This is a genomic window from Ralstonia sp. RRA (genome assembly GCF_037023145.1).
In the GTDB taxonomy this organism is placed as follows: domain Bacteria; phylum Pseudomonadota; class Gammaproteobacteria; order Burkholderiales; family Burkholderiaceae; genus Ralstonia.
This window is the reverse complement of the sequence record NZ_CP146091.1, coordinates 3,180,309-3,237,979: the sequence shown is the minus strand read 5'-3', so window position 1 is coordinate 3,237,979 and position 57,671 is coordinate 3,180,309. Positions and strand designations below refer to the sequence as shown.

At 62.1% G+C, this 57,671-nt stretch carries 51 protein-coding genes, 6 tRNA genes and 3 rRNA genes (1 of these 60 only partly in view); 56 read left to right on the top strand and 4 right to left on the bottom strand.

The genetic code is table 11. From position 1 onward, the window contains the following. The 3 genes from V6657_RS15585 to glpD all read right to left on the bottom strand — a co-directional run. Positions 1-396, bottom strand: partial view of an ABC transporter ATP-binding protein gene (locus V6657_RS15585; protein ID WP_048933359.1) — the beginning only. Its footprint begins 714 nt before the window's first position; 396 of the gene's 1,110 nt are visible here — the first part of the coding sequence; the start codon lies at positions 394-396; its stop codon lies off the left edge, out of view. After that, positions 383-1,501, bottom strand: coding sequence for an ABC transporter ATP-binding protein (locus V6657_RS15580; RefSeq protein ID WP_048933358.1), 1,119 nt, complete (start codon positions 1,499-1,501; stop codon positions 383-385). Before V6657_RS15580 ends, V6657_RS15585 begins: the two co-directional genes overlap by 14 nt. 85 nt (positions 1,502-1,586) lie before the next feature. Then, positions 1,587-3,164 carry a glycerol-3-phosphate dehydrogenase gene (glpD, locus tag V6657_RS15575; protein WP_048933357.1) on the bottom strand — a complete coding sequence of 526 codons (1,578 nt, stop codon included), beginning with the start codon at positions 3,162-3,164 and terminating at the stop codon, positions 1,587-1,589. Between the two features lie 149 nt (positions 3,165-3,313). On the opposite strand from glpD, the gene V6657_RS15570 reads away from it, so the two are divergent. The 28 genes from V6657_RS15570 (at position 3,314) to recQ (ending at position 39,044) form a co-directional block, all read left to right on the top strand. Beyond that, entirely contained in the window at positions 3,314-4,084 is a 771-nt protein-coding gene (locus V6657_RS15570) for a DeoR/GlpR family DNA-binding transcription regulator (RefSeq protein ID WP_048933356.1), read from the top strand. 100 nt (positions 4,085-4,184) lie between these two features. Continuing rightward, positions 4,185-5,045: a CHAD domain-containing protein gene (locus V6657_RS15565; protein WP_048933355.1), complete on the top strand. Its 861-nt coding sequence runs from the start codon at positions 4,185-4,187 to the stop codon at positions 5,043-5,045. A 497-nt stretch (positions 5,046-5,542) separates the two neighbouring features. Continuing rightward, positions 5,543-7,078, top strand: a 16S ribosomal RNA gene (locus V6657_RS15560). A 60-nt stretch (positions 7,079-7,138) separates the two neighbouring features. Next, a tRNA-Ile gene (locus tag V6657_RS15555) sits at positions 7,139-7,215 on the top strand. Between the two features lie 36 nt (positions 7,216-7,251). Beyond that, positions 7,252-7,327: transfer RNA gene (locus tag V6657_RS15550), tRNA-Ala, on the top strand. 265 nt (positions 7,328-7,592) lie between these two features. Continuing rightward, positions 7,593-10,470, top strand: a 23S ribosomal RNA gene (locus V6657_RS15545). Between the two features lie 116 nt (positions 10,471-10,586). Beyond that, positions 10,587-10,699, top strand: a 5S ribosomal RNA gene (rrf, locus tag V6657_RS15540). Together the 16S, 23S and 5S rRNA genes with 5 tRNA genes alongside form the textbook arrangement of a ribosomal RNA operon. 455 nt (positions 10,700-11,154) lie before the next feature. Next, positions 11,155-11,240, top strand: a tRNA-Tyr gene (locus V6657_RS15535). 61 nt (positions 11,241-11,301) lie between these two features. Continuing rightward, positions 11,302-11,375: transfer RNA gene (locus V6657_RS15530), tRNA-Gly, on the top strand. Between the two features lie 19 nt (positions 11,376-11,394). Then, positions 11,395-11,469 (top strand) — tRNA-Thr (locus V6657_RS15525). A gap of 43 nt (positions 11,470-11,512) precedes the next feature. Continuing rightward, a complete protein-coding gene (gene tuf / locus V6657_RS15520; protein WP_104658052.1) occupies positions 11,513-12,721 on the top strand; it encodes an elongation factor Tu in 1,209 nt (402 codons plus the stop codon). A 91-nt stretch (positions 12,722-12,812) separates the two neighbouring features. Beyond that, positions 12,813-12,888 (top strand) — tRNA-Trp (locus V6657_RS15515). A gap of 56 nt (positions 12,889-12,944) precedes the next feature. Continuing rightward, positions 12,945-13,325 (top strand): preprotein translocase subunit SecE, encoded by a 381-nt coding sequence (secE, locus tag V6657_RS15510; protein ID WP_048935965.1) that lies wholly within the window; start codon positions 12,945-12,947, stop codon positions 13,323-13,325. 12 nt (positions 13,326-13,337) lie between these two features. After that, a complete protein-coding gene (gene nusG, locus V6657_RS15505; protein ID WP_031330221.1) occupies positions 13,338-13,922 on the top strand; it encodes a transcription termination/antitermination protein NusG in 585 nt (194 codons plus the stop codon). A gap of 175 nt (positions 13,923-14,097) precedes the next feature. Beyond that, entirely contained in the window at positions 14,098-14,529 is a 432-nt protein-coding gene (rplK, locus tag V6657_RS15500; RefSeq protein WP_004634453.1) for a 50S ribosomal protein L11, read from the top strand. Positions 14,530-14,531: 2 nt separating this feature from the next. Next, positions 14,532-15,227, top strand: coding sequence for a 50S ribosomal protein L1 (gene rplA, locus V6657_RS15495; protein ID WP_021197602.1), 696 nt, complete (start codon positions 14,532-14,534; stop codon positions 15,225-15,227). 371 nt (positions 15,228-15,598) lie between these two features. Next, a complete protein-coding gene (gene rplJ / locus V6657_RS15490; protein WP_021197601.1) occupies positions 15,599-16,105 on the top strand; it encodes a 50S ribosomal protein L10 in 507 nt (168 codons plus the stop codon). A gap of 63 nt (positions 16,106-16,168) precedes the next feature. Then, entirely contained in the window at positions 16,169-16,543 is a 375-nt protein-coding gene (rplL, locus tag V6657_RS15485) for a 50S ribosomal protein L7/L12 (RefSeq protein ID WP_021197600.1), read from the top strand. A gap of 460 nt (positions 16,544-17,003) precedes the next feature. Continuing rightward, positions 17,004-21,110 (top strand): DNA-directed RNA polymerase subunit beta, encoded by a 4,107-nt coding sequence (gene rpoB / locus V6657_RS15480; protein ID WP_048935966.1) that lies wholly within the window; start codon positions 17,004-17,006, stop codon positions 21,108-21,110. 124 nt (positions 21,111-21,234) lie between these two features. Then, positions 21,235-25,470, top strand: a complete 4,236-nt coding sequence (gene rpoC / locus V6657_RS15475) for a DNA-directed RNA polymerase subunit beta' (RefSeq protein ID WP_048935967.1) — start codon at positions 21,235-21,237, stop codon at positions 25,468-25,470. Between the two features lie 224 nt (positions 25,471-25,694). Next, positions 25,695-27,551 carry a DUF2138 domain-containing protein gene (locus tag V6657_RS15470; RefSeq protein WP_048935968.1) on the top strand — a complete coding sequence of 619 codons (1,857 nt, stop codon included), beginning with the start codon at positions 25,695-25,697 and terminating at the stop codon, positions 27,549-27,551. Next, positions 27,548-28,252 carry a DUF1175 family protein gene (locus tag V6657_RS15465; RefSeq protein ID WP_048935969.1) on the top strand — a complete coding sequence of 235 codons (705 nt, stop codon included), beginning with the start codon at positions 27,548-27,550 and terminating at the stop codon, positions 28,250-28,252. The genes V6657_RS15470 and V6657_RS15465 overlap by 4 nt, the downstream gene beginning before the upstream one ends. Before the next feature lie 8 nt (positions 28,253-28,260). Further along, positions 28,261-33,027, top strand: coding sequence for an alpha-2-macroglobulin (locus V6657_RS15460; protein ID WP_048935970.1), 4,767 nt, complete (start codon positions 28,261-28,263; stop codon positions 33,025-33,027). A 7-nt stretch (positions 33,028-33,034) separates the two neighbouring features. Then, the gene (locus V6657_RS15455) at positions 33,035-34,747 is read left to right on the top strand and encodes a DUF2300 domain-containing protein (protein ID WP_048935971.1); all 1,713 of its coding nucleotides are present in this window, start codon (positions 33,035-33,037) and stop codon (positions 34,745-34,747) included. A 2-nt stretch (positions 34,748-34,749) separates the two neighbouring features. Then, entirely contained in the window at positions 34,750-35,553 is an 804-nt protein-coding gene (locus V6657_RS15450) for a YfaP family protein (protein WP_048935979.1), read from the top strand. 5 nt (positions 35,554-35,558) lie between these two features. Then, the gene (locus V6657_RS15445) at positions 35,559-36,398 is read left to right on the top strand and encodes a DUF2135 domain-containing protein (protein WP_048935980.1); all 840 of its coding nucleotides are present in this window, start codon (positions 35,559-35,561) and stop codon (positions 36,396-36,398) included. Positions 36,399-36,424: 26 nt separating this feature from the next. Then, complete coding sequence (locus V6657_RS15440; RefSeq protein ID WP_048935972.1) at positions 36,425-37,015, top strand: methyltransferase domain-containing protein; 591 nt, start codon at positions 36,425-36,427, stop codon at positions 37,013-37,015. A gap of 115 nt (positions 37,016-37,130) precedes the next feature. Continuing rightward, entirely contained in the window at positions 37,131-39,044 is a 1,914-nt protein-coding gene (recQ, locus tag V6657_RS15435) for a DNA helicase RecQ (protein ID WP_048935973.1), read from the top strand. On the opposite strand, the gene V6657_RS15430 is transcribed toward recQ, so the two are convergent. After that, entirely contained in the window at positions 39,041-39,961 is a 921-nt protein-coding gene (locus V6657_RS15430) for a LysR family transcriptional regulator (RefSeq protein WP_048935974.1), read from the bottom strand. The two genes, recQ and V6657_RS15430, sit on opposite strands and share 4 nt — an antisense overlap. 98 nt (positions 39,962-40,059) lie before the next feature. Between V6657_RS15430 and V6657_RS15425 the strand changes: the two genes are divergently transcribed. From V6657_RS15425 to infA, 28 genes are all read left to right on the top strand, one after another. Beyond that, positions 40,060-41,316 (top strand): MFS transporter, encoded by a 1,257-nt coding sequence (locus V6657_RS15425; RefSeq protein WP_048935975.1) that lies wholly within the window; start codon positions 40,060-40,062, stop codon positions 41,314-41,316. Between the two features lie 295 nt (positions 41,317-41,611). Next, positions 41,612-41,989 carry a 30S ribosomal protein S12 gene (rpsL, locus tag V6657_RS15420; RefSeq protein ID WP_021197587.1) on the top strand — a complete coding sequence of 126 codons (378 nt, stop codon included), beginning with the start codon at positions 41,612-41,614 and terminating at the stop codon, positions 41,987-41,989. Positions 41,990-42,188: 199 nt separating this feature from the next. Next, positions 42,189-42,659 carry a 30S ribosomal protein S7 gene (gene rpsG, locus V6657_RS15415; protein ID WP_048935976.1) on the top strand — a complete coding sequence of 157 codons (471 nt, stop codon included), beginning with the start codon at positions 42,189-42,191 and terminating at the stop codon, positions 42,657-42,659. Positions 42,660-42,778: 119 nt separating this feature from the next. Next, entirely contained in the window at positions 42,779-44,905 is a 2,127-nt protein-coding gene (gene fusA, locus V6657_RS15410) for an elongation factor G (RefSeq protein WP_048935977.1), read from the top strand. 82 nt (positions 44,906-44,987) lie between these two features. Next, the gene (gene tuf, locus V6657_RS15405; RefSeq protein ID WP_182587642.1) at positions 44,988-46,196 is read left to right on the top strand and encodes an elongation factor Tu; all 1,209 of its coding nucleotides are present in this window, start codon (positions 44,988-44,990) and stop codon (positions 46,194-46,196) included. 107 nt (positions 46,197-46,303) lie between these two features. Further along, a complete protein-coding gene (gene rpsJ, locus V6657_RS15400; protein ID WP_004634473.1) occupies positions 46,304-46,615 on the top strand; it encodes a 30S ribosomal protein S10 in 312 nt (103 codons plus the stop codon). A gap of 286 nt (positions 46,616-46,901) precedes the next feature. Continuing rightward, complete coding sequence (gene rplC, locus V6657_RS15395; RefSeq protein WP_048935284.1) at positions 46,902-47,555, top strand: 50S ribosomal protein L3; 654 nt, start codon at positions 46,902-46,904, stop codon at positions 47,553-47,555. A gap of 11 nt (positions 47,556-47,566) precedes the next feature. Then, positions 47,567-48,187: a 50S ribosomal protein L4 gene (rplD, locus tag V6657_RS15390; RefSeq protein ID WP_021197584.1), complete on the top strand. Its 621-nt coding sequence runs from the start codon at positions 47,567-47,569 to the stop codon at positions 48,185-48,187. Further along, entirely contained in the window at positions 48,184-48,498 is a 315-nt protein-coding gene (rplW, locus tag V6657_RS15385) for a 50S ribosomal protein L23 (RefSeq protein ID WP_039598701.1), read from the top strand. The genes rplD and rplW overlap by 4 nt, the downstream gene beginning before the upstream one ends. 2 nt (positions 48,499-48,500) lie before the next feature. Next, positions 48,501-49,331 carry a 50S ribosomal protein L2 gene (gene rplB, locus V6657_RS15380; protein ID WP_021197582.1) on the top strand — a complete coding sequence of 277 codons (831 nt, stop codon included), beginning with the start codon at positions 48,501-48,503 and terminating at the stop codon, positions 49,329-49,331. 21 nt (positions 49,332-49,352) lie between these two features. Continuing rightward, positions 49,353-49,628, top strand: coding sequence for a 30S ribosomal protein S19 (gene rpsS, locus V6657_RS15375; protein WP_048935285.1), 276 nt, complete (start codon positions 49,353-49,355; stop codon positions 49,626-49,628). 9 nt (positions 49,629-49,637) lie between these two features. Beyond that, positions 49,638-49,967, top strand: a complete 330-nt coding sequence (rplV, locus tag V6657_RS15370) for a 50S ribosomal protein L22 (protein ID WP_004634479.1) — start codon at positions 49,638-49,640, stop codon at positions 49,965-49,967. A gap of 9 nt (positions 49,968-49,976) precedes the next feature. Continuing rightward, positions 49,977-50,774 (top strand): 30S ribosomal protein S3, encoded by a 798-nt coding sequence (gene rpsC / locus V6657_RS15365; protein ID WP_021197580.1) that lies wholly within the window; start codon positions 49,977-49,979, stop codon positions 50,772-50,774. A 2-nt stretch (positions 50,775-50,776) separates the two neighbouring features. Next, positions 50,777-51,193 carry a 50S ribosomal protein L16 gene (gene rplP, locus V6657_RS15360; RefSeq protein WP_003264123.1) on the top strand — a complete coding sequence of 139 codons (417 nt, stop codon included), beginning with the start codon at positions 50,777-50,779 and terminating at the stop codon, positions 51,191-51,193. 12 nt (positions 51,194-51,205) lie between these two features. Continuing rightward, entirely contained in the window at positions 51,206-51,400 is a 195-nt protein-coding gene (gene rpmC / locus V6657_RS15355) for a 50S ribosomal protein L29 (RefSeq protein ID WP_004634481.1), read from the top strand. Continuing rightward, a complete protein-coding gene (gene rpsQ / locus V6657_RS15350; protein ID WP_021197579.1) occupies positions 51,397-51,666 on the top strand; it encodes a 30S ribosomal protein S17 in 270 nt (89 codons plus the stop codon). The genes rpmC and rpsQ overlap by 4 nt, the downstream gene beginning before the upstream one ends. A 268-nt stretch (positions 51,667-51,934) precedes the next feature. Continuing rightward, complete coding sequence (gene rplN, locus V6657_RS15345; RefSeq protein ID WP_003264129.1) at positions 51,935-52,303, top strand: 50S ribosomal protein L14; 369 nt, start codon at positions 51,935-51,937, stop codon at positions 52,301-52,303. An 11-nt stretch (positions 52,304-52,314) separates the two neighbouring features. After that, positions 52,315-52,623, top strand: a complete 309-nt coding sequence (gene rplX / locus V6657_RS15340) for a 50S ribosomal protein L24 (protein WP_048935286.1) — start codon at positions 52,315-52,317, stop codon at positions 52,621-52,623. A 26-nt stretch (positions 52,624-52,649) separates the two neighbouring features. Continuing rightward, positions 52,650-53,192, top strand: a complete 543-nt coding sequence (rplE, locus tag V6657_RS15335; RefSeq protein WP_009241894.1) for a 50S ribosomal protein L5 — start codon at positions 52,650-52,652, stop codon at positions 53,190-53,192. Positions 53,193-53,201: 9 nt separating this feature from the next. Beyond that, entirely contained in the window at positions 53,202-53,507 is a 306-nt protein-coding gene (gene rpsN / locus V6657_RS15330) for a 30S ribosomal protein S14 (protein ID WP_004634486.1), read from the top strand. A 27-nt stretch (positions 53,508-53,534) separates the two neighbouring features. After that, positions 53,535-53,930 (top strand): 30S ribosomal protein S8, encoded by a 396-nt coding sequence (rpsH, locus tag V6657_RS15325; protein WP_004634489.1) that lies wholly within the window; start codon positions 53,535-53,537, stop codon positions 53,928-53,930. Between the two features lie 12 nt (positions 53,931-53,942). Then, entirely contained in the window at positions 53,943-54,476 is a 534-nt protein-coding gene (rplF, locus tag V6657_RS15320) for a 50S ribosomal protein L6 (protein ID WP_021197576.1), read from the top strand. A gap of 11 nt (positions 54,477-54,487) precedes the next feature. Then, positions 54,488-54,844: a 50S ribosomal protein L18 gene (rplR, locus tag V6657_RS15315; protein WP_021197575.1), complete on the top strand. Its 357-nt coding sequence runs from the start codon at positions 54,488-54,490 to the stop codon at positions 54,842-54,844. 21 nt (positions 54,845-54,865) lie between these two features. Then, a complete protein-coding gene (rpsE, locus tag V6657_RS15310; protein WP_013211230.1) occupies positions 54,866-55,384 on the top strand; it encodes a 30S ribosomal protein S5 in 519 nt (172 codons plus the stop codon). Between the two features lie 22 nt (positions 55,385-55,406). Continuing rightward, positions 55,407-55,589 carry a 50S ribosomal protein L30 gene (rpmD, locus tag V6657_RS15305; RefSeq protein WP_003264137.1) on the top strand — a complete coding sequence of 61 codons (183 nt, stop codon included), beginning with the start codon at positions 55,407-55,409 and terminating at the stop codon, positions 55,587-55,589. A gap of 18 nt (positions 55,590-55,607) precedes the next feature. Next, complete coding sequence (gene rplO, locus V6657_RS15300; protein WP_021197574.1) at positions 55,608-56,039, top strand: 50S ribosomal protein L15; 432 nt, start codon at positions 55,608-55,610, stop codon at positions 56,037-56,039. Positions 56,040-56,096: 57 nt separating this feature from the next. After that, positions 56,097-57,419: a preprotein translocase subunit SecY gene (secY, locus tag V6657_RS15295; RefSeq protein ID WP_021197573.1), complete on the top strand. Its 1,323-nt coding sequence runs from the start codon at positions 56,097-56,099 to the stop codon at positions 57,417-57,419. 29 nt (positions 57,420-57,448) lie between these two features. Then, positions 57,449-57,667 (top strand): translation initiation factor IF-1, encoded by a 219-nt coding sequence (gene infA, locus V6657_RS15290; RefSeq protein WP_003264140.1) that lies wholly within the window; start codon positions 57,449-57,451, stop codon positions 57,665-57,667. Positions 57,668-57,671 lie beyond the last annotated feature (4 nt).

The window sequence follows — 57,671 nt, the reverse complement described above, 5'->3', positions numbered from 1 at the left end:
CGCGTGCTGCAACTCGAGAATCTCGGCCACTTCTTCCACGCGCTTCTTCACCTCGGCTTCCGGCGTCTTGCGGTTGCGCAGCGGGAAGGCGAGGTTGTCGAACACGGTCATCGTGTCGTAGATGACCGGAAACTGGAACACCTGGGCGATGTTGCGCTCGCGCGGGCTGGCGTGCGTGACGTCCTGGCCGTCAAACAGCACCTGGCCCTCAGACGGCACTAGCAGCCCCGAGATGATGTTCAGCAGCGTGGACTTGCCGCAGCCCGACGGGCCCAGCAGTGCATACGCACCGCCGTCGCGCCAGGTCATGTTCATCGGCTGCAGCGCGTAGTCGCTCAGGCTTTGCGGATTGGGGCGGTAGCTGTGCCCCAGGTTGCGGAATTCAATGCGCGCCATGTGCGTCTCCCTGCTTGGGCGCGCTCACCAGCTTGCCCGCTTCATCGAACAGGAACAGCTCGGCCGGATCGACAAACACATCCAGCGCCGCACCCAGCTCGAACTCGTGCACGCCCGGCAACTGCGCGACCAGGCCGATGCTGCTTGCCTGACCGGCGGCATGCGCGCGCACGTGCAGATAGGTTTCCGAACCCGACAGCTCGGCCAGTTCCACCGCGCCCGGCAGGGCGACGCTGCCGCCGTTGCGCGGCGCCAGGCGGATATGGCTCGGGCGTAGGCCGATGCGGCAGCGTGTGCCGGCGGCCATCGGCAGCGGGCGCGTCCATTGCACGTCAATGCCTTGCGGAAGACGGATGTGGTTGCCTTCGGCCACGGTGGCGTCCAGCACGTTCATCGGCGGGTCGTTGAAGATGGCGGCGGCATTGACCGACACCGGCACTTCATACATGTCCAGCGTCGGCCCCGACTGCAGCACGCGGCCTTCATGCATGACGACGGTATGGCCGCCCAGCAGCAGCGCTTCCTGCGGCTCGGTGGTGGCATACACCACGGTCGTGCCGCCATCGGCAAACAGCGAGGCGAGTTCGGCGCGCAGCTCTTCGCGCAGCTTGTAGTCGAGGTTGACCAGCGGTTCGTCCAGCAGCACCAGTGGCGCACGCTTGACCAGCGCCCGCGCCAGTGCGCAACGCTGCTGCTGGCCGCCGGATAGCTCAGCCGGCAGGCGTTGCAACAGGTGGTCGATGTGCAGCTTGGCAGCGACGGCGCGCACGCGCGCATCGATCTCGCCCTTGTTGGTGCCCTGCAGGCGCAGCGGCGACGCGATGTTGTCGAACACCGTCATCGCCGGGTAGTTGATGAATTGCTGGTACACCATCGCCAGATTGCGATCGCGTACACCGACGCCCGTCGCGTCCTTGCCATCGACCAGCACGCGGCCGGTGGTCGGCCGGTCCAGCCCGGCCATGATGCGCATCAGCGTGGTCTTGCCGGCTTGCGTCGGCCCGAGCAGCACGTTGATCGCGCCGGGCGCCAGCCGCAGGCTGGTCGGGTACAGATGTGTCTGCGCCCCGACCATGGCCGTAACCTGGTCCAGTTCGAGAATCAATTGTGTCTCCCGTCTTGTACTTCTCTACAGCTTGATCTTTCGGGCCCCCCGGCCCGTGTGCTGCTTTGTTGCCAACCTCTGGGGATCAGGGGGCTTGTTCTGCGGCTGGGGCGGCTTCGTTGTCCGGCAGATGCCGCATCAGCCAGCCCTCCAGCCGGCTGCGATCGGCATCGCTGGCATGCAGCCCCAGCTTGGTCCGCCGCCACAGGATGTCCTGCGCCGTGCGAGCCCATTCGTGTTCGGTCAGGTAGCGGATTTCCGCTTCATACAGACCGGGCGTCACCTCCGTGCCCAGGTCTTCCAGGCGCGCGGCGCCGGCTAGCAGCGTGTTCACGCGGGTGCCGTACTGGTGCGCATAGCGCGTGGCCAGCGTGGTCGGCAGCCAGGGCAAACGTTTTTGCAGGCGCGTCACAAAATCGTCGAAGGTGTATTCGGCGACGAGTTGGCCTGGCGCTTCCAGATCGCCGCCCGGCAGCGATGCAGTCGCCGTCCACGACGGCTTGCCGGCTGCGGGCAGGTGCGGGGCCAACTGGTCTAGCGCTTCTTCGGCCAGTTTGCGGTAGGTCGTGATCTTGCCGCCCCATACATTGATGAGCGGGGCGCTGTTGCCGTCGGCGCCGGTCTCGCATTCGACCAGGTAATCGCGCGTGATGGCCGAGGCGTTGGCGGCGCTGTCATCAAGCAGCGGGCGCACGCCCGAGTAGGTCCACACCACATCGGCCGGCGTCAGCTGCTGCGTGAAATAGCGGCTCGCCATCTCACACAGGTATTGGATCTCGCCGGCATCGATGGCCACCTGATCGACCGAGCCCTTGTATTCCAGGTCGGTCGTGCCGATCAGCGTGAATTCGTTCTGGTACGGAATCGCAAACACGATCCGCCCGTCCGGGTTCTGGAAGATATAGGCGAACGGGTGGTCGAACATCCGCCGCACGACGATGTGGCTTCCCTTGATCAGGCGCAGGCCGCGCGTGCTCGGCAGCGCGTGCGCCGAGCGGGCAAAATCTGCTGCCCACGGTCCGGCCGCGTTGACGATGGCCTTGGCGCGCACCGAGCGGATGCCGTCCGGGCCCGCCAACGAGGCATGCCAGCCATCGGCGCGGCGCTCGGCGTTCAGGCAGCGCGTGCGAGTGAGAATCTGCGCGCCACGATCGGCGGCGTCGCGGGCGTTGAGCACCACCAGGCGGGCGTCATCGACCCAGCCGTCGGAATAGACGAAGCCGCGCGTGTAACCGGGCTTGAGCGGTTTGCCCGACGGATGCTGCGCCAGCTTGATCGACTTCGAGCCCGGCAGAAAACGCCGCTGCGCCAGATGGTCATATAGGAAAAGACCCGCGCGGATCATCCACGCCGGGCGCTGGGCCGCATCGTGCGGCATCACGAAGCGCAGCGGCCACATGATGTGCGGCGCCATGCGCAGCAACACCTCGCGCTCCTGCAGCGCCTTGCGCACGAGGCTGAATTCGTAATATTCGAGGTAGCGCAGGCCGCCGTGGATCAGCTTGGTCGAGGCCGAGGAGGTGTGCTGGGCCAGGTCGTCCTTTTCACACAGGACGACCGACAGGCCCCGCCCGACAGCATCGCGCGCAATGCCGACGCCGTTGATGCCGCCTCCGACCACCAGCAGATCACACTCCAGATGCGACGCATCGGTGTGTTGCATGGGTTTGGGTTGGATTCTGTTGGTTTGCGCGCCTTTTCTTGCGAACTGCAACGCGTTCGCGGATAGTGTAGTGAAAGGCGAAAATAAAGCAACGTAGGGAATCGCCTAATTCGATCATATGTGTTCGTTTGTGTTCATTTGATGCATTGATGCTTCCCCGCCACCGCCAGATCCTTGAGTACGTCCGCCAGCACGGCGATGCCTCCGTCGATGCGCTCGCCCGCGTGCTCGGCGTGACCACCCAAACCATCCGCCGCGACATCCGCCAGCTCGAAGATGAGCGGCTGCTCGCGCGCTATCACGGCGGCGTTGGCCTGCCGTCCTCGGTGGAGAACATCGACTACGACCAGCGCCAGGTTCTGCACATCGATGCCAAGCGCAGCATTGCCGAAGCCGTCGCCCGCCATGTCGAGCCCGGTCGCTCGCTCATCATCAATATCGGGACGACCACCGAAGAGATCTCCAAGGCACTGGTTGGTCGCAAGGGTTTGCGCGTCATCACCAACAACCTGAACGTGGCGTCCATCCTGTCCGGCAGCCCGGATGCCGAAGTCATCGTCGCCGGCGGCCTAGTGCGCAACCGCGACCGCGGCATCGTCGGCGAGGCAACGATCGACTTCATGAAGCAGTTCCGCGTCGACATCGGCATCATCGGCGTCTCCAGCATCGACGAAGACGGCACGCTGCTTGACTACGACTACCGCGAGGTGCGCGTCGCCCAGGCCATCATCGAGCAGTCGCGCGAAGTCTGGCTTGCCGCCGATCACTCCAAGTTCGGTCGCCGCGCCGTGGTGCGTCTCGGTCACGTCTCGCAAATCGACAAGTTTTTCACCGACATCCCCGTGCCCGAGGCCATGTCGGAAGTCTTCCGCGCTGCCGAGGTCGACGTCGTTGTCGCCAGCGAAGCGCGCGAGGCTTGATCCACGTCGCCACAGTTCTTTCCCGTCGCCTACAGTGAAATGGCCGGGCGCGCACCTTGCGTGCCCCTGCCATATTCGGTCCAGTCCAACGGGGAGCATCGTGAGCCAGCACTCACATGCCGAAATTCTTTCTGTTTTCGCCAACATCGTCACCGAGCACGTTGCGGCACTGCGCGATGCGCTCATCAAGCTGGGTGAGCCCGGCGCCAGTGACGAGGATCTCCATCAGTTCCGCGTGACGCTGCGGCGGCTGCGGTCCGCGTGGGTGACGTTCGCCCCAGTGCTGCCTCGCGCGTTTATCACCGAATGGAAGCCGCGCCTGCGTACCCTGGCGGGCGCGACCGGCCCCGTGCGTGAATGGGACGTGTTAATCACAGACTGGCTCCCGGCTGCCCAGGCCGTGCTTTCAGAAGGTGATGAAGCGGGCCGTGCATGGCTCGCCGCCGCCATTGAGCGGGCAAAACAGGCTCGCCATCTCGCCTGGCAAACATTGCGTGTGGAGTTGGCGTCGCCCAGTGTCATGAATGCGCTGACGGAGTTAGAGGGCGGCGTGGCTGCGTTCCGCTTGTCCAGTAAGCCCCCACGGCTTGCAGGCTTCGCACATGCACGAGCCGCCGCTCTCCGGAAGAAGGTACTGCGCCGCGGGCGCCATCCCAAGCGGGCCACCGCGGCACGTTTGCATCGTGCGCGCATTGCGGCCAAGCAGTGGCGCTATCTATATGAAGCGTTTTACCCCGCCCTCGGGGCACGGGCCGCTAAGCGCTACCGAAAGCACCTGCGCAAGCTCCAAGACGCCTTGGGCGAGATCCACGACGCCAGCGTCTCTTTAGAGCGGGTTGTCTCACTTGCGAATGAGGCTCCGCCAGACTCCGTAGTGAATGCCTTTCACATGCGAGCGCGGGCGGCCAGAGTGTGCACCGCCAAAGGGCTGCGTTGGATGCGTGGTCACGCAGCCGTCTGATCCCATAAAAGCCCCAAAAGACCCTGCAGAAAGAAAGGGCTTGCCAAGTCCCGCAAAGATGCCTATAGTTCGCCCCTCGCTGCACGACGCGGCGCCGAAACGAAGGTTGAGGCGGTGATGTCGAGGCGGTGGAGAAGTAGTGGTGGTGCGGGTTTGCGGGTTGTCGGGTGGTTAGCGACGGTCCGCGGTTGCAGTGAAGTTAGCGACGCGTTGAACGATAAAAATTCTTCAGCAAGTTGTTGACAGCGACGAAAAAGCTCTGCATAATCTCGTTTCTCTGCTGCAGCAAACGCAGCGACGCGGTGAACAAAGTTGATCGCGCAGTTCTTTAACAAGCAAACAGCCGATAAGTGTGGGCGCTTAATACTGGATGCGGCGAATGTAAATTCGCTAGCTTACAAGTAATGAAGTGCTCGCACAGAAGTAAGGTTTGAACGAAAGTTCAAGTCAGATTCTGAGAGTGAGCGACCGCTCGTAAAGAGCGAAAACAGCAGATTGAACTGAAGAGTTTGATCCTGGCTCAGATTGAACGCTGGCGGCATGCCTTACACATGCAAGTCGAACGGCAGCATGATCTAGCTTGCTAGATTGATGGCGAGTGGCGAACGGGTGAGTAATACATCGGAACGTGCCCTGTAGTGGGGGATAACTAGTCGAAAGATTAGCTAATACCGCATACGACCTGAGGGTGAAAGTGGGGGACCGCAAGGCCTCATGCTATAGGAGCGGCCGATGTCTGATTAGCTAGTTGGTGGGGTAAAGGCCCACCAAGGCGACGATCAGTAGCTGGTCTGAGAGGACGATCAGCCACACTGGGACTGAGACACGGCCCAGACTCCTACGGGAGGCAGCAGTGGGGAATTTTGGACAATGGGGGCAACCCTGATCCAGCAATGCCGCGTGTGTGAAGAAGGCCTTCGGGTTGTAAAGCACTTTTGTCCGGAAAGAAATCGCACTTACTAATATTAGGTGTGGATGACGGTACCGGAAGAATAAGGACCGGCTAACTACGTGCCAGCAGCCGCGGTAATACGTAGGGTCCAAGCGTTAATCGGAATTACTGGGCGTAAAGCGTGCGCAGGCGGTTGTGCAAGACCGATGTGAAATCCCCGGGCTTAACCTGGGAATTGCATTGGTGACTGCACGGCTAGAGTGTGTCAGAGGGGGTAGAATTCCACGTGTAGCAGTGAAATGCGTAGAGATGTGGAGGAATACCGATGGCGAAGGCAGCCCCTGGGATAACACTGACGCTCATGCACGAAAGCGTGGGGAGCAAACAGGATTAGATACCCTGGTAGTCCACGCCCTAAACGATGTCAACTAGTTGTTGGGGATTCATTTCCTTAGTAACGTAGCTAACGCGTGAAGTTGACCGCCTGGGGAGTACGGTCGCAAGATTAAAACTCAAAGGAATTGACGGGGACCCGCACAAGCGGTGGATGATGTGGATTAATTCGATGCAACGCGAAAAACCTTACCTACCCTTGACATGCCACTAACGAAGCAGAGATGCATTAGGTGCTCGAAAGAGAAAGTGGACACAGGTGCTGCATGGCTGTCGTCAGCTCGTGTCGTGAGATGTTGGGTTAAGTCCCGCAACGAGCGCAACCCTTGTCTCTAGTTGCTACGAAAGGGCACTCTAGAGAGACTGCCGGTGACAAACCGGAGGAAGGTGGGGATGACGTCAAGTCCTCATGGCCCTTATGGGTAGGGCTTCACACGTCATACAATGGTGCATACAGAGGGTTGCCAAGCCGCGAGGTGGAGCTAATCCCAGAAAATGCATCGTAGTCCGGATCGTAGTCTGCAACTCGACTACGTGAAGCTGGAATCGCTAGTAATCGCGGATCAGCATGCCGCGGTGAATACGTTCCCGGGTCTTGTACACACCGCCCGTCACACCATGGGAGTGGGTTTTGCCAGAAGTAGTTAGCCTAACCGTAAGGAGGGCGATTACCACGGCAGGGTTCATGACTGGGGTGAAGTCGTAACAAGGTAGCCGTATCGGAAGGTGCGGCTGGATCACCTCCTTTAAGAGCGTGCATCCGACGTTAGGCGTCCACACTTATCGGTTTGTTTGATGTTACAGCCAAGGGTCTGTAGCTCAGGTGGTTAGAGCACCGTCTTGATAAGGCGGGGGTCGTAGGTTCAAGTCCTACCAGACCCACCAAGTTACGGACGGTGGAAGAAGTTCTCTGCCGTGACTGGGGGATTAGCTCAGCTGGGAGAGCACCTGCTTTGCAAGCAGGGGGTCGTCGGTTCGATCCCGTCATCCTCCACCAATACCTTTTGGTTGCCAAATGCAAGCATCGACGATGCGTCGATGGTGTTTGCATTTGGCCTAGCCAAGACGAGCGTAAAAGTTCGGCTGTTCTTTAACAATATGGAATGTAGTAAAGGTGTCGCGGAGCATTGATGAGATGCTCGGTAGTAACGCGACACTGGGTTGTGATTGTATCAACCAGTATTACCAGAGCAATCGAAAGATTGTCTTGGAATACGGCACAACGCGAGAACTCAGCCTGTAACGAGACATACTCGTTATAGGGTCAAGCGAATAAGTGCATGTGGTGGATGCCTTGGCGATTACAGGCGATGAAGGACGTAGTAGCCTGCGAAAAGCTGCGGGGAGCTGGCAAACAAGCTTTGATCCGCAGATGTCCGAATGGGGAAACCCGGCCCGTATGGGTCATCCCTTGCTGAATACATAGGCAAGGGAAGCGAACGCAGCGAACTGAAACATCTAAGTAGCTGTAGGAACAGAAATCAACCGAGATTCCCAAAGTAGTGGCGAGCGAAATGGGATCAGCCTTGTACTCTTTAGCAGTATTGCTAGCAGAACGGAATGGAAAGTCCGGCCATAGCGGGTGATAGCCCCGTATGCGAAAGCAGTATTGTGGAACTAGGTGTACGACAAGTAGGGCGGGACACGTGAAATCCTGTCTGAAGATGGGGGGACCATCCTCCAAGGCTAAATACTCGTAATCGACCGATAGTGAACCAGTACCGTGAGGGAAAGGCGAAAAGAACCCCGGGAGGGGAGTGAAATAGATCCTGAAACCGCATGCATACAAACAGTCGGAGCCTGGAAACGGGTGACGGCGTACCTTTTGTATAATGGGTCAGCGACTTACATTCAGTGGCAAGCTTAACCGATTAGGGAAGGCGTAGCGAAAGCGAGTCCGAATAGGGCGTTCAGTCGCTGGGTGTAGACCCGAAACCAAGTGATCTATCCATGGCCAGGTTGAAGGTGCGGTAACACGTACTGGAGGACCGAACCCACTAACGTTGAAAAGTTAGGGGATGAGCTGTGGATAGGGGTGAAAGGCTAAACAAACTTGGAAATAGCTGGTTCTCTCCGAAAACTATTTAGGTAGTGCCTCGTGTCTCACCTTCGGGGGTAGAGCACTGTCATGGTTGGGGGTCTATTGCTGATTACCCCGCCATAGCAAACTCCGAATACCGAAGAGTGCAATCACGGGAGACAGACATCGGGTGCTAACGTCCGGTGTCAAGAGGGAAACAACCCAGACCGCCAGCTAAGGTCCCTAAATATTGCTAAGTGGGAAACGAAGTGGGAAGGCTAAAACAGTCAGGAGGTTGGCTTAGAAGCAGCCACCCTTTAAAGAAAGCGTAATAGCTCACTGATCGAGTCGTCCTGCGCGGAAGATGTAACGGGGCTAAGCAATATACCGAAGCTGCGGATGCACGTAAGTGCATGGTAGGAGAGCGTTCTGTAAGCCTGTGAAGGTGTCTTGTAAAGGATGCTGGAGGTATCAGAAGTGCGAATGCTGACATGAGTAGCGATAAAGGGGGTGAAAGGCCCCCTCGCCGTAAGCCCAAGGTTTCCTACGCAACGTTCATCGGCGTAGGGTGAGTCGGCCCCTAAGGCGAGGCAGAGATGCGTAGCTGATGGGAAGCAGGTTAATATTCCTGCACCGTCGTATGATGCGATGGGGGGACGGATCGCGGAAGGTTGTCCGGGTGTTGGATGTCCCGGTCCCTGCATTGGAGATGGCACTTAGGCAAATCCGGGTGCGTGATTCAAGGGTGTGGGGCGAGCGACTTTAGGTCGCGAAGCAATTGGAAGTGGTTCCAAGAAAAGCCTCTAAGCTTCAGTCATACGAGACCGTACCGCAAACCGACACAGGTGGGCGAGATGAGTATTCTAAGGCGCTTGAGAGAACTCGGGAGAAGGAACTCGGCAAATTGGTACCGTAACTTCGGGATAAGGTACGCCCTTGTAGTTTGACTGGCTCGCGCCAGAAGGACGAAGGGGTTGCAATAAAATGGTGGCTGCGACTGTTTAATAAAAACACAGCACTCTGCAAACACGAAAGTGGACGTATAGGGTGTGACGCCTGCCCGGTGCCGGAAGATTAAATGATGGGGTGCAAGCTCTTGATTGAAGTCCCGGTAAACGGCGGCCGTAACTATAACGGTCCTAAGGTAGCGAAATTCCTTGTCGGGTAAGTTCCGACCTGCACGAATGGCGTAACGATGGCCACACTGTCTCCTCCCGAGACTCAGCGAAGTTGAAGTGTTTGTGATGATGCAATCTCCCCGCGGCTAGACGGAAAGACCCCATGAACCTTTACTGTAGCTTTGCATTGGACTTTGAACCGATCTGTGTAGGATAGGTGGGAGGCTTTGAAACCGGGACGCTAGTTTCGGTGGAGCCGACCTTGAAATACCACCCTGGTTTGTTTGAGGTTCTAACCTTGGCCCGTGAATCCGGGTCGGGGACAGTGCATGGTAGGCAGTTTGACTGGGGCGGTCTCCTCCCAAAGTGTAACGGAGGAGTTCGAAGGTACGCTTGGTACGGTCGGACATCGTACCTAAAGTGCAATGGCAAAAGCGTGCTTAACTGCGAGACCGACAAGTCGAGCAGGTGCGAAAGCAGGACATAGTGATCCGGTGGTTCTGTATGGAAGGGCCATCGCTCAACGGATAAAAGGTACTCTGGGGATAACAGGCTGATACCGCCCAAGAGTTCATATCGACGGCGGTGTTTGGCACCTCGATGTCGGCTCATCTCATCCTGGGGCTGTAGCCGGTCCCAAGGGTATGGCTGTTCGCCATTTAAAGAGGTACGTGAGCTGGGTTTAAAACGTCGTGAGACAGTTTGGTCCCTATCTGCCGTGGGCGTTGGAATCTTGACGGGGGCTGCTCCTAGTACGAGAGGACCGGAGTGGACGTACCGCTGGTGTACCTGTTGTCTCGCCAGAGGCATCGCAGGGTAGCTATGTACGGAAGAGATAACCGCTGAAAGCATCTAAGCGGGAAACTTGCCTGAAGATGAGGATTCCCTGGAGACTTGATCTCCCTGAAGGGTCGTTCGAGACCAGGACGTTGATAGGCTGGGTGTGGAAGCGCAGTAATGCGTTCAGCTAACCAGTACTAATTGCCCGTGCGGCTTGATCCTATAACCGGTATGTTTCCGGCTGGGTCTGCCTTGTGCCTGATACAAAATACACAACCTGAACTACATTCCCATATTGGCGGCGTTGACCATCGAGTCAGCGACGCGACAAGTCATAGCCTGGTGACCATAGCGAGTCGGTACCACCCCTTCCCATCCCGAACAGGACCGTGAAACGACTCCGCGCCGATGATAGTGCGGATTCCCGTGTGAAAGTAGGTCATCGCCAGGCTCTCCATAAAAACACCCCAGCCCTCATCCGGCTGGGGTGTTTGCTTTTACGCCTCCCAAACGCAGCACCACCGCTGCCTCCCTGCCGCAACAGCCCAATAAAAAAGCCACCCAACGGGTGGCTTCTTGCGCTCTGCTGCGCCAAACAACCTCAGCCCCGCGCCAGGTACCGCTCCACCAGCCTCACCCAATACGTCGCGCCCAACGGCAGCAGCTCGTCGTTAAAGTCGTAGCTCGGATTGTGCAGCATGCATGGGCCTAGGCCGTGATTGGGCGGCCGTTGGAGGCCGTGCGCTGGCTCGCTGCAGCGTTGGCAGCAAGCTCTTTCGGTGCCGGAGTTCCTTCGGGACCTTTCGGCGGCCTAAGGGTGAGAGCGTATGCATGTTTCGTTATGCGATTTCATCAAGCACTGCTTGACAAGGTGCATCGATGGTCCCATAATCGCACGTTCTCTTCGGAGAGGTGCCCGAGTGGCTAAAGGGGGCAGACTGTAAATCTGTTGGCTTACGCCTACGCTGGTTCGAATCCAGCCCTCTCCACCAGAATTAAGCAGTGAGTTCGGTCCTTAGCCAGGGCCGGGCGGCAAGGGAAGAAGTAACCCAGGCGGGTGTAGCTCAATGGTAGAGCAGAAGCCTTCCAAGCTTACGACGAGGGTTCGATTCCCTTCACCCGCTCCATTCGCTGTTAGTAAGTTTCGCCCATGTGGCTCAGTGGCAGAGCACTCCCTTGGTAAGGGAGAGGTCGGCAGTTCGATCCTGCCCATGGGCACCACGCATCCACCAACCCAAATCGCTACCGAGACAGGAGTCGCGTCATGGCAAAGGAAAAGTTCGAGCGGACCAAGCCGCACGTGAACGTTGGGACGATTGGTCACGTTGACCACGGCAAGACGACGCTGACTGCAGCGATCGCGACCGTGCTGTCCGCCAAGTTTGGTGGCGAAGCGAAGAAGTACGACGAAATCGACGCTGCACCGGAAGAAAAGGCACGCGGCATCACGATCAACACCGCGCACATCGAGTACGAAACGGCCAACCGCCACTACGCGCACGTTGACTGCCCGGGCCACGCCGACTACGTCAAGAACATGATCACCGGTGCCGCCCAGATGGACGGCGCCATCCTGGTGTGCTCGGCCGCTGACGGCCCGATGCCGCAAACGCGTGAGCACATCCTGCTGGCCCGCCAAGTGGGCGTGCCGTACATCATCGTCTTCCTGAACAAGTGCGACATGGTGGACGACGCTGAGCTGCTGGAACTGGTCGAGATGGAAGTGCGCGAACTTCTGTCGAAGTACGACTTCCCGGGCGACGACACCCCGATCATCAAGGGTTCGGCCAAGCTGGCGCTGGAAGGCGACAAGGGCGAGCTGGGCGAAGTGGCCATCATGAACCTGGCCGACGCACTGGACACCTACATCCCGACGCCGGAGCGCGCTGTTGACGGCACGTTCCTGATGCCGGTGGAAGACGTGTTCTCGATCTCGGGTCGCGGCACCGTGGTGACCGGCCGTATCGAGCGTGGCGTGATCAAGGTCGGCGAAGAAATCGAAATCGTCGGTATCGCCATGGACGGCGACAAGCCGAAGATCGACAAGACGACCTGCACGGGCGTGGAAATGTTCCGCAAGCTGCTGGACCAAGGTCAAGCAGGCGACAACGTCGGTATTCTGCTGCGCGGCACCAAGCGTGAAGACGTTCAGCGTGGCCAAGTGCTGGCCAAGCCGGGCTCGATCAAGCCGCACACGGAATTCACGGGCGAGGTCTACATCCTGTCGAAGGACGAAGGCGGCCGTCACACCCCGTTCTTCAACAACTACCGCCCGCAGTTCTACTTCCGTACGACGGACGTGACTGGCTCGATCGCCCTGCCGGAAGGCAAGGAAATGGTCATGCCGGGCGACAACGTGTCGATCACCGTCAAGCTGATCGCCCCGATCGCCATGGAAGAAGGCCTGCGCTTCGCAATCCGCGAAGGCGGCCGTACCGTGGGTGCTGGCGTCGTTGCCAAGATCCTGAAGTAAAAAAGGCTGTAACTCTTCCGTGCGGCTGCCAACCGGCCGCACGCGAAGTGCCAGAGTGGGGTTGACCGAATGGCAACCCCAAAGTTGTTCTAGGGGTATAGCTCAACTGGCAGAGCGTCGGTCTCCAAAACCGAAGGTTGGGGGTTCGATTCCCTCTGCCCCTGCCAATTCATCAGCCGCGTAGCGCGAACCAGCGCCACGCGGCTTGTCTCGTTTGGGAAACATGGCCAATCCGAACGTCGAAACTGTCAACACCTCCAGTGGCAAATTGCTGCTGGTCGTGGCGTTCCTGCTGTTGGTCGCCGGGGTGATCGGTTTTTACCTGCTGGCGCAACAGCCGGCTTACGTCCGTGCTGCCTCGCTGATCGGCGGGCTGGTGCTCGGCGCCGGTGTCGCGCTGGTGTCTGCGCCGGGGCAGAGCTTCATTGAGTTCGCCCGCGAGTCGTACCGTGAAGTTCGCAAGGTCGTTTGGCCGACGCGCAAGGAAGCAGGGCAGATGACCGGTCTGGTGTTCGCCTTCGTGGTGATCATGGCCTTGTTTCTGTGGTCTGCGGACAAGCTCATCGAGTGGGTGATCTTCTCGCTCGTGTTGGGCTGGAAATAATCGGGTGAAGCCATGACGGATAACGTAGCGAACGACACGTCCACGGATTCGTCCGCGCCGGCCTCGAAGAAGCGCTGGTATGTCGTGCATGCCTACTCAGGCATGGAAAAGAGCGTGCAACGCGCGCTGCAGGAGCGCATTGAGCGCGAAGGCCTGCAACATCTGTTCGGCCAGATTCTGGTGCCGTCGGAAGAGGTGATGGAGAGCAAGAACGGTCGCAAGACCGTGACTGAGCGCCGCCTGTATCCGGGCTACGTCTTTGTCGAGATGGAAATGACCGATGTCACCTGGCACTTGGTGAAGAATACCGCCAAGGTCACGGGATTCATCGGTGGCACAGCTAACCGCCCATCGCCGATTTCCCAGCGTGAGCTCGATAAGATGCTGGCTCAAGTCCAGGAAGGGATCGAGAAGCCGCGTCCCAAGACGCTGTTCGAAGTGGGCGAGATGGTGCGCGTGAAGGAAGGCCCGTTCACCGACTTCAACGGCAACGTCGAGGAAGTCAACTACGAGAAGTCGCGCTTGCGCGTTTCCGTGACGATCTTCGGTCGTGCGACGCCGGTCGAGCTCGAGTTCGGCCAGGTCGAGAAGGTGTAAAGAATTTGGCGCGACGGCGTAAGTCGTTGCGCCAGTCGCCCAGTCCACTGGACTTGGCGGGCAACGGCGGCGTAGCTGCCTGAGCCAACAGAGGAGCGTCAGCCTCGCGCTGATGCGTTACCACTCAATAGGATTGCCACGGTTTCTTAGCTGGGCAATCCGGATTGGAGTCAAGATGGCCAAGAAAATTATTGGCTTTATCAAGCTGCAAATTCCGGCTGGTAAAGCAAATCCGTCCCCGCCTGTCGGCCCGGCCCTGGGTCAGCGCGGTCTGAACATCATGGAGTTCTGCAAGGCGTTCAACGCGCAGACTCAAGGCATGGAACCGGGCCTGCCGGTGCCGGTGGTGATCACCGCCTTCGCCGACAAGAGCTTCACGTTCGTGATGAAGTCGCCGCCGGCGACCGTGCTCATCAAGAAGGCCGCAGGTATCCAGAAGGGTTCTGCCAAGCCGCATACCGACAAGGTCGGCAAGATCACCCGCGCCCAAGCTGAAGAAATCGCCAAGGCAAAGAATGCGGACCTCACCGCTGCTGATCTGGACGCCGCCGTGCGTACGATCGCCGGTAGCGCCCGTTCGATGGGTATCACGGTGGAGGGCCTGTAATCATGGCAAAGATTTCGAAGCGCGTGGCCGCGAACAAGGCCAAGGTCGAGCGCACCAAGTTCTACCCGATCGACGAAGCGCTGAGCCTCGTTAAGGAATGCGCCAGCGCCAAGTTCGACGAGTCGATCGACGTGGCCGTGCAACTGGGCATCGATGCGAAGAAGTCGGACCAAGTGGTTCGTGGTTCGGTGGTGCTGCCGGCTGGTACCGGCAAGTCGGTGCGCGTGGCTGTGTTCGCCCAAGGCGATAAGGCTGAGCAAGCCAAGGCTGCTGGTGCTGAGATCGTCGGCATGGAAGACCTGGCCGAGCAGATCAAGGCTGGCAACATGGACTTCGACGTCGTGATCGCTTCGCCGGACACGATGCGCGTGGTCGGTACGCTGGGTCAGATCCTGGGCCCGCGCGGCCTGATGCCGAACCCGAAGGTTGGCACCGTGACGCCGGACGTCGCTACGGCTGTGAAGAATGCCAAGGCTGGTCAAGTGCAATTCCGTGTCGACAAGGCCGGTATCATCCACGCCACCATCGGCCGCCGTTCGTTCGAGCCGGCTGCACTGAAGAGCAACCTGGCTGCACTGCTGGACGCACTGACCAAGGCCAAGCCGGCCTCGAGCAAGGGCGTGTACCTGCGTAAGGTTGCTGTCTCGTCGACGATGGGTGTTGGCGTGCGCGTCGACCAGTCGACGCTGGCTGCCTGATCGTTTGAGAGTATTCGCGCTGGGTGGCCCGATAACCATCCCGGCGTTAGCAGTTTTTTCTCGCGTAGCTCCGGCTGCGTGAGCCCTTGAAGTTTGAGGGAAGAACTTTGGGCAGTGGCGGATGTGCGTGCAAGCGTGCTGATGCCGCTGGTTATCAAAGACCGTTGGCGGTGAAGGGCTCTTCGGAGCCGACACCTTAATCGCGGCGCAATCCGGAAACGGAGCGTACGGCCAACGCAGATGGCGCCCCCGAAGGGAATAAGTGACTTTGGTATTGCCGAAGTGATTTGTGCCAATCGGACGCCGTACTTTTGGACTGACCGAGGTGACCGCAAGGCTTGCGGAAGCCGACGTCGTTTTGGAGCTTAACCGTGGCACTCAATCTCGAAGATAAGAAGGCCGTCGTGGCCGAGGTAACGGCGCAAGTCGCCAAGGCCTCGACCATCGTCGTTGCTGAATATCGCGGTATCACGGTTGGCGATCTGACCAAGCTGCGCGCGCAAGCGCGCCAGCAAGGCGTCTACCTGCGCGTTCTGAAGAACACGCTGGCACGCCGCGCTGTTGAAGGCACGCCGTTTGCCGAACTCGCCGAGCAACTGACCGGCCCGCTGATCTACGGTATTTCCGAAGACGCAGTGGCCCCGGCCAAGGTGCTGAACGATTTCGCCAAGGGCAATGACAAGCTGGTGCTGCGCGCCGGTTCGTACGAAGGCAAGGTGCTGGACGCCAATGGCGTGAAGGCCCTGGCTTCGATCCCGAGCCGCGAAGAACTGCTCAGCAAGCTGCTGTTCGTCATGCAGGCGCCGGTGTCGGGCTTTGCCCGCGCCCTGGCTGCTCTGGCCGCAAAGCAAGGCGAAGGCGAGAGCGCAGCAGCCTAATCGGCCGCAGCACCTCGTACAGATCGCACGATCGATACCGAATCACATTCTGGAGTTATTCAAATGGCAATCACCAAAGACGACATCCTCGAAGCCGTTGGCTCGATGTCCGTGATGGAACTGAACGACCTGGTCAAGGCGTTCGAAGAGAAGTTTGGCGTGTCGGCTGCTGCCGTCGCCGTTGCTGGCCCGGCTGGTGCTGGCGCAGCAGCTGCTGCTGAAGAGCAAACCGAATTCACCGTGACGCTGAAGAGCGCCGGCGCGAACAAGGTTGGCGTCATCAAGGCCGTGCGTGAAATCACCGGCCTGGGCCTGAAGGAAGCCAAGGACCTGGTCGATGGCGCACCGAAGCCCGTGAAGGAAGGCGTCGACAAGAAGACCGCCGACGAGCTGGTGAAGAAGCTGGTGGAAGCCGGCGCGGAAGCCGAAGCCAAGTAAGTGCAGGTCTCGCGTGCCGTATTCGGTACGCGACGGAGGCTGGCAAAGGGAGATTTCCCGGCGCCAGCCTTTTTGCGCTTGTGGGACCGGTTGTTGAGCGATCCCGCAATCACGCTGTAAGTATCGTTGAAGTCTCGTTTGTGTCTTTCATGCCGGTTTTTCCGGCAGCCGGCCGGAACAAGGCCAGCAGAGGCCAAACATCAGTGGCACACTAGGCAGTTCGCAGTCCGCTGATGTTTGTCTTCTGAACCGACTGCAGAAGGCAAGTTTGGTCGGGTACTCCCCCGTCCGTGGCATGGGCTCCATGGGTCCATGTGCGGGCGGCGCGCGCAGTACCGTCAGCCAGAGGTTGGTAGCGGCCAACCGCCAAATCCCGTCACCAGTCGCTGAACACCTCAAGTGCCAGGCGTGACTCACGCCACAAGTCCGTCGCATGCACTTGCGATGATTCGGAGATCCCATGGCGTACAGCTTTACCGAGAAAAAGCGCATTCGCAAGAGTTTCGCGAAGCGCGCAACGGTCCATCAGGTTCCCTTCCTGCTTGCCACCCAGATTCAATCGTATGCTCAGTTCTTGCAGGCCGAGACCGGCCCTTCGCAACGCAAGACCGAAGGCCTGCAGGCTGCATTCAATGCCATCTTCCCCATCGCGTCGCACAATGGTCTGGCGCGCATGGAGTTCGTGTCGTATCACCTGTCCAACCCGCCGTTTGACGTCAAGGAATGTCAGCAGCGTGGTCTGACCTTCCACTCGGCGCTGCGCGCAAAAGTGCGCTTGATCATCAACGACCGCGAGAACCCCACCAAGGTCAAGGAGATCAAGGAGCAGGAAGTCTACATGGGCGAAATTCCGCTCATGACGGACACCGGTTCGTTCGTGATCAACGGTACCGAACGTGTGATCGTGTCCCAGCTGCACCGCTCGCCGGGCGTGTTCTTCGAGCACGACAAGGGCAAGACGCACAGCTCGGGCAAGCTGCTGTTCTCGGCACGGATCATTCCGTACCGCGGCTCGTGGCTCGACTTCGAATTCGATCCGAAGGACATCCTGTACTTCCGCGTCGACCGCCGCCGCAAGATGCCGGTGACGATCCTGCTGAAGTCGATCGGCCTGACGCCGGAACAGATCCTGGCGCACTTCTTCGTGTTCGACAACTTCACGCTCAAGAGCGAAGGCGCACTGATGGAATTCGTGCCCGAGCGTCTGCGCGGTGAAGTCGCACGCTTCGACATTGCCGACAAGAACGGCAAGGTCGTCGTCGAGAAGGACAAGCGTATCAACGCGAAGCACATCCGTGACCTGGACTCGGCTGGCACCAAGCTGATCAGCGTGCCGGAAGACTACCTGCTGGGTCGCGTGCTGGCGAAGAACATCGTCGATCCGGATACCGGTGAAGTCCTGGCCAACGCCAACGACGAACTGACCGAAGGCGTGCTCGAGAAGCTGCGCGACGCCGACGTGAAGGAAATCCAGACGCTGTACACGAACGACCTGGATCAAGGTCCGTACATCTCGTCCACGCTGCGCACAGACGACACGGCCGACCAGACCGCCGCACGTATCGCGATCTACCGCATGATGCGCCCCGGCGAGCCGCCGACCGAAGACGCCGTCGAAGCGCTGTTCCAACGCCTGTTCTACAGCGAAGACTCGTACGACCTGTCGCGCGTGGGCCGCATGAAGGTCAACAGCCGCCTGAACCGCTCGGAAGGTACGGGCCCGATGGTGCTGACGGATGACGACATCCTCGACACGATCAAGCTGCTGGTGAACCTGCGTAACGGCAAGGGCGAAGTGGACGATATCGACCACCTCGGCAACCGTCGCGTGCGTTGCGTCGGCGAACTGGCGGAAAACCAGTTCCGTGCTGGTCTGTCGCGCGTTGAGCGTGCCGTCAAGGAACGTCTGGGCCAAGCCGAGACGGAAAACCTGATGCCGCACGACCTGATCAACTCGAAGCCGATTTCGTCGGCGATTCGCGAGTTCTTCGGTTCGTCGCAGCTGTCGCAGTTCATGGACCAGACCAACCCGCTGTCGGAAGTCACGCACAAGCGTCGTATTTCGGCACTGGGCCCGGGCGGTCTGACGCGCGAGCGCGCGGGCTTTGAAGTCCGTGACGTGCACCCGACCCACTATGGCCGCGTGTGCCCGATCGAAACACCGGAAGGTCCGAACATTGGTCTGATCAACTCGCTGGCACTGTACGCGCAGCTCAACGACTACGGCTTCCTCGAAACGCCGTACCGCAAGGTTGAGAACAGCAAGCTGACCGACGAAGTGCACTACCTGTCGGCTATCGAAGAAGGCAAGTACGTGGTGGCGCAGGCCAACGCGACGGTGGACAAGGACGGCAACCTGGTTGACGAACTGGTCTCCGCACGTGAAGGCAGCGAGCGTGAAACGCGTATGGTCACGCCGGACCGCGTGCAGTACATCGACGTGGCGCCGTCGCAGATCGTGTCGGCTGCAGCTTCGCTGGTGCCGTTCCTCGAGCACGATGATGCAAACCGTGCACTGATGGGCGCCAACATGCAGCGTCAGGCCGTGCCTTGCCTGCGTGCGGACAAGCCGCTGGTGGGTACCGGCGTCGAGCGCACCGTGGCAGTGGACTCGGGTACGGCTGTGCAAGCCACTCGTGGCGGCGTGGTCGACTATGTTGACGCGAACCGCGTGGTGATCCGTGTGAACGATGCGGAAGCCGTTGCTGGTGAAGTCGGCGTCGACATCTACAACCTGATCAAGTACACGCGTTCGAACCAGAACACGAACATCAACCAGCGTCCGATGGTCAAGGTGGGCGATATCGTTGCCCGCGGCGACGTGATCGCTGACGGCGCCTCGACCGACATGGGCGAGCTCGCGCTCGGCCAGAACATGCTGGTCGCGTTCATGCCCTGGAACGGCTACAACTTCGAGGATTCGATCCTGATCTCGGAGCGTGTGGTGGCGGAAGACCGCTACACCTCGATCCACATCGAGGAACTGTCGGTCGTTGCCCGTGACACCAAGCTCGGACCGGAAGAAATCACGCGCGACATCTCGAACCTGGCTGAAGCCCAACTGGCTCGCCTGGACGAGTCGGGCATCACGTACATCGGCGCAGAAGTCGAAGCCGGTGACGTGCTGGTCGGCAAGGTCACGCCGAAGGGCGAGACCCAGCTGACGCCGGAAGAGAAGCTGCTGCGTGCGATCTTCGGTGAGAAGGCGTCCGACGTGAAGGACACCTCGCTGCGCGTGCCCTCGGGCATGACCGGTACCGTGATCGACGTGCAAGTCTTCACGCGTGAAGGCGTGACGCGCGACAAGCGCGCCCAGTCGATCATCGATGAAGAACTGAAGCGCTACCGTCTGGACCTGAACGACCAGCTGCGTATCGTGGAAGGCGATGCCTTCCAGCGTCTGGAGCGTCTGCTGGTGGGCAAGGTGGCCAACGGCGGCCCGAAGAAGCTGGCCAAGGGCACTGCGCTCACGAAGGAATACCTAGCCGACCTCGACAAGTGGCACTGGTTCGACATCCGCCCGTCGGATGACGAAGTGGCCACCCAGCTCGAAGCCGTGAAGGAAGCCATCGAGCAGAAGCGCCACGACTTCGACCTCGCGTTCGAAGAGAAGCGCAAGAAGCTCACGCAAGGCGATGAACTGCCGCCGGGCGTGATCAAGATGGTCAAGGTGTACCTGGCCGTGAAGCGCCGCCTGCAGCCTGGCGACAAGATGGCCGGCCGTCACGGTAACAAGGGTGTCGTGTCGAAGATCACCCCGATCGAAGACATGCCGTACATGGCTGACGGTACGCCGGCAGACATCGTGCTGAACCCGCTGGGCGTGCCTTCGCGGATGAACGTGGGTCAGATTCTCGAAACCCACCTGGGCTGGGCCGCGCGCGGTCTGGGCGAGCGCATCGGCAACATGCTCAAGGCGCAAGCCAAGGCCGCCGAAGTGCGCAAGCTGCTGGGTCAGATCTACAACGAGAGCGGCAAGATCGAAGATCTGGACAGCCTGTCCGACGCCGAGATCCTGGAGCTGGCCGAGAACCTGAAGAAGGGCGTGCCGTTCGCGACGCCGGTGTTCGATGGTGCGCATGAGGACGAAATCCGCCGCATGCTGGACCTCGCCTATCCGGAAGACATCGCGAAGGAGAAGGGCCTGACCGCTTCCAAGCAGCAGGTCACGCTGTTCGACGGCCGCACCGGTGAAGCCTTCGAGCGTCCGGTCACGCTGGGCGTGATGCACATGCTGAAGCTGCACCACTTGGTCGACGACAAGATGCACGCGCGTTCGACCGGTCCGTACTCGCTGGTGACGCAGCAGCCGCTGGGCGGTAAGGCCCAGTTCGGTGGCCAGCGTTTCGGTGAGATGGAAGTGTGGGCGCTGGAAGCCTACGGCGCGTCCTACGTGCTGCAGGAAATGCTGACCGTGAAGTCGGATGACGTGAACGGCCGGACCAAGGTGTACGAGAACATCGTCAAGGGCGAGCACTCGATCGATGCCGGCATGCCGGAATCGTTCAACGTGCTGGTGAAGGAAATCCGCTCGCTGGGTATCGACATCGACCTCGAGCGCAACTAAGCGCCCGAGCGATGGGAGCGCGGTAGACACATCGCCGCGCTCCGGTAACAGCAGCCATTGACGAAGATTTAGGGCCGGTGCCTTAGCAACCTAGGGCGCCAGCCTCAAACTCAAGGAGTTTGGAATGAAAGCATTGCTCGACCTATTCCGCCAGGTACAGCAAGAAGAGCAGTTTGACGCGATCAAGATCGGCCTCGCGTCGCCTGAGAAAATCCGTTCGTGGTCGTACGGCGAAGTCAAGAAGCCCGAGACCATCAACTACCGCACGTTCAAGCCCGAGCGTGACGGTCTGTTCTGCGCCAAAATCTTCGGCCCGATCAAGGACTACGAGTGCCTGTGCGGCAAGTACAAGCGCCTGAAGCACCGTGGCGTGATCTGCGAGAAGTGCGGCGTGGAAGTGACGCTGGCCAAGGTGCGCCGTGAGCGCATGGGCCACATCGAACTGGCTGCGCCGACCGCGCACATCTGGTTCCTGAAGTCGCTGCCGTCGCGTCTGGGCATGGTGCTCGACATGACGCTGCGCGACATTGAGCGCGTGCTGTACTTCGAAGCATTCGTCGTGGTTGAGCCGGGCATGACCGCGCTCAAGAAGAGCCAGATCATGTCGGAAGACGACTACCTGGCTAAGTGCGACGAGTACGGCGAAGGTGAATTCGTCGCCATGATGGGCGCCGAAGGCATTCGCGAGCTGCTGCGCGGCATCGACATCGAGAAGCAGATCGAGACGATCCGCGCCGAGCTGCAGGCCACGGGTTCGGAAGCCAAGATCAAGAAGTTCGCCAAGCGCCTGAAGGTGCTCGAGGCCTTCCAGCGTTCGGGCATCAAGCCGGACTGGATGATCCTGGAAGTGCTGCCGGTGCTGCCGCCGGAACTGCGTCCGCTGGTGCCGCTGGACGGCGGTCGTTTCGCCACGTCGGACCTGAACGACCTGTATCGCCGCGTGATCAACCGGAACAACCGTTTGAAGCGTCTGCTCGAGCTGAAGGCGCCGGAGATCATCGTGCGCAACGAAAAGCGCATGCTGCAGGAAGCCGTGGATTCGCTGCTGGACAACGGCCGTCGCGGCAAGGCGATGACCGGCGCCAACAAGCGTCCGCTGAAGTCGCTGGCTGAAATGATCAAGGGTAAGGGCGGCCGTTTCCGTCAGAACCTGTTGGGCAAGCGTGTGGACTACTCGGGCCGTTCGGTCATCGTGGTGGGCCCGACGCTCAAGCTGCACCAGTGCGGCCTGCCCAAGCTGATGGCGCTCGAACTCTTCAAGCCGTTCATCTTCCACAAGCTGGAAACGATGGGCATCGCCACCACCATCAAGGCGGCGAAGAAGGAAGTGGAAAGCCAGACGCCGGTGGTGTGGGACATCCTGGAAGATGTCATCCGCGAGCACCCGGTGATGCTGAACCGCGCACCGACGCTGCACCGTCTGGGTATCCAGGCGTTCGAGCCGGTGCTGATCGAAGGCAAGGCCATCCAGCTGCACCCGCTGGTTTGCGCGGCGTTCAACGCCGACTTCGACGGTGACCAGATGGCTGTTCACGTTCCGCTGTCGCTCGAAGCGCAGATGGAAGCGCGCACGCTGATGCTGGCGTCGAACAACGTGCTGTTCCCGGCCAACGGCGATCCGTCGATCGTGCCGTCGCAAGACGTGGTGCTGGGTCTGTACTACACGACCCGCGACAAGATCAACGGCCGCGGTGAAGGCATGACGTTTGCCGACATCTCGGAAGTGATCCGCGCCTACGAGAACAAGGAAGTCGAACTGGCTTCGCGCGTGAACGTGCGGATCACCGAGTACGACCTGGTGAACCCGGAAGCCGACGGCGACGCCCGTTTTGCCCCGAAGATCACGCTGCAGGCCACCACGGTCGGCCGCGCGATCCTGTCGGAGATCCTGCCGAAGGGTCTGCCGTTCTCGGTGCTGAACAAGCCGCTGAAGAAGAAGGAAATCTCGCGCCTGATCAACACGGCGTTCCGCAAGTGCGGTCTGCGCGAAACCGTGATCTTCGCTGACAAGCTGCTGCAGTCGGGCTTCCGCCTGGCAACGCGCGCCGGTATCTCGATCGCCATCGACGACATGCTGGTGCCGCCGGCCAAGGAGAAGATCATCTCCGAGGCCGCCGCCAAGGTGAAGGAATACGACAAGCAGTACATGTCGGGTCTGGTGACGGACCAGGAGCGTTACAACAACGTCGTGGACATCTGGGGCGCCGCTGGTGACCAGGTGGGCAAGGCGATGATGGAGCAGCTCCAGACCGAAGACGTGATCGACCGCAACGGCAACACCGTCAAGCAAGAGTCGTTCAACTCCATCTACATGATGGCCGACTCGGGCGCACGGGGTTCCGCCGCGCAGATCCGTCAGCTCGCTGGTATGCGTGGCCTGATGGCCAAGCCGGACGGCTCGATTATTGAGACGCCGATTACCGCAAACTTCCGCGAAGGCCTGAACGTTCTGCAGTACTTCATCTCGACCCACGGTGCACGTAAGGGTCTGGCGGATACGGCACTGAAGACCGCGAACTCGGGTTACCTGACCCGTCGTCTGGTCGACGTGACGCAGGATCTGGTGGTCGTGGAAGACGATTGCGGCACCACCAACGGCGTCCTGATGAAGGCGCTGGTGGAAGGCGGTGAAGTGATCGAAGCCCTGCGCGACCGTATCCTGGGCCGCGTGGTCATTGGCGACGTGGTGAACCCGGAGACGCAGGAAACTGCGATCGAAAACGGCACGCTGCTGGACGAAGACCTGGTCGAGCTGATCGATTCGATCGGCGTGGACGAGGTCAAGGTCCGCACGCCGCTGACCTGCGACACGCGCTACGGCCTGTGCGCCAAGTGCTACGGCCGCGATCTGGGCCGCGGTGTGCTGGTGAACTCGGGTGAAGCAGTCGGTGTGATCGCTGCTCAGTCGATCGGTGAGCCGGGCACGCAGCTGACGATGCGTACGTTCCACATCGGTGGTGCGGCATCGCGTGCGGCAGTGGCATCGAGCGTGGAAGCGAAGGCAACCGGTATCGTGCGTTTCACGGCGACCATGCGTTACGTCACCAACGCGAAGGGCGAGCAGATCGTCATCTCGCGCTCGGGTGAAGCGCTGATCACCGACGACCACGGCCGTGAGCGCGAGCGCCACAAGATCGTCTACGGTGCAACGCTGCTGGTGAAGGATGGTCAGTCCATCAAGGCCGGCACGCAGCTCGCCACGTGGGATCCGCTGACGCGTCCGATCATCTCGGAGTACTCGGGTACGATCAAGTTCGAGAACGTCGAAGAAGGCGTGACCGTTGCCAAGCAGATGGACGAAGTGACCGGTCTGTCGACGCTGGTGGTGATCGATGCCAAGCGTCGTACCACGGCTTCGAAGGGCATCCGTCCGCAGGTGAAGCTGCTCGACTCGTCGGGCGCTGAAGTGAAGATCCCGGGCACGGACCACTCCGTGACCATCGGCTTCCAGGTGGGCGCGCTGATTACCGTGAAGGACGGTCAGCAAGTGCACGTGGGTGAAGTGCTGGCACGTATCCCGACCGAATCGCAGAAGACGCGTGACATTACCGGTGGTCTGCCGCGTGTGGCCGAACTGTTCGAAGCCCGTTCGCCGAAGGACGCTGCCGTGCTGGCAGAAGTCACCGGTACGACTTCGTTCGGTAAGGACACCAAGGGCAAGCAGCGCCTGGTGATTACGGACCTCGACGGCAATGCCCACGAGTTCCTGATCGCCAAGGAAAAGCAGGTGTTGGTGCACGACGGCCAGGTGGTCAACAAGGGCGAAATGATCGTCGAAGGCCCGGCCGACCCGCACGACATCCTGCGCTTGAAGGGCGTGGAAGAGCTGGCGACGTACATCGTCGACGAAGTGCAGGACGTGTACCGTCTGCAAGGCGTGAAGATCAACGACAAGCACATCGAAGTGATTGTTCGTCAGATGCTGCGCCGCGTGCAGATCGTCGACACCGGCGACACCCGCTTCATCCCGGGTGAGCAGGTGGAGCGTTCGGACCTGCTCGACGAGAACGACAAGGTGATCGCGCTGGGCAAGCGTCCGGCGACCTACGAGAACCTGCTGCTGGGTATCACGAAGGCATCGTTGTCGACCGACAGCTTCATCTCGGCGGCATCGTTCCAGGAAACCACGCGCGTGCTGACCGAAGCCGCCATCATGGGCAAGGTCGACGACCTGCGTGGTCTGAAGGAAAACGTCATCGTCGGCCGTCTGATCCCGGCTGGTACCGGTCTGGCTTACCACCGTGCCCGCAAGGCCAAGGAAGCCGCCGACCGCGACCGCGCTGCAGCGATTGCCGAAGAAGAAGCCGCTTCGATCTTCGAGACGCCTGTCGTCCACCAAGAGGAAGGCGGCGCCGCCTGAAGTTAGGCAGCGTTCTCCGCATCAAAACCCGGCCCCCTTCGTGGGGTGCCGGGTTTTTTTTCGTCCGTCCGCTGGAGCCGGAGCGTTGATGCCCCACATCAGCGTGTTCTGATTTTCTCCAAACGTTAACCCGTCTTAACATGCCAAACGCTATGATCTCGCGCTTATAGACCGGCACTTTTTACAAGCCGCCGGCCCTCTCCAGTCTTGCCGCAGATTCCTCCATGAAGCTCACACGCAAGCAGATCGCCGTTGGCGCGGTCGCCCTGGTCGTTGCCGGCGCGGCGGTGGTGCAGATGGTCTGGCACCCGTTTGGCCGCACGCGCGCGCTGCACGCCCGCCAGGTCCAGCTCGACCTGACTTACCCCGATGCCCTGATCGACAGCCAGAGCTTGTCGCAACTGCCGCGCGACGTGCTGCGCGTGCCGTTGCTGCGCGACGTGCTGACCGAAGACTTCGTCGCCTACTACGAGGGCAACGAAGACCGCCTCTCGGTGGCCGGTGCGCTGCGCCGTCTTGCCTACGAACAGAAGCTCGACCTGGCGGAAACGGTGCTCAAGCACGTGTTTGACGAGCCCGCCCGCGTGATGCTGTGGCGCGGCCCGGACGACAAGCTGCGCTACTGGGTGCTCTCGATGCAGCGCAACGGCCTTGCCAAGGCGCTAGAAGCCGTCGCCACCGTGGCGACCAGCGATACGCAGCTCACCAAGGTGGCCGATGCGCTGGGCGATTCCGGTGCGCCGGTCTATGCGCTGCGGTTGTCGGCCACGCGTTCCATCCTGATTGCCAGCAAGGGCGACCGGCTGATCGCGTTGTCGGAGCCGGGTATCCTGCTGGACAAGGACGGCAAGCCCGTCTCCAAGCAGGCAAACGCGCTCGCCGCACTGCTGTCGGATGACGCCGGCAAGCGCAACGTGCAAGGCAATGCCTATGCGCTGCCGACCGCAGAGACCACGGGCCACCACGTTGTGGTGAGCGCCAACTACCTCTCGTTTGGTTATCAGCAGTACTTCCCAGGCATCGAGGCGTTGCGCTTCGACTTTGCTGCGGGGACGTCCGGCAACGGTTGGCAGAGCGCCGCGCTCATCGACCCGGGCCGCCTGCCCGGCAAGTGGGACAACGCTGCGTTGTGGCACGCCTTGCCCGCGGACCCCGCTGCCTGCGCGACCTTGCCGGTCGACTGGAAGGCTGCCGGCGCGCTGCTGCGCAATGTGGCCGGCGATGCCAAGGAAGTGACCGAAGCCGCCGCGCATGTTGGCGATGCGTTTGCCGGCCCGGCTGCCGCGTGCTGGTATGGCAAGTCATCGCTGGTGGCACCGTTGTTCGTCGCCCGGTTGTCCTCGCCTTCGCAAGCCGAGGCGGTGAAGCCGGCGCTTGGTGCGCTGTTCGGCCAGATCGTCGGGTCCTATGAAGCCAAGGCGCAGGCCGATGACAAAGCCGGTCCCTACAAGCGCCTGCCGGTGACGACCAAGCAAGGCCCCGCCAATGCAACCCTGTGGCAGCGCCCGGTGAGCGCGCGCTACGGCACGGCACAGTCGGCCGGCGCACCGTTCGCGGCGCAACTGTCATCGGACCGCTACTTCCCGGTCACGCTGGCGATTGCGGGTGATGTGGTGGTGTTCTCGCCCGATGCGCGCCTCGTCGATGACGCATTGGCCGTGCTTGCCAAGCGCTTCCCGGCGGTAGCCGACAGCCCGCCGCGCGACAAGACCGATCGCATCGTGCTGACGATGACGCCAGCGTCGCTCGCGCCGCTCGTTCGCCGCGAAGCCGGTGCCGCGCTGCCCGCCGACCAGGAAGCCGTGTTCCTGAACGCCGCGCAGACGCACCTGTTCCCGAAGCTCAAGGCGCTGTCGCGCTACGCGCCGGTGTCGCTGGCGTTGGATGGTGGTGTGCCATCGTCGCGCGGCTGGGTGCCGGTGACCTGGCTGTCGAGCGGGCGCGGTCTGCCTGCTGGTGGCGACGGTTCGCCGCCGCCGGCTGACACGGCCGCGGCATTGGCTCCGTCGACTGCGCCTGCGGATGCGCCGGCCACCGAGGCCGCTGCTCCGGTTCCCGCTGATAACACCAGTACACAATGAGGCTGCGTTCGCAGGCCGCCGCGCTGAACCGCCGCCGTTGGTTGGCGGCGGCCGGTGCCTGCCTGCTTGCGCCGTCTGCCTATGCCTTGTCGGGCTGGGCGGATGCCGCACCGGCGGACGCTGATGCGCTCACGCCGGATCAATCAAGCGTGTTCCGCGCGTGGTTCGTGCGCATCGTCAACGAGCAGCTCCGCCAGGGCCCGACGCCACGCTGGACGCACCGCGACTGCGCCGGCCTCGTGCGCTTTGCCGCCGGCGAGGCACTGCGCACGCACGACGCCCGCTGGCTGCGCGCCAACGGCATGCGCGATGCGGAATCCGCACGGCAACTGCCGCCCGAGCTGAACCTCACGCCCGCCCAGCGCACGCTCACGCAGCGTTGGGCACGCATTGACGGCAGCACCGGCGCGTATGTCTCCGCGCTCGGGCTCATCCAGCAGAACAGCCGCTTCATTGCCAAGGACGTGAATCAAGCGCTCCCTGGCGATCTGCTCTTCTTCGATCAAGGCGACGACCAGCATCTGATGATCTGGATGGATCGCTATATCGCTTACCACACCGGCACCGTCACCCGCACCGACAACGGTCTGCGGGCCGTGCCCGTTTCTGAACTGATGCAATGGAAAGACTCGCGCTGGCAGCCGCAGAGCGGCAACCCCAACTTCATCGGCGTGTTTCGTCTGGCCTTTTTGACACGGTAGAAAAACTCATGCGCAACCGCGGGTGGTCGTTCCGTTCGTTCAATCTCGTTGCTACCGTCTGCCTGACGGTGCTGGCGTTTGTTGGCCATGCTCATGCGGCCGACGCCCCCGAAAAGCCGAACCCCACCTTCGCCGAAGTGCCGGGCAGTGGCTATGAGCCGTTCAAGGGCCAGCCATTCTTCCTGCTGTCGGACGCCAGCTACGGCACCGATCAAGAAGCGATGGTCCGTCTGGAAGCGCCGGGCCGTGAGTACAAGGATGAGCTCTCCCGCTACGGCGGTGCAGACATCCTCGTCTATCGCGTGCCGCAGCCGCTCGAATTCCTGAAGGCGCAGAAGAACCTGCACCGCATCGACGTCAAGGCCAACTACACGGGCGAAGGCCTAGCCAACACGCTGGCGTATCTGTGGGACAACTGGACGCGTCAGGCCCGCCGTGCCTGGCAGCGCGTGCTGTCGTTCGCCACGCGCACCAAGGCCGTGGAGACCGCACCGCAATTCAGCATGGGCGATCAGATGACCGCGCCCACGCGCTTCTCGAACAACCCGCAGTACGCGCCGCTCAAGGGCTACGAGCTGCTGGGCCGCTTCCGCTACCCGATCTGGGATGCCAAGCCGATCGCGCCGCCCAAGGACGTGAAGCTCGAAGGCAGCAGCAGCGAATGGATGCCGCAGAACGTCGGCAACGTGATGATTCCGGTGGGCAAGCTGCCGGCGGGTTTGTACATCGTGGAAGCGGTGATTGGTGCGTACCGCGCGCACACGCTGCTGTTCGTGTCGGATACCGTGGCCGTCACCAAGGGCACTTCGCAAGGGATGATGGTGTGGACGGCCGAGCGCAAGAGCGGTAAGCCGGTGAGTGGCTCGTCCGTGAGCTGGACCGACGGCGTGGGCGTGCTCGCTTCCGGCACCACCGATAGCGATGGCACTGCGGACCTGCGCCACGTCTCCCCCGAGCGCAGCTACGTGATCGGCAACGACCGCGCGGGCGGCGTGTTCATCTCCGAGAATTTCTATTACGACAGCGAGATCTACAACACCAAGCTGTACGCCTTTACTGATCGTCCGCTGTATCGCCCGGGCGATGAAGTGCGCGTCAAGTTCATCGGCCGCAACTTCAAGAACGCGACCGAATCGACCGTGCCGGCGGCCGGGGACATCAAGCTGCAAGTGCTCGACCCGAACGGCGCACCGGTGGCCACGTCCACCACGCGCCTGGCCGGCGAGACCGGCGCCGACGCGCGCTTTACGCTGCCGTCCAACGCACCGGCCGGCGGCTACTCGCTGCGCTTCGACTACAACGGCGGCACCTACGGCGGCGCTTTCCGCGTGGCCGAATACATCAAGCCGCACTTTGACGTGAACCTGTCGCTCGACAAGGCCAGCTACGGCACGGGTGAGGCGGTCAAGGGCAAGATCAGCCTGCGCTATCCGGACGGCAAGCCGGTCAAGAACGGCAAGGTGTCGGTCAGCCTGCGCGCCCAGCAAGTGACGATGGTGGAGGGCGAGTTGCGTTACGCCGGCCTGTTCCCCGTCAAGCTGGAGCAGCAGGAGCTGACCACCGACGGCGACGGCAATGCCAAGCTGGAATTGCCCGCCGCCAAGGAGCCGAGCCGCTACGTGGTGACCGTGTTCGCCAACGATGGCGCGGCTTACCGCGTGAAGGTCACGCGCGAACTGCTGATCGCGCGCGGCGCCACGCCGTACAAGCTGTCGACTACGTCGAATTTCACGACGCCGGGGCAGGACGTGTCGTTCAACCTGACGCCGATGCCGGTGGTGGCAGGTACGACCGGGCCGACGGCACCGCCGGCCAAGTGGGATCTCGTGCGTCTGGAAACGCGCGCCCGCACTGAAGGCACGTTGGCCCCGGATGCCAAGGGCAACGCGACCTTCCCGGTCAAGTTCGACCAGCCGGGTTCGTACACGCTGTCGGTGCGTGATGCTGCTGGCAACCTGCTCGCCGCCGCCAGCCACTGGGTGGCCGGTGATGGCGTGCAGACCGTGCCCGGCAACATCGAAATGGTGTTCGACCGTGACCGCTACCAGATCGGCGATACGGCCGAGGCGCTGATCACCTTCCCGTTGCCGGTGGACGACGCGCTGCTCACGCTGGAGCGCGACAAGGTCGAGCGCCACGGGCTGCTCTCCAGCCCTGGCGACTGGCTCAGCTTGAAGAAGGTCACGCCCGCGCAGTACCGTGCCCGCATCAAGATCGGTCCGGACTTCGCACCGAACATGACGTTCTCGGTGCTGTATGTGCACGACGGCGACATGGTGTTCCAGAACGCCGGTATCGTCGTCACGCAGCCGACGCTGGACCTGACGGTGCGCACCGACAAGACCGTGTATGCGCCGGGCGAGACTGTCACGCTGGACCTGACCAGCGCACTGGCGGGTAAGGCCGTGCCGGCCAACCTGACCGTGTCGGTAGTCGACGAGATGATCTACGTGCTGCAGCCGGAAGTGGCCCCCAGCATCGTCGACTTCTTCTACCACCCGCGCCGCAACAGCGTCCGCACCACGTCGAGCCAGAGCTTCATCAGCTATGACCTGGCGCTCGCCTCGCTGCCGGGCAAGCCGGGCGGTACGTATGGCCGCCACAACGAGCGTGGCGTGAAGGTGCTGGAGCGCCCACGTCGCGACGAGCAGGACACCGCCGCGTGGGTTGCCAACCTGCAGACCGATGCGGATGGCCGCGCGCGCATGACCTTCAAGATGCCGGATTCGCTGGCACGCTGGCGCATCACCGTGCGCGCCGTCTCGACCACCGGCGCCTCGGACGGCATCGTCGGCCAGCGCACAGCGAGCATCCGCTCCGATAAGCCGCTGTACCTGAAGTGGACCGGCCCGCAGCGCTTCCGCGAAAGCGATCAGCCGCGCCTGGACATGGTCGCCTTCAACCAGACCGACAAGGACATCACCGCTGACTGGATCGTCTCGGGCGCCGGCTTGAACATCAACCAGCGCGTGACGCTCAAGCGCGGTGCCAACTATCTGCGCGCGCCGGTGACGGCATTGCAGGCGGGTGTCATCAACGCCGAACTGAAGCAGGGCGATGCCGTATCGGACCGCCTGCAGACCACGCTCAAGCTGGACGCCACCGGTTGGCTGGCGGACCGTGAAAACGTCGTCCCGCTCACGCAGCTGCAGGGCACGCGCCTGCCGCTGGGTCTGCCAGCTGATGCGCGCGACGTGCGTCTGCGCGTGATCGGCAACACGGCCAGCCAGTTCGCCCGCGTGGCGGATGACCTGATCGAGTACCCCTACGGTTGCGCCGAGCAGACCGCCAGCCGCCTGATTCCGCTGGCACTCGCGCAGCAGAGCCTGGCCGCCACCGGCACGCGCCTGGGCGACGGTGGCCCGGCCGGCACGCAAGGTGTTGACGCATTGCTGCGCACGCAGCGTCAGCGTCTGGCACTGCTGGCCGGCACCAATGGCACCTTCGGCTGGTGGGGCGAGCTGACCACCAGCAGCGCGCTGATCACGTCGTATGCGTACTACGCGGACTGGCTCGCCAGCCGCTCGGTCGGCATCAGCCTGCCGGCAGATAACTGGAAGCAGGTGCTCGAAGCCTACAAGCGCACCAGTCAGAACGAGCCGCTGCTGCACCGCGCGCTGGCGCTGTGGTTTGCCAACGAGATGGGCCTGCCGGTGGCAACGCCGCTGTCGGGCGTGGCCAACGAGTTGGCTCGCAACGCCAAGGCCCCGGCCGACGCCGAGCCTGCTGCCGGCGATAGCCTGATCTTCGTCGCGCCGGACTCCCCGCGCGGCCGCCAGGTGGCGACGGTGCTGACCGCACAGCTGATGCGTCAGATCGGCCAGCCGGTGCCGGAAGCGCTGGTCTCTGCTGACATCGCTGCACGCAACGCGCTGGCTGCTGACAACTCGCCGCTGGTGCAAAGCCTGCTGCTGATGGGCGGTGGCCGCTCGGCTGCGGACCCGGCACCGCTGCTGGCCCGCGCCAGCGCCGCCATGCCGACGATGGATCGCGCCATCGCACTGGTCTGGCTGCAGAAGGGCCTGGGCGGTCTGCAAGGTGCGAGCGTTGCTGCCATCCAGCCGGCGGTGTCGGCCGGTGGCTGGCAGGCGACGCGCTCGCCGGTGGGTGTGCCGACATGGCGTTGGACGGGGGCCCAGGTGCCCGCTGTGCTGGACCTGACGACCGCACCGTCCGACGTGACCACGCAATCGGCCATCGTGTCGTATCGCAGCCGTGCGCCGGAAGCGTCCAAGCTGCCGATCACGGTGGAGCGCAAGCTGTATCGCCTCGAACCGATGGAGGCGCCCAAGGCCGATCCGAAGGCGGCCAAACAGCCCGGCGCCGACACCAGCAGCAGTGGCATCACGCTCAAGGCCAAGCCCGTCAAGCCGGGCGACACGCTCGACAGCAACGCGCTGTATGTCGATGAGGTGGTGTTGACGCCGCGCCAGGGTACGTACCGCTACGGCCTGGTCGAAGTGCCGCTGCCGCCGGGCGCCGAGGTGGAAGCCACCACCTGGGGCATTCAGATCGACGGTCTGAAGGGCGAGCCGAACGAAGGCAACGGCCCGCAGCCGTTCGAGCGCAAGGCGGCCTATGAAATGGGCCAGCTGTCGTACAACCAGCCGGTACCCGCGCTGGAGCGTCCGACTGTGCTGCGCCAGCTGGTGCGTTTCTCGCTGCCGGGCAGCTTTGCGCTGCCGCCGGCGCGCTACTTCCGCATGTACCAGCCGGAAGCGAAGGCGTTGCAGGGCGACGGCAAGACGGCCAGCTATCCGTACAAGGTGGAGTGACGCGGCAATGCGCTTCGGCCTGCTTGCGCGCAGTGTGCTGACCGGCCTGATCTGGGCCGGCGGCGCACTTGCGTCCGTTGGCCACACCATCGCTGCACCTGCGTCGGAGCCGTTGCGCTATGCCGCCTTGCAGGGGGATGAAGCCAAGCTGTGGCAGTTCAGCACCAGCACGGTCACAAGCGCACCACAAGCCACCGCATTGCCGCGCGACACCGAAACGCCGCTCGGCAGCGTCTGGAAGCTCTTCGTCTACAGCTACCTCGTCTCGCGCCGCCTCAACACGCCCGACTACACGTGCCACGGCAATGATGCCGAAGAGGTCTACTGCTGCACGGCCGGCCAGAGCATCGACCGCGAGCGCGCGCTCATCCAATCCTGCGGACGCTATTTCGAACCCGCGCGCCTGGGTCTCGATGGTGCTGACTGGCGTCGGTTCTGGCAGCAAGCCAACGCCCCCACGTGGTTGCGTGACCTGCGCGCCATGCAGCCCACGCGCCGCGTTTCCGTCGCCGATCTGCTGAGCGCGTTGCACAGCGTTCCTGCCGATGGGCGTGAGACGGCTGCGCAGACACTTGTTTCCGTGCTGACCGTCGGGCGCGGAGAGGGCACTGTGTCCTACTTTGGTGGTTTGCTGCGCGCCAAGACATGGACGATGCCCGACCCGCAACGCCCCGGCGCGTCGATCGGCGGCGCGGCCGGCTGGCTGGCCGACGGCACGCCCGTGTGGTTGGGCGGCGTGGGCTCCAGCAACCAGGTGCTGGCTGCCGCTGCACCGCGCCTCACACCGCTGATTGCGCAGACGCCCGTACCCGACGACGACGCCTGCGTGGCAGTCGATTTCTTTACGCGCTACCCCGTGCGGGAGGTACGCGATGTTGGTGGCAAGCCCGCCGCCCCCGGTCGGCTGGAGGGCCACTACACCGTGCGCTTCGCCAACGGCAATACGCTGCCGATCGAGAGCCGCGGCGAGTTGACACTCACGCGCGAAAACAACGCGCCCACCATCACCGGCCGGCTCGGCATGAACGACTACGTGGCGCGCGTCGTGGAGCGCGAGGGCGATCTGGCCGAGCCGCAGGCCGCCCGCGCGTTGGCGGTGGCCGCGCGCAGCTACCTCGTGCAGCACGCCTCACGTGACAAGGGCTGCTACGGCATCGCCGATAGCTCGCGCACGCAGCGCGTGTTGCCGCGCCCGCCCGCGGCTGCCGCACGCAACGCGGCGGCATTTACCGATGCGCTGGTGCTGGTTGGCCAGTCTGTGCAGTACCACGGCACGATCAGCGCGCGCGGCCAGATGAGCTGGACTGCCGCGCGCGCTGCCGCCCAGCGTGGCCAGGGGTTTGACGGCATCCTCGCGCGGTGGTGGCCGCAGGCCACGTTGACGTCGTTCCAGAGCCCGGTCGCGGGCGATTGCTCGCCGGTGGCGGGCGCGCAGCAGTGGCTGCAGGCGCAGGCACCGCGCTGGTCCGCGCGACTGGGCGCCGAGCCCGGTTACGAGACGCCACCGCTGCCCGCCGTCTGCGTGGTGCACGAAGGCCGCCCGTATGCCGATGCGCGCCGCAACCGGCTCTACATCCATCGGCTCGCCAGCGAGGAAGACCGCATCGCGCTGACGCACGAATACTTGCACCTGGCCTTTGCGCACCATCCGCTCGGGCAGGACGAACAGTTTGTTGAGGCGACAGCGCGCCGCCTGATTCGAGGGGAGGGCTTGCTGTGAACGTGAAGGCATGGACAACGCGGGTGGCCATGGGCGCGGCGGCCTTGCTGCTTGGTGCTTCGGTTGCCGCCGAGCCGGTGGTCGACCTGGAAGGCCCGATCGGCGGCTGGCGCAACAGCAAGCTGACCAACGAGCTGGAGCAGTACACCGCCGCATACCCGAAACCGCCGGTCGATCGCGGTGCGCAGAAGTACCGCACGCTCATCGCTGGGCGCATTCGTGCGGCAGGCAAGCAACGCCGCCCGCCGGTGCTGATCGTCAACGGTAATGCCATGCCGCTGTACGGCGACAGCGAAGGCCGCTTCGCGCGCCCGTGGGCATTCGGCCCGGGCTCGAACAGCGTGGAAATCGTCAGCCCCGACGGCCAGTCGCGGCAGCGCCTGCAGTTCTACGAGGCCGATACCACCAAGACGTCGGCCAAGCTACGCGCCATCCTCACCTGGGACGACCCGCGTGCGGAGGTCGACATGCACGTCATCTCGCCGATTGGCGATCACGCGTTCTGGGCGCAGCCGTTGCTGTCCGACGGTGGCGGGCTCGACGTGGACAGCGTGGATGGCGCCGGCCCCGAGATCTTTTCCACTGCCGCGCCGCGCCCCGGCGTCTGGTTGTTCTACGTGAACTACTGGGGCAACTTCAACGCCGGCGGCTACAACTTTGACGAAAAGGCGCACGACCGCGATCTCATCACCGCGCAACTGACGCTGATCTATAACGAGAACACGCCCAACGAGCGGCGCGAGTTTGTCACTGTGCCGCTGCGCAAGATCGGCGAGCTGGCGTTGATGAAATCGATCCGCTTCTGATGCTCATGATGCCTTCCACGTTCCGCCTCGCATTCGCTATTGCACTCGCCACGCTCGGGGCGTCGGGCGCATTTGCGCAAACCGATGCCGGCAATATCGAGATCACCGCGCCGCAGGGCGGCTGGCGTAACTCGGCCGGCGACGATTCGCGTTACACGCAAGACGTGCACTACCCGGCCGTGTCAGTGTCGACGCCGCAAGGGCAGGGCACCGCCTCGATGATTGCCGGACGCATCCGTAGCCAGCCCAAGGCCGCCGCGTCTGCCGATGAGAACAAGCCGCGCCGTCGTCGCGGGGCAGACGGCTCGTCGGTCGGCACGCTCATCGTCAATGGTGTGGCGATGCCGCAGCGCATCGAGGCCGACGGCACCTTCTCGCGCCCCTACGCATTCGGCGCCGGCAGCAACAGCGTCGAAGTGCGCAGCGCACGTGGCGATGCCAAGCGCGTGCAGTTCTACGACAGCTACGCCGGCAAATCCCGTCCGCGCCTGCGCGTGGTCCTGTCGTGGGATACGGATGGCACCGATCTCGACCTCCACGTTGTCTCGCCAGACGGCCAGCACGCCTGGTACGGCAACCGTGTGGTCGAGAACGGCGGCGCACTCGACGTGGACGTCACCACCGGCTATGGTCCTGAGATCTATTCGAATCCGGCACCCGTGCCCGGCACGTACCTCGTCTACGTGAACTACTACGGCAGCGGCAGCGACAACAGCATCATCACCACTGCCACCGTCACCATCATCACCGACGAGAACACGCCTTCCGAGCGCCAGCAGACCTTTGTCGTGCCGATGCGCAAGGCTGGCGATCTGACGCTGTTACGTAGTTTCACGATGAAATAGGAACCGAGGCTCAGGAGCCCACCGCCATGGACACGCAGACCGTCGCCGCCTACGACACCCTCGCCGAAACCTTTGCGCAGGAGTGGCGCGAGCAGCCGGCGCCGGAAGACATGTACGCGTTGTTCCGGCGCGAGTTCAAGGCGGGCGGGGCCACGGCGGACATCGGCTGCGGCGCCGGGCGCGAGGTGGCCTGGCTCAACGCCAACGGCTATCCGGCCGTCGGCTACGACGCTTCGGCCGGGCTGCTGGAGGCGGCGCGCTCGCAGTATCCGGGGCTGGCGTTCCGGCGGTCGCAATTGCCCGAGCTGGTGGGCATTGCCGAGGGCGCCTTCGACAACGTCGTCTGCGAGACCGTCATCATGCACCTGCCACCTGAGCAGATTGGTGCGGCGGTGCAGCGGCTGGTGTCGCTGCTGCGGCCGGGCGGTACGCTGTACCTGAGCTGGCGTGTGACGCCCGACGCCGATCAGCGCGATGGCCGTGGCCGGTTGTTCACCGCGTTCGATGCGGCGCCCGTGCGCGAGGCACTGGCCGGCACCACGCTCGTTTTTGACGAGGCAGCCGTCAGTCGCTCGTCGGGGCGGACGATCCATCGCATCGTCGCGCGCAAGGCCTGACGGCCCCCATCCGCAGACAATCCGATTGTCCTGATTGACCACCCCTCGGCGGGGTTTGTCACAATAGCGGTTTCGCCCAGCCCGCGCGTGACACCACGTGCACTCCGCCGCCCCGATGTACGACTCTCCCGCCATAGACCACGCGCTGCAGGCGCTGCCCGAAGACACCGCTGCCGCCACGCGCGCCGTGCTGCACGACGTGTTCGGCTACAGCGCGTTCCGCGGCCCGCAGGCGGAGATCGTCACCCACGTGGCCGACGGCGGCGATTGCCTGGTGTTGATGCCCACGGGCGGCGGCAAATCCCTCTGCTACCAGATCCCGGCGCTTGTGCGGCACCGGCGCGGACAGGGCGCGGGCATTGTTGTCTCGCCGCTGATCGCGCTGATGCAGGATCAGGTCGCCGCGCTGGAAGAAGCCGGCGTGCGCGCCGCCTACCTGAACTCCGCGCTCACCGGTGCCGAGGCCGCACAGGTCGAGCGCGATCTGGCGGCGGGCCGGCTGGACCTCGTCTACGTGGCGCCCGAGCGGCTGATGACGCCGCGCTTTCTGGACTTGCTGGAGCGCTCCCGCATCGGCCTCTTTGCCATCGACGAGGCGCACTGCGTGTCGCAGTGGGGGCACGATTTCCGGCCGGAGTACATCCAGCTTTCCGTGCTGCACGAGCGCTTTCCGCACGTGCCGCGCATCGCGCTCACTGCCACGGCCGACGCTGTCACGCGCGACGAGATCGTCGAGCGGCTGGCGCTGACGGGTTCGCGCGTCTTCCTCTCCAGCTTCGACCGCCCGAACATCCGCTACACCATCGTCGAGAAGGACAGCGCGCGCAACCAGCTCCTGCGCTTCATCCGCGCCGAGCACATGGACGGTGAGTCGTGCGACGCCGGCATCGTCTACTGCCTGTCGCGCAAGAAGGTGGAAGAGACCGCGCAGTGGCTGGCCGAGCAGGGCATCCGCGCGCTGCCGTACCACGCCGGCATGGACGTCGACGTACGCGCCCGCCATCAGGCCATCTTCCGCAAGGAAGAGGGCGTGGTGATGGTGGCAACCATCGCCTTCGGCATGGGGATCGACAAGCCGGACGTGCGCTTTGTCGCGCATCTGGACTTGCCCAAGAGCCTGGAGGGCTACTACCAGGAAACCGGCCGCGCCGGCCGCGACGGCATGCCCGCCAATGCGTGGATGGCCTATGGTCTGGCGGATGTCGTGCAGCAGCGCCGCATGATCGACGAGTCGGAGGCGGACGATGTGCATAAGCGCGTGTCGACCGCCAAGCTCGATGCACTGCTCGGCCTGTGCGAAGCCGCAAGCTGCCGCCGCGTGGCGCTGCTCGCCTACTTTGGCGAGAGCAGCCAGCCGTGCGGCAACTGCGATACCTGCCTCACGCCACCGCAAACCTGGGACGCCACGCGCGAGGCGCAGATGGCGCTGTCCTGTGCATACCGTGTACAGCAGGCCAGCCGTGTGAGCTTTGGTGCCGGCCAGCTCATCGACATCCTGCGCGGCAACGCCACCGAGCGCATCAAGCAGTGGCACCACGAAACGCTGTCCACCTTCGGTATCGGCAGCGAGCTGTCGGAGCCGGCGTGGCGCAGCGTGTTCCGCCAGTTGGTCGCGCAGGGTTTGTTTGCCGTTGACCACGGCGGCCACGGCGCCCTGATCCTGACCGACGCGGCGCGCCCCGTGCTCAAGGGGCAGCAGTCCGTGATCCTGCGGCGTCAGGCGGAGAAGGTGCGTGGTGCATCGTCATCGTCGGCCAAGAAGGAGCGCCGCGCCGATCCGGCCGCCGATCTCTCCGACGAGGCGCAGGCGCGCTGGCAGGCGCTGCGTGCCTGGCGCGCCCAGATGGCACGCGAACACAGCGTGCCGGCGTATGTGATCTTCCACGACAGCACGCTCGCCCGCATTGCCGAGATCGATCCGGACTCGCGTGAGGCGCTGGGTGAGCTGCCAGGCATCGGCATGGCCAAGCTGGACCGCTATGGTCAAGCGTTGCTCGACGTGCTGGGGAAGTGCCGCGAGCAAGCCTAGGCGGTTGTCGGCAACGGCCCCATGACATCGGTGCGTGTCAGGTGCTCGCCCAGAAAATCTACAAACGCACGCACCTTCGGCAGCAGATGCACGCGCTGCGTGAACACCGCGTGCAGCGGCACTTCGCGCGCGGTGTAGTCGGTCAGCACCGCCTGCAGTCGGCCAGCGGCGACATCTTCGCGCACCAGATACGCGGGCCCCAGCGATACCCCCAACCCTGAGCGCGCCGCCTCGCGTAGCACGAGGCTATTGTTGGCCAGCATGGACCCGTTCACGTGCGCGACATGGCGCTGGCCCGCACGGTCGGTTAACACCCAGTCGTATGGCCCATCGTAGTTGGCGTAGACGAGGCAGTTGTGCTCGCGCAGATCGTCGGGCGTTTGCGGGATGCCGCGTTCGCGGAAATACGACGGCGCGCCATAGATGGCGTGTGCGCAATTTGCCAGCCGCCGTGCCACCAGCGATGAGTCTTCCAGCATGCCGATGCGGATCGCCACGTCAATGCGCCCCGCCACCAGATCGGCGTAGCGGTCGTTCATGTCCAGATCGATCTGCACGGCGGGGTAGCGCGCCTGAAACGCCCCGAGCAGCGGCGCCAGCAGCGTCACTGCAAACGACGCCGGCGCCGACACCCGCAGCGTGCCGCGCGCCTCATCGCGCAGGGCGGTCACGGCCTGTTCGGCGGCATCCACCAGCGCCAGGCCCTCGCGGCTTTTCTCGAAGAAGGCCGCACCGGCTTCGGTGAGTGACAGGCGCCGCGTGGTCCGCTGCAGCAGGCGCGTGTCCAGCCGCGCTTCGAGCCGCGCCAGCGCCTTGCTGATGACCCCGCGCGACACGCCCATCGCATCGGAAGCGGCTGACTGGCTGCCGCATTCCACCACCCGCACAAAGATCACCACGTCGGAGAGTCGGTCCATATTTGCGCGCTTCTGGAAACAATATGGCGCCAGAGGCTACCTTAATCTGCGCGAATCGGCTGGCTACGATGGGGCGTCTCGACCTTCCTCCCGCCATCATGACGACTGAAGCCCCCAACATTGCCGTGTCTCATCCCCCCGCTGATCGCTTGCCACGCGGCGCGACGCCATTGTTTGCTGCTGCGGTGGGGCTCATTGTCGTCAACCTGTTCGGCATCCAGCCGCTCGTCGCCGAGATTGCCGCCAGCATCGGCTGGACCACGGCGGCCACCGGGCTGCTGGTGACTGCCACGCTTATCGGCTACGGCATCGGTCTGCTGCTGCTCATGCCGATGACCGATCTGCAGGACAACCGCGCGCTGGCCTCGCGCACGCTGTGGGGCACGGTGGCCTCGCTCGCGCTGACCACCGTGGCGCACAGCGGGCAGGTGCTGATGCTGGCCGCGTTTGCCATCGGACTCACGTCGACCGTCATTCAGATGCTGATCGCGTTGGCCGGACGCCTGGCGGCCGACTATCGGCGTGGGCGTGTGCTCGGCGACATCATGATCGGCCTGAATCTGGGCATCCTGCTGTCGCGTCCCGCAGCGAGCCTGATTGCGGCGCAATGGGGGTGGCGCGCGTTCTATGGTGCGTCGGCGGTGGCGATTGCTGTCTTGGCGATTGTCCTGCCGCGCGTGATGCCGACCTTTGTGCCGCCGCGTACGCAGTCGTACGGCGCACTACTGGGCTCGTATGGGCGCCTGTTGCGTAGCGAGCCATTGCTGCGCCGCCGTGCCGCCACCCAGGCACTGCTGATGGCGGCATTCACGCTCTTCTGGACTGCCGTGGCATTACGGCTGGCGGCAGCGCCGTTCCATCTGTCGCAAAACGGCATCGGCATCTTCGCGCTGTGTGGGGCGGCGGGTGTCGTGGCCGCGCCCGTTGCAGGCCGACTGGCGGATCGTGGCTTGGTGCGGGTTGGCACGCTACTCGCACACGGCAGTGCGGCGGCCGGGCTGTTGCTGGCGCTGGCCTCGGCGCTGGTGCCGGGCTTGAGCGTTCCCGTCATGTTGGCCATGCAGGTGATCGCCGCGCTGTTGTTGGATTTTGGCGCCATCGGTGATCAGGCGCTTGGTCGCTATATGGTCAACACGCTGTCTCCGGAGATCCGCGGCCGTGTGAATGGCTTGTACACCGGCGCGTTCTTCTTTGGCGCAGCAGCGGGCGGCGGCTTGGCCGGCGCGGTCTGGGCGCGTGCCGGCTGGATTGGCGTCTCGGCGCTCGCGCTGGGGTTTGTGTCGGCTGCGGCACTCGTCTTTCTCTGGCCCAGCACGGCCCCGCGTGCCATTGGCGCCACACCGCGCCGCTGTTGATCTGCAACGCGCGTCGCCAGACTGGTGGCGCGCTTGACGCTTGCAAAACACCCCGCTATAGTGCCAGATTCGAGTTTTTGGCTTCTGGCTTCGCACGTCCATGCCCGGCAAAGCGCTGTGCAAGGCATCTGAACCAGACGGGCTCGCGCTCTTTGGTCTCGATCTGTTCCCGCAGGTCTGTCTCTAGAGCGTTCTGCTCGCCACTTCCAAAACCCGATTGCGCCGATTGCCTCACATATGAGGCTGCCACGTCACGTGGTCCGGCGATTTTTCAAAAACCAAGCTGGATTGAACAATGCCAACTATCAATCAATTGGTTCGCAAGCCCCGCGTCTCTGAAAAGCTGAAGAGCAAGAGCCCGGCGCTTGAGAACTGCCCGCAGCGTCGCGGCGTGTGCACCCGCGTGTACACCACGACGCCGAAGAAGCCGAACTCGGCACTGCGTAAGGTCGCCAAGGTGCGCCTGACCAACGGTTTCGAAGTCATTTCGTACATCGGCGGTGAAGGCCACAACCTGCAAGAACACAGCGTCGTGCTGATCCGCGGCGGCCGTGTGAAGGATTTGCCGGGTGTGCGTTACCACATCGTGCGCGGCTCCCTTGACCTGCAAGGCGTCAAGGACCGTAAGCAAGCACGTTCGAAGTACGGCGCGAAGCGCCCGAAGAAGGCCTAAGTGGTCAGTGAGATCGGTCCGCGCGTTTTGTACGGATGCGGGGTCACGGTCTTGTCATGAGCAGGCGGTACAACGGTGCGTTTTTTGACCGCACTGGCACCGTCGAGTAAGTGGTCACCCGGCTCAGATTGTTGGAAGACAAGCTAGTTGGTGGCCGGAGAACCGAAGCGGTTCTCAACTGAACAGAGAAGGAAAGAAGATGCCACGTCGTCGTGAAGTCCCCAAGCGGGAAATTCTGCCGGACCCGAAGTTCGGCAATGTGGAAGTCGCCAAGTTCATGAACGTCCTGATGCTGGACGGCAAGAAGTCGGTGGCTGAGCGTATCGTCTACGGTGCGTTCGACCAGATCGAGAAGAAAGCAGGCAAGGCACCCATCGAGGTGTTTTCGGTTGCCATCAACAACATCAAGCCGGTGGTGGAAGTGAAGAGCCGCCGTGTTGGTGGTGCCAACTATCAGGTGCCGGTCGAAGTCCGGCCGTCGCGTCGTCTGGCATTGGCGATGCGTTGGCTGCGGGAAGCTGCGAAGAAGCGCAGCGAGAAGTCGATGGCCCTGCGTCTGGCTGGTGAACTGCTCGAGGCCTCGGAAGGCCGCGGCGGCGCCATGAAGAAGCGCGACGAAGTGCACCGTATGGCAGAAGCCAACAAGGCGTTCTCGCACTTCCGCTTCTAAGCGACTCACGAACGTTGTTGGTTGCTGGGCGGGTTGTGCGCGCACATCTCGCCCATTTGTATTAGGGGCGCTTGCTATCCGGCAGCGCCCCGTTGACGAATCAGAGCAAAGGATTAACCGTGGCTCGTAAGACCCCCATTGAGCGCTACCGTAACATCGGTATTTCCGCTCACATCGACGCCGGCAAAACCACCACGACCGAGCGGATCCTGTTCTACACCGGTGTGAACCACAAGATCGGTGAAGTGCATGATGGCGCTGCCACCATGGACTGGATGGAGCAGGAGCAAGAGCGCGGCATCACCATCACCTCGGCTGCTACCACTGCCTTCTGGAAGGGCATGGGCGGCAACTACCCCGAGCACCGCTTCAACATCATCGACACCCCCGGACACGTGGACTTCACCATCGAGGTGGAGCGTTCCATGCGTGTGCTGGACGGCGCGTGCATGGTGTACTGCGCAGTGGGTGGCGTGCAGCCGCAGTCGGAAACCGTCTGGCGCCAGGCCAACAAGTACAAGGTGCCGCGTCTGGCGTTCGTCAACAAGATGGACCGTACCGGCGCGAACTTCTTCAAGGTCTACGACCAGCTGAAGACTCGCCTGAAGGCCAACCCGGTGCCCGTCGTGGTGCCGATCGGTGCTGAAGACGGCTTCCAAGGCGTCGTCGATCTGCTGGAAATGAAGGCGATCATTTGGGACGAAGCCAGCCAGGGCGTGAAGTTCGAATACCAGGACATCCCGGCCAATCTGGTGGACATCGCCAACGAATGGCGCGAGAAGATGGTCGAGTCGGCTGCTGAAGCCAGCGAAGCCCTGATGGAAAAGTACCTGGGCGGCGAAGAGCTGACCCGTGCTGAGATCGTCAAGGCGCTGCGCGACCGCACCATCGCCTGCGAAATCCAGCCGATGCTGTGCGGCACCGCGTTCAAGAACAAGGGCGTGCAGCGCATGCTCGACGCTGTGATCGACTTCCTGCCGTCGCCGGTCGACATTCCGCCGGTCCAAGGCACCGACGAAAGCGACAACGAGAAGAAGCTCGAGCGCAAGGCTGACGACAACGAAAAGTTCTCGGCACTGGCGTTCAAGATCATGACCGACCCGTTCGTCGGCCAGCTGATCTTCTTCCGCGTCTACTCGGGCAAGATCAATTCGGGCGACACCGTGTACAACCCGGTGAAGCAGAAGAAGGAGCGTCTGGGCCGTATTCTGCAGATGCATGCCAACCAGCGCGAAGAAATCAAGGAAGTGCTGGCCGGTGACATCGCCGCTGCGGTGGGCCTGAAGGACGCCACCACGGGCGACACGCTGTGCGATCCGGCTGCCCCGATCGTGCTCGAGCGCATGGTGTTCCCGGAGCCGGTGATCTCGCAGGCTGTCGAGCCGAAGACCAAGGCTGACCAGGAAAAGATGGGCATCGCCCTGAACCGACTGGCCGCTGAAGATCCGTCGTTCCGCGTGCGTACCGATGAAGAATCGGGCCAAACCATTATTTCGGGCATGGGCGAGCTCCACCTCGAAATTCTGGTCGACCGCATGAAGCGCGAATTCGGCGTGGAAGCCAACATCGGCGCGCCGCAAGTTGCCTACCGCGAAACCATCCGCAAGAAGGTTGAAGACGTCGAAGGCAAGTTCGTCAAGCAGTCGGGCGGCCGCGGTCAGTACGGTCACGCTGTGATCACGCTGGAACCGGCAGACGACGAGGCGAAGAAGGCAGGCAAGAACTTCGAATTCGTCGACGCCATCAAGGGCGGTGTGATTCCTCGCGAATACATCCCGGCGGTCGAGAAGGGTATCGTCGACACGCTGCCGGCCGGTATTCTGGCGGGCTTCCCGGTGGTGGACGTGAAGGTCACGCTGACGTTCGGTTCGTACCACGACGTGGACTCGAACGAAAACGCGTTCCGCATGGCCGGCTCGATGGCTTTCAAGGAAGCCATGCGTAAGGCCACCCCGGTTCTGCTCGAGCCGATGATGGCTGTGGAAGTGGAAACGCCGGAAGACTACACGGGTACCGTGATGGGCGACTTGTCGTCCCGCCGCGGCATCGTGCAGGGCATGGACGACATGGTGGGCGGCGGCAAGATCATCAAGGCCGAAGTCCCGCTGTCGGAAATGTTCGGTTATTCGACGTCGCTGCGCTCGCAAACGCAAGGCCGCGCCACGTACACCATGGAATTCAAGCAATACGCTGAGGCACCGAAGAACATCGCCGAAGCTGTGATGGCCGCCAAGGGTACGAAGTAATCAATGTGTTTGGGCGATGCGCATGTGCGTATCGCCCGCATCCAAATCTAGTAATTAGCCGATTCCGAATTGAGGAGCTGACATGGCAAAGGAAAAGTTCGAGCGGACCAAGCCGCACGTGAACGTTGGGACGATTGGTCACGTTGACCACGGCAAGACGACGCTGACTGCAGCGATCGCGACCGTGCTGTCCGCCAAGTTTGGTGGCGAAGCGAAGAAGTACGACGAAATCGACGCTGCACCGGAAGAAAAGGCACGCGGCATCACGATCAACACCGCGCACATCGAGTACGAAACGGCCAACCGCCACTACGCGCACGTTGACTGCCCGGGCCACGCCGACTACGTCAAGAACATGATCACCGGTGCCGCCCAGATGGACGGCGCCATCCTGGTGTGCTCGGCCGCTGACGGCCCGATGCCGCAAACGCGTGAGCACATCCTGCTGGCCCGCCAAGTGGGCGTGCCGTACATCATCGTCTTCCTGAACAAGTGCGACATGGTGGACGACGCTGAGCTGCTGGAACTGGTCGAGATGGAAGTGCGCGAACTTCTGTCGAAGTACGACTTCCCGGGCGACGACACCCCGATCATCAAGGGTTCGGCCAAGCTGGCGCTGGAAGGCGACAAGGGCGAGCTGGGCGAAGTGGCCATCATGAACCTGGCCGACGCACTGGACACCTACATCCCGACGCCGGAGCGCGCTGTTGACGGCACGTTCCTGATGCCGGTGGAAGACGTGTTCTCGATCTCGGGTCGCGGCACCGTGGTGACCGGCCGTATCGAGCGTGGCGTGATCAAGGTCGGCGAAGAAATCGAAATCGTCGGTATCGCCATGGACGGCGACAAGCCGAAGATCGACAAGACGACCTGCACGGGCGTGGAAATGTTCCGCAAGCTGCTGGACCAAGGTCAAGCAGGCGACAACGTCGGTATTCTGCTGCGCGGCACCAAGCGTGAAGACGTTCAGCGTGGCCAAGTGCTGGCCAAGCCGGGCTCGATCAAGCCGCACATGGAATTCACGGGCGAGGTCTACATCCTGTCGAAGGACGAAGGCGGCCGTCACACCCCGTTCTTCAACAACTACCGCCCGCAGTTCTACTTCCGTACGACGGACGTGACTGGCTCGATCGCCCTGCCGGAAGGCAAGGAAATGGTCATGCCGGGTGACAACGTGTCGATCACCGTCAAGCTGATCGCCCCGATCGCCATGGAAGAAGGCCTGCGCTTCGCAATCCGCGAAGGCGGCCGTACCGTGGGTGCTGGCGTCGTTGCCAAGATCCTGAAGTAAAAGGCGGATCGATGCGCCGTTCCTCGTAAGGGGTGCGGTGCATCGCCTGTTGCATCGCTCTTTCAATTTCCCGGCGGCCTGGCCGCCATGCTCTTTAAGGAAACATCATGCAGAACCAAAAGATCCGTATTCGCCTGAAGGCTTTCGACTACCGCCTGATCGACCAGTCGGCCGCTGAAATCGTTGAAACCGCCAAGCGCACCGGCGCAATCGTCAAGGGCCCGGTGCCCCTGCCGACCCGCATCCAGCGTTTCGACGTTCTGCGTTCGCCGCACGTCAACAAGACCAGCCGCGACCAGTTCGAAATCCGCACGCACCAGCGCCTGATGGACATCGTCGACCCGACGGACAAGACCGTTGACGCGCTGATGAAGCTGGACCTGCCGGCTGGTGTGGATGTCGAGATCAAGCTGCAGTAAGCAAGACAACGCTGCCGGATCACTTCGGCAACGGGCAAACGGCGAGCCAAGTGCTCGCCGTTTCGCTTTTTAGGCCCAGATGTTGCACCGCGCACGACGTCCGGCCACGTATTCGGTAATCGCCCTTGCAGATTGTTTGTAGGCGGGATATAGTGTAGGGCTACCCCTTTAGTCAAGGGGAGTGGGCTGGCCATTTGGCCTCGCGCTGTCTCTTTAGGCGCAGTCCAGTTCAAGATTCGTAGTATCAATCAGCCCCGGCCAATCGCAGCTGGGAATGGAGCAAACCATGAGCCTTGGCCTTGTAGGTCGCAAGGTTGGCATGACCCGTATTTTCACGGACGACGGCGATTCGATTCCCGTCACCGTGCTCGAGGTCGGCGACAACCGCGTGACGCAAATCAAGACGGACGAGACCGACGGTTATACCGCGGTTCAAGTCACCTTCGGCACCCGACGCGCCAGCCGCGTCACCAAGCCGCTGGCGGGTCATCTCGCCAAAGCCGGCGTGGAAGCGGGCGAAGTCATCAAAGAATTCCGAGTGGATGCCGCTCGTGCCGCTGAATTCCAGCCGGGCGCGAACATCAGCGTCGACCTGTTCGAAGTCGGCCAGAAGGTCGACGTTCAAGGTGTGACGATTGGTAAGGGCTACGCCGGTACGATCAAGCGTTACAACTTCTCGTCGGGCCGCGCCACGCACGGTAACTCGCGCTCGCACAATGTGCCGGGCTCGATCGGTATGGCGCAGGATCCGGGTCGCGTGTTCCCGGGTAAGCGCATGACCGGTCACATGGGTGACGTCACCCGTACCGTCCAGAACCTGGAAATCGCCAAGATCGACGCAGAGCGCAAGCTGCTGCTGGTCAAGGGTGCGATCCCGGGTGCCAAGAACGGTCAAGTCATCGTCACGCCGGCCGTGAAGGCTCGCGCTAAGAAGGCATAAGGAGCAAACGCATGGAACTGAAGCTGCTCCAGGACAACGGTCAACTCGGCGCTGGCGTTGCTGCCTCGCCGGAAGTGTTCGGCCGTGACTATAACGAAGCCCTCGTTCACCAGATCGTCGTTGCTTACCAGGCCAACGCTCGCAGCGGTAACCGTAAGCAGAAGGATCGTGAAGAGGTCAAGCACACGACCAAGAAGCCGTGGCGCCAAAAGGGTACGGGCCGCGCCCGTGCAGGTATGAGCTCCTCCCCGCTGTGGCGCGGGGGTGGTCGTATCTTCCCGAACAGCCCGGAAGAAAACTTCTCGCAGAAGGTCAACAAGAAGATGTACCGCGCCGGCATGCGCTCGATTTATTCGCAGCTTGCCCGTGAAGGTCGCATCAACGTCGTTGACAGCCTGTCCGTCGAAGCCCCCAAGACCAAGCTGCTGGCTGACAAGCTCGGCGCCATGGGCCTGGATTCGGTGCTCGTGATTACCGATAACCTGGACGAAAACCTCTTCCTGGCATCGCGCAACCTGGCGCACGTGCTCGTGGTTGAGCCGCGTCACGCTGACCCCCTGTCGCTCGTGCACTACAAGAAGGTGCTCGTGACGAAGGGTGCCGTCGCGCAGATCGAGGAGTTGCTGAAATGACGCAAGTTGCCAAGAACGACCATCGCCTGATGCAGGTGCTGCTGGCGCCCGTGGTGTCTGAAAAGGCAACGCTGGTGGCCGAGAAGAACGAACAGGTCGTGTTCGAAGTGGCTCCCGACGCCAACAAGATCGAGGTGAAGGCTGCCGTTGAACTGCTGTTCAAGGTGGAAGTCGCTTCCGTCCAGATTCTGAACCGCAAGGGCAAGCAAAAGCGCTTCGGTCGCTTCATGGGTCGTCGTAACCACGTGAAGATGGCCTACGTTTCGCTGAAGCCGGGTCAGGAAATCAATTTTGAAGCGGAGGCCAAGTAATCATGGCACTCGTCAAGACCAAGCCGACATCGCCGGGCCGCCGCTCGATGGTGAAGGTCGTCAACCCCGACCTTCACAAGGGTGCGCCGCACGCTCCGCTGCTGGAAAAGCAATTCCAGAAGTCGGGTCGTAACAACAACGGCCACATCACCACGCGCCATAAGGGCGGTGGTCACAAGCATCACTATCGCATCGTCGATTTCAAGCGTAACGATAAGGACGGTATCCCGGCCAAGATCGAGCGCCTGGAATACGATCCGAACCGTAGCGCCAACATCGCGCTCGTGCTGTTCGCCGACGGCGAGCGCCGCTACATCATCGCCCCGAAGGGCGCTGTGGTTGGCCAAGCCATCGCCAACGGCTCGGAAGCGCCGATCAAGGCCGGTAACAACCTGCCGATCCGCAACATTCCGGTCGGTACGACGATCCACTGCGTGGAAATCCTGCCGGGCAAGGGCGCTCAAGTGGCCCGTTCGGCTGGTACGTCCGCCGTGCTGCTGGCTCGCGAAGGCATCTACGCTCAAGTGCGTCTGCGCTCGGGTGAAGTGCGCCGCGTGCACATCGAGTGCCGCGCGACCATCGGTGAAGTCGGCAACGAAGAGCACAGCCTGCGCCAGATCGGCAAGGCCGGTGCAACCCGTTGGCGCGGTATTCGCCCGACCGTTCGCGGTGTGGTGATGAACCCGGTGGATCACCCGCACGGTGGTGGTGAAGGTAAGACCGCAGCTGGTCGTGATCCGGTGTCCCCGTGGGGCACGCCGACCAAGGGCTACCGCACCCGTCGTAACAAGCGCACGGACAGCATGATCGTCCAACGCCGTCACAAGCGTTAATCGGTAGGTAGGAGCTAAGAAATGACTCGTTCCGTAAAGAAAGGTCCGTTCATCGACGCCCACCTGCTGAAGAAGGTGGAAACGGCGGTGCAGACGAAGGACAAGAAGCCCATCAAGACTTGGTCGCGCCGTTCGACCATTCTGCCGGACTTCATCGGCCTGACGATCGCCGTTCACAACGGCCGTCAGCACGTCCCCGTGTACGTCACGGAAAACATGGTTGGCCACAAGCTCGGCGAATTTGCGCTCACGCGTACGTTCAAGGGCCACGCTGCCGACAAGAAAGCGAAGCGATAAGGGGCAATCATGGAAGTTAAAGCGATTCATCGCGGCGCCCGTATCTCCGCACAGAAGACGCGCCTGGTTGCTGACCAGATCCGCGGCCTGTCGATCGAGCGCGCACTCAACGTGCTGACGTTCAGCCCGAAGAAGGCGGCTGGCATCGTGAAGAAGGTGGTTGAGTCCGCCATCGCGAACGCCGAGCACAACGAAGGCGCCGACATCGATGAGCTGAAGGTCAAGTCGATCTACATCGACAAGGCAACGTCGCTCAAGCGCTTCACCGCGCGTGCGAAGGGCCGTGGCAACCGCATCGAGAAACAAACCTGTCACATCACTGTGACGCTGGGCAACTAAGGGGTCACGATGGGACAGAAGATTCATCCGACTGGCTTCCGTCTGGCTGTCAGCCGTAACTGGGCTTCGCGTTGGTACGCGAACAACACCCAGTTTGCCGGCATGCTCAAGGAAGACATCGAAGTTCGCGAGTTTCTGAAGAAGAAGCTGAAGAACGCTTCGGTGGGCCGCGTGGTCATCGAGCGTCCGGCCAAGAATGCACGTATCACCATTTACAGCTCGCGTCCGGGCGTGGTGATCGGCAAGAAGGGCGAGGACATCGAACTGCTGAAGGCTGAACTGCAACGTCGCATGGGCGTGCCCGTGCACGTGAACATCGAAGAAATCCGCAAGCCGGAAGTCGATGCGCAGCTGATCGCCGATTCGATCACGCAGCAGCTTGAGCGCCGCATCATGTTCCGTCGCGCCATGAAGCGCGCGATGCAGAACGCAATGCGTCTGGGTGCTCAGGGCATCAAGATCATGAGCTCGGGCCGTCTGAACGGCATCGAAATCGCCCGTACCGAGTGGTACCGCGAAGGCCGTGTGCCCCTGCACACGCTGCGCGCCGATATCGACTACGGCTTCTCCGAAGCGGAAACCACCTACGGCATCATCGGTGTCAAGGTGTGGGTGTACAAGGGCGACCATCTGGGTCGCAACGACGCACCCGTCGTGGAAGAGCCGAAGGAAGACGAGCGCCGTCGCCGCCCGGGTCGCCCGGAAGGTCGTCGCCGTGAAGGCGATCGCCCGGCCGGTCAGCGCCGCGGTGCTGGTGCAGGTGCTCCCCGCCGTAGCGGTGGCGCCGACGCCAAGACTGGAGAATAAACATGCTGCAACCTAAGCGCAGGAAGTACCGCAAGGAGCAGAAGGGCCGTAACACCGGTATCGCCACGCGCGGTAACGCCGTGTCGTTCGGCGAATTCGGCCTGAAGGCGATGGGTCGTGGCCGTCTGACTGCGCGTCAGATCGAGTCCGCCCGTCGTGCGATGACCCGTCACATCAAGCGTGGCGGCCGCATTTGGATCCGGATTTTCCCGGACAAGCCGATCTCGAAGAAGCCTGCCGAAGTCCGTATGGGTAACGGTAAGGGCAACCCGGAATACTACGTGGCTGAAATTCAGCCGGGCAAGATGCTGTACGAAATGGACGGCGTCGGCGAAGAACTGGCACGCGAGGCTTTCCGCCTGGCCGCTGCCAAGTTGCCGATCGCGACCAGCTTCGTGGTGCGTCAGGTCGGAACGTAAGGAGCACACACCATGAAAGCATCTGAACTGCGCGACAAGGATGTCGCCGGGCTGAACCAGGAGCTCTCCGAGCTGCTGAAGGCCCAATTCGGCCTGCGCATGCAAAAGGCGACGCAACAGCTGCAGAACACCAGCCAGCTGAAGAAGGTGCGTCGTGACATCGCGCGTGTCCGTACCGTGCTGGGCCAGAAGGGGAACCAGAAATGACTGAAGCAGCAACGTCCCTGAAGCGCACGCTCGTCGGTCGCGTTGTCAGCAACAAGATGGACAAGACCGTGACGGTCCTGGTCGAAAACCGCGTCAAGCATCCGCTGTACGGTAAGTACGTGGTGCGCTCGAAGAAGTACCATGCGCACGACGAAGCCAACCAGTACAACGAAGGCGACAAGGTTGAGATCACGGAATCGCGCCCGATCTCGCGCACCAAGTCGTGGGTGGTGTCGCGTCTGCTTGAAGCTGCACGCGTGATCTAAAACAACAGCTGAGCAGTTTGCTGTTGCAAGACCGAGATTATGTGATATAGTCTCGGTCTTTCCCTTTGAGAGGGTTGCCAGCTGTTCGGCTGGTGGCTCGGGCAAAGAGAAGAATGAATGGGTCTGGTGGCACTCGCTGCCAGGCAGCTACCGACTTCAAGTTGATCAACCCAATCGCGGTTGGCGCAATGCCAGCAGCCGGCGGGACCAAGACTGATCGCTTCTGCGCATTGTGCGTAACGGCGAATTAAGTTGGGACGAGAACACCATGATTCAGACAGAAAGCCGGCTCGAAGTGGCCGATAACACGGGTGCGCGTGAAGTCATGTGCATCAAGGTGCTGGGCGGTTCGAAGCGCCGCTACGCCAGCGTCGGCGACATCATCAAGGTCAGCGTCAAGGATGCTGCCCCGCGTGGTCGCGTGAAGAAGGGCGATATCTACAACGCCGTGGTGGTGCGTACCGCCAAGGGCGTGCGCCGTCCTGACGGCTCGCTCATCAAGTTCGACGGCAATGCCGCCGTGCTGCTGAACACCAAGCTTGAGCCGATCGGCACCCGCATCTTCGGGCCGGTCACTCGCGAACTCCGTACCGAGCGCTTCATGAAGATCGTGTCGCTCGCGCCGGAAGTGCTGTAATCGGAGGCCGCATGAACAAGATTCGCAAGGGCGATCGCGTCATCGTCCGCACCGGTAAGGACAAGGGTAAGCAAGGTACCGTGCTGTCGGTGCTCGCTGAGCACGTGACGGTGGAAGGCGTGAACGTTGCCAAGAAGCACGTGCGCCCGAACCCGATGCTGGGTACCACGGGTGGTGTGGTTGATAAGGTCATGCCCATCCATATTTCGAACGTTGCGCTCGTGGATGCCAATGGCAAGCCGTCGCGCGTCGGCATCAAGGTTGAAGGCGGCGTGAAGACGCGTGTCCTGAAGACCACCGGTGCTGCCGTCGGCGCTTGATTCTGGGCGATAGAGAGGAGTTGAGCATGACTGCACGTCTGCAAGAGTTTTACAAAGAGAAGGTTGTGCCCGAGCTGATCAAGCAGTTCGGTTACAAGTCCGTGATGGAAGTGCCGCGCATCACCAAGATCACTCTGAACATGGGTCTTGGCGAAGCCATCAATGACAAGAAGGTCATCGAGCACGCCACGGGCGACCTGATCAAGATCGCTGGCCAGAAGCCCATCGTGACGAAGGCCCGCAAGGCTATCGCCGGCTTCAAGATTCGCCAGGGTTACCCGATCGGCACGATGGTCACGCTGCGTGGCCAACGCATGTACGAATTCCTGGACCGCTTCATCACGGTGTCGCTGCCCCGCGTGCGCGATTTCCGCGGTGTGTCGGGTAAGGCGTTCGACGGTCGTGGCAACTACAACATCGGTGTGAAAGAGCAGATCATTTTCCCCGAAATCGAGTACGACAAGATCGACGCACTCCGTGGTCTGAACATCAGCATCACGACGACTGCGAAGAACGATGAGGAAGCGAAGGCGCTCCTCAATGCGTTCAAGTTCCCGTTCCGTAATTAAGGGGTTACCGTGGCTAAATTGTCTCTGATCGAACGCGAGAAGAAGCGTGCCAAGCTCGTGGCCAAGTACGCTGAGAAGCGCGCCGCTCTCGAAGCCATCGTGGCAGACCAAAGCAAGTCGGAAGAAGAGCGTTACGAAGCGCGCCTGAAGCTGCAAGCTCTGCCGCGCAACGCGAACCCGACTCGTCAGCGCAACCGCTGCTCGATCACCGGTCGTCCCCGCGGTACGTTCCGCAAGTTTGGCCTGGCGCGTAACAAGCTCCGTGAGATCGCCTTCAAGGGCGAAATCCCGGGTCTGACGAAAGCCAGCTGGTAATCACGCACAGGCTACAGGAGAAACACTATGAGCATGAGCGATCCGATCGCCGATATGCTGACGCGTATCCGCAACGCGCAAGCGGTGGAAAAAGCGTCGGTGGTCATGCCGTCGTCGAAGCTGAAGGTGGCAATCGCCAAAGTCCTGAAGGACGAAGGCTACATCGACGAATTCGCCGTGACCGAGCAGGGTGGCAAGTCCACGCTGACGATTGGTCTGAAGTACTACGCTGGCCGTCCGGTCATCGAGCGCCTGGAGCGCGTCTCGAAGCCTGGTCTGCGTGTGTACAAGGGCCGTAACGAAATCCCGCAAGTGATGAACGGCCTGGGCGTCGCCATCATCTCGACCCCGCAGGGTCTGATGACGGACCGCCGTGCGCGCGCAACCGGTGTCGGTGGCGAAGTCATTTGCTACGTCGCCTAAGGGAGGGGAACCATGTCTCGCGTAGGTAAGGCTCCCATCGCGCTGCCCAAGGGCGCCGAAGTCAATTTCGCTGGTGGTCTGCTGACCGTCAAGGGCCCGCTGGGCACGCTGACGCAGCCGATTCACTCGCTGGTTAAGGTCAACACCGACAACGGCACGATTACGTTCGAGCCGGCAGATGAGTCGCGTGAAGCCAATGCGTTGCAAGGCACGATGCGCGCCCTGACGGCCAACATGGTCAAGGGTGTGACGACGGGCTTCGAGCGCAAGCTGAACCTGGTCGGCGTGGGTTACCGTGCTTCGCTTCAAGGCACCGCCCTGAAGCTGCAACTCGGTTTCTCGCACGACGTGATCCATGAGATGCCGGAAGGCGTGAAGGCGGAAACGCCGACGCAGACCGAAATCATTATCAAGGGTTCGGACAAGCAGAAAGTTGGTCAGGTCGCCGCTGAAGTGCGTGGCTATCGTCCGCCTGAGCCCTACAAGGGCAAGGGTGTGCGCTACGCAGACGAGCGTGTGATCCTGAAGGAAACCAAGAAGAAGTAAGGGTGCACATCATGAACAAAAATGACTCGCGTTTGCGCCGTGCACGTCAGACCCGCCTGAAGATTGCGGAACTGAACGTCGCTCGCCTGGCTGTGCACCGTACCAACCTGCACATCTACGCGCAGGTCTTCTCGGAAGACGGCACGAAGGTTCTGGCTGCGGCCTCGACGGCGGAAGCCGAAGTCCGCAAGGAACTGAACGGCAACGGTGGCAACACCGCGGCTGCCACCCTGGTGGGTAAGCGTATTGCTGAGAAGGCGAAGGCTGCCGGCATCGAAGCCGTGGCGTTCGATCGCTCGGGTTTCCGTTATCACGGTCGCGTGAAGGCACTGGCTGACGCGGCACGCGAAGCTGGCCTGAAGTTCTAAGCCGGCATAGAGGATATCGTCATGGCAAAAATTCAACCTAAGGTCCAAGGGGACGAGCGCGACGACGGTCTTCGCGAGAAGATGATCGCGGTCAACCGCGTGACCAAGGTGGTCAAGGGCGGCCGGATTCTCGGTTTCGCTGCTCTGACCGTGGTCGGCGACGGCGACGGCCGTATCGGCATGGGCAAGGGCAAGGCGAAGGAAGTGCCCGTGGCCGTACAGAAGGCAATGGACGAAGCCCGTCGCAAGATGGTCAAGGTCCCGCTGAAGAACGGTACGCTGCAGCACGAAGTGGTTGGCAAGCATGGCGCCGCTAAGGTGCAAATGATGCCCGCGAAGGACGGTACTGGCGTGATCGCCGGCGGCCCGATGCGCGCCATCTTCGAAGTGATGGGCGTGACGAACATCGTGACCAAGTCGCACGGTTCGACCAATCCTTACAACATGGTGCGCGCAACGCTGGATGGCCTGCGCAAGATGAGCACCCCGGCTGAAATTGCTGCCAAGCGTGGCAAGTCGGTCGAAGAGATCCTCGGCTAAGCCGAAGGGATAGGTGAACGATATGTCGCAGAAAACCGTGAAAGTCCAACTCGTGCGTAGCCTGATCGGTACGCGCGAAGACCACCGCGCCACGGTGCGTGGTCTGGGCCTGCGCCGCATGAACTCGGTGTCCGAATTGCAGGACACGCCGGCAGTGCGCGGCATGATCAACAAGGTGTCCTACCTGGTCAAGGTCATCGGCTAAGGCAAGACGGAGAAGAACATGCAACTGAATAACCTGAAGCCGGCAGCCGGCTCCAAGCACGCCAAGCGCCGTGTCGGTCGCGGTATTGGCTCGGGCCTGGGTAAGACGGCTGGTCGTGGTCACAAGGGTCAGAAGTCGCGTTCGGGTGGTTTCCACAAGGTCGGCTTCGAAGGCGGCCAGATGCCCCTGTATCGTCGTCTGCCCAAGCGTGGTTTCACCTCGCTGACCAAGGAATTCACCGCTGAAGTGCGTCTGGGCGACCTGGCGGGCCTGCCGATCGAAGAAATCGATCTGCTGTCCCTCAAGCAAGCCGGCCTCGTTGGCGAGATGGTCAAGAGCGCCAAGGTGATCCTGTCGGGCGAGATCGACAAGAAAGTGGTTCTGAAGGGCCTGGGCGCAACGGCTGGGGCGAAGGCCGCAATCGAAGCGGCTGGTGGCTCGCTGGCCTGATAGCCTGCTGTTTCACACTGACGGAGCATCCGTTTGGCCACGGCGAAACCTAATGTGATGGCCCAGGCCAAGAACACGGCCAAGTACGGCGATCTTCGCCGTCGGCTGGTGTTCCTGGTTCTGGCACTGCTGGTGTATCGGATCGGCGCGCACATTCCTGTGCCTGGCATCGATCCGGATCAACTGGCACAGCTTTTCCAACGGCAGTCGGGCGGCATCCTCGGGATGTTTAACCTGTTCTCCGGTGGCGCGCTGTCGCGGTTCACGGTGTTTGCGTTGGGGATCATGCCGTACATCTCGGCGTCGATCATCATGCAACTGCTGACGATCGTGCTGCCGCAGCTGGAATCGCTCAAGAAGGAAGGCCAAGCCGGCCAGCGCAAGATTACGCAGTACACGCGCTACGGTACGGTCCTCCTGGCGACGTTCCAAGCGCTTGGGATTGCAGTGGCACTCGAAGCACAGCCGGGTCTGGTTCTGGATCCGGGTCTGATGTTCCGAGCGACCGCAGTGATCACGCTGGTGACGGGCACGATGTTCCTGATGTGGCTGGGTGAGCAGATTACCGAGCGCGGTCTGGGCAACGGGATCTCGATCATCATCTTTGGCGGGATTGCAGCGGGTCTGCCCAATGCCATCGGCGGGCTGTTTGAGCTGGTGCGCACGGGTTCGATGGGGATTTTCTCCGCGATCCTGGTGGTGGCGATCATTGGCGCGGTGACTTTCGTGGTGGTGTTCATTGAACGCGGCCAGCGCAAGATCCTCGTCAACTACGCCAAGCGGCAGGTTGGTAACAAGATTTATGGCGGTCAGTCGTCGCATTTGCCGCTGAAGTTGAATATGGCTGGGGTGATTCCGCCGATCTTTGCATCGTCGATCATTCTGTTCCCGGCCACGATCGCGGGCTGGTTTACAGCCGGCAACTCGACGAATCCGGTCACTCGATTCGTCAAGGACCTGGCAGCAACGCTGTCGCCGGGTCAGCCGGTGTACATCCTGCTGTATGCGGCGGCGATCATCTTCTTCTGTTTCTTCTACACGGCGCTGGTCTATAACAGCCGCGAAGTGGCAGATAACCTGAAGAAGAGTGGGGCGTTCATTCCGGGCATCCGTCCGGGCGAGCAAACCACGCGGTATATCGACAAGATTCTGGTGCGTTTGACCCTGGCGGGTGCGATCTACATCACGCTGGTGTGTCTGTTGCCGGAGTTCTTGGTGCTGCGCTGGAATGTGCCGTTCTACTTTGGTGGGACGTCGCTGTTGATCATCGTGGTGGTCACGATGGACTTCATGGCGCAAGTGCAGTCCTACGTGATGTCTCAGCAGTACGAGTCTTTGATGAAGAAGGCGAATTTCAAGGGCAACCTGACGCTCCGATAAAAAGAGCGGTCGCACGAAGCTAAAGAGACATGGCTAAAGACGACGTGATCCAGATGCAGGGTGAGGTGCTGGAAAACCTTCCCAACGCAACGTTTCGCGTCAAGCTAGAGAACGGCCACGTAGTGTTAGGCCATATTTCCGGCAAGATGCGGATGCATTACATCCGTATCCTGCCCGGGGACAAGGTGACGGTCGAATTGACCCCGTATGATCTGTCCCGCGCGCGCATCGTATTCCGGGCGAAGTGAGCGG

Bases quoted from the DNA above. Each gene is read 5' to 3' on its own strand.
- glpD (WP_048933357.1), bottom strand. From the start codon at position 3,164: ATGCAACACACCGATGCGTCGCATCTGGAGTGTGATCTGCTGGTGGTC.
- V6657_RS15570 (WP_048933356.1), top strand. From the start codon at position 3,314: ATGCTTCCCCGCCACCGCCAGATCCTTGAGTACGTCCGCCAGCACGGC.
- tuf (WP_104658052.1), top strand. From the start codon at position 11,513: ATGGCAAAGGAAAAGTTCGAGCGGACCAAGCCGCACGTGAACGTTGGG.
- secE (WP_048935965.1), top strand. From the start codon at position 12,945: ATGGCCAATCCGAACGTCGAAACTGTCAACACCTCCAGTGGCAAATTG.
- nusG (WP_031330221.1), top strand. From the start codon at position 13,338: ATGACGGATAACGTAGCGAACGACACGTCCACGGATTCGTCCGCGCCG.
- rplK (WP_004634453.1), top strand. From the start codon at position 14,098: ATGGCCAAGAAAATTATTGGCTTTATCAAGCTGCAAATTCCGGCTGGT.
- rplA (WP_021197602.1), top strand. From the start codon at position 14,532: ATGGCAAAGATTTCGAAGCGCGTGGCCGCGAACAAGGCCAAGGTCGAG.
- rplL (WP_021197600.1), top strand. From the start codon at position 16,169: ATGGCAATCACCAAAGACGACATCCTCGAAGCCGTTGGCTCGATGTCC.
- rpoB (WP_048935966.1), top strand. From the start codon at position 17,004: ATGGCGTACAGCTTTACCGAGAAAAAGCGCATTCGCAAGAGTTTCGCG.
- rpoC (WP_048935967.1), top strand. From the start codon at position 21,235: ATGAAAGCATTGCTCGACCTATTCCGCCAGGTACAGCAAGAAGAGCAG.
- V6657_RS15470 (WP_048935968.1), top strand. From the start codon at position 25,695: ATGAAGCTCACACGCAAGCAGATCGCCGTTGGCGCGGTCGCCCTGGTC.
- V6657_RS15465 (WP_048935969.1), top strand. From the start codon at position 27,548: ATGAGGCTGCGTTCGCAGGCCGCCGCGCTGAACCGCCGCCGTTGGTTG.
- V6657_RS15460 (WP_048935970.1), top strand. From the start codon at position 28,261: ATGCGCAACCGCGGGTGGTCGTTCCGTTCGTTCAATCTCGTTGCTACC.
- V6657_RS15455 (WP_048935971.1), top strand. From the start codon at position 33,035: ATGCGCTTCGGCCTGCTTGCGCGCAGTGTGCTGACCGGCCTGATCTGG.
- V6657_RS15445 (WP_048935980.1), top strand. From the start codon at position 35,559: ATGATGCCTTCCACGTTCCGCCTCGCATTCGCTATTGCACTCGCCACG.
- V6657_RS15440 (WP_048935972.1), top strand. From the start codon at position 36,425: ATGGACACGCAGACCGTCGCCGCCTACGACACCCTCGCCGAAACCTTT.
- recQ (WP_048935973.1), top strand. From the start codon at position 37,131: ATGTACGACTCTCCCGCCATAGACCACGCGCTGCAGGCGCTGCCCGAA.
- V6657_RS15430 (WP_048935974.1), bottom strand. From the start codon at position 39,961: ATGGACCGACTCTCCGACGTGGTGATCTTTGTGCGGGTGGTGGAATGC.
- V6657_RS15425 (WP_048935975.1), top strand. From the start codon at position 40,060: ATGACGACTGAAGCCCCCAACATTGCCGTGTCTCATCCCCCCGCTGAT.
- rpsL (WP_021197587.1), top strand. From the start codon at position 41,612: ATGCCAACTATCAATCAATTGGTTCGCAAGCCCCGCGTCTCTGAAAAG.
- rpsG (WP_048935976.1), top strand. From the start codon at position 42,189: ATGCCACGTCGTCGTGAAGTCCCCAAGCGGGAAATTCTGCCGGACCCG.
- tuf (WP_182587642.1), top strand. From the start codon at position 44,988: ATGGCAAAGGAAAAGTTCGAGCGGACCAAGCCGCACGTGAACGTTGGG.
- rpsJ (WP_004634473.1), top strand. From the start codon at position 46,304: ATGCAGAACCAAAAGATCCGTATTCGCCTGAAGGCTTTCGACTACCGC.
- rplC (WP_048935284.1), top strand. From the start codon at position 46,902: ATGAGCCTTGGCCTTGTAGGTCGCAAGGTTGGCATGACCCGTATTTTC.
- rplD (WP_021197584.1), top strand. From the start codon at position 47,567: ATGGAACTGAAGCTGCTCCAGGACAACGGTCAACTCGGCGCTGGCGTT.
- rplW (WP_039598701.1), top strand. From the start codon at position 48,184: ATGACGCAAGTTGCCAAGAACGACCATCGCCTGATGCAGGTGCTGCTG.
- rplB (WP_021197582.1), top strand. From the start codon at position 48,501: ATGGCACTCGTCAAGACCAAGCCGACATCGCCGGGCCGCCGCTCGATG.
- rpsS (WP_048935285.1), top strand. From the start codon at position 49,353: ATGACTCGTTCCGTAAAGAAAGGTCCGTTCATCGACGCCCACCTGCTG.
- rplV (WP_004634479.1), top strand. From the start codon at position 49,638: ATGGAAGTTAAAGCGATTCATCGCGGCGCCCGTATCTCCGCACAGAAG.
- rpsC (WP_021197580.1), top strand. From the start codon at position 49,977: ATGGGACAGAAGATTCATCCGACTGGCTTCCGTCTGGCTGTCAGCCGT.
- rplP (WP_003264123.1), top strand. From the start codon at position 50,777: ATGCTGCAACCTAAGCGCAGGAAGTACCGCAAGGAGCAGAAGGGCCGT.
- rpmC (WP_004634481.1), top strand. From the start codon at position 51,206: ATGAAAGCATCTGAACTGCGCGACAAGGATGTCGCCGGGCTGAACCAG.
- rpsQ (WP_021197579.1), top strand. From the start codon at position 51,397: ATGACTGAAGCAGCAACGTCCCTGAAGCGCACGCTCGTCGGTCGCGTT.
- rplN (WP_003264129.1), top strand. From the start codon at position 51,935: ATGATTCAGACAGAAAGCCGGCTCGAAGTGGCCGATAACACGGGTGCG.
- rplX (WP_048935286.1), top strand. From the start codon at position 52,315: ATGAACAAGATTCGCAAGGGCGATCGCGTCATCGTCCGCACCGGTAAG.
- rplE (WP_009241894.1), top strand. From the start codon at position 52,650: ATGACTGCACGTCTGCAAGAGTTTTACAAAGAGAAGGTTGTGCCCGAG.
- rpsH (WP_004634489.1), top strand. From the start codon at position 53,535: ATGAGCATGAGCGATCCGATCGCCGATATGCTGACGCGTATCCGCAAC.
- rplF (WP_021197576.1), top strand. From the start codon at position 53,943: ATGTCTCGCGTAGGTAAGGCTCCCATCGCGCTGCCCAAGGGCGCCGAA.
- rplR (WP_021197575.1), top strand. From the start codon at position 54,488: ATGAACAAAAATGACTCGCGTTTGCGCCGTGCACGTCAGACCCGCCTG.
- rpsE (WP_013211230.1), top strand. From the start codon at position 54,866: ATGGCAAAAATTCAACCTAAGGTCCAAGGGGACGAGCGCGACGACGGT.
- rpmD (WP_003264137.1), top strand. From the start codon at position 55,407: ATGTCGCAGAAAACCGTGAAAGTCCAACTCGTGCGTAGCCTGATCGGT.
- rplO (WP_021197574.1), top strand. From the start codon at position 55,608: ATGCAACTGAATAACCTGAAGCCGGCAGCCGGCTCCAAGCACGCCAAG.
- secY (WP_021197573.1), top strand. From the start codon at position 56,097: ATGGCCCAGGCCAAGAACACGGCCAAGTACGGCGATCTTCGCCGTCGG.
- infA (WP_003264140.1), top strand. From the start codon at position 57,449: ATGGCTAAAGACGACGTGATCCAGATGCAGGGTGAGGTGCTGGAAAAC.